The 56,831-nt window shown below is 69.8% G+C and carries 53 protein-coding genes (1 of these 53 running past the window's edge); 33 read left to right on the top strand and 20 right to left on the bottom strand.

Annotated elements, in window-relative coordinates:
- Positions 1-289 carry the beginning of an SIS domain-containing protein gene (locus M3190_RS00265; protein ID WP_251577166.1) on the bottom strand. 632 nt of this gene lie to the left of the window's left edge, so only the first 289 of its 921 coding nucleotides appear in the window; its start codon is at positions 287-289; its stop codon lies off the left edge, out of view.
- A 62-nt stretch (positions 290-351) separates the two neighbouring features.
- On the opposite strand from M3190_RS00265, the gene M3190_RS00260 reads away from it, so the two are divergent.
- A complete protein-coding gene (locus tag M3190_RS00260; RefSeq protein WP_251577165.1) occupies positions 352-1,104 on the top strand; it encodes an SDR family NAD(P)-dependent oxidoreductase in 753 nt (250 codons plus the stop codon).
- Here the strand turns inward: M3190_RS00260 and M3190_RS00255 are convergent.
- A complete protein-coding gene (locus M3190_RS00255; RefSeq protein ID WP_251577163.1) occupies positions 1,089-3,599 on the bottom strand; it encodes a family 78 glycoside hydrolase catalytic domain in 2,511 nt (836 codons plus the stop codon). The genes M3190_RS00260 and M3190_RS00255 overlap by 16 nt on opposite strands.
- Complete coding sequence (locus M3190_RS00250; RefSeq protein ID WP_251577161.1) at positions 3,596-4,903, bottom strand: DUF3863 domain-containing protein; 1,308 nt, start codon at positions 4,901-4,903, stop codon at positions 3,596-3,598. Before M3190_RS00250 ends, M3190_RS00255 begins: the two co-directional genes overlap by 4 nt.
- 181 nt (positions 4,904-5,084) lie before the next feature.
- On the opposite strand from M3190_RS00250, the gene M3190_RS00245 reads away from it, so the two are divergent.
- The 6 genes from M3190_RS00245 to M3190_RS00220 all read left to right on the top strand — a co-directional run bounded on the left by M3190_RS00245 (position 5,085) and on the right by M3190_RS00220 (position 14,450).
- The gene (locus tag M3190_RS00245) at positions 5,085-6,356 is read left to right on the top strand and encodes an ABC transporter substrate-binding protein (RefSeq protein ID WP_251577159.1); all 1,272 of its coding nucleotides are present in this window, start codon (positions 5,085-5,087) and stop codon (positions 6,354-6,356) included.
- Between the two features lie 173 nt (positions 6,357-6,529).
- Entirely contained in the window at positions 6,530-8,599 is a 2,070-nt protein-coding gene (locus M3190_RS00240) for a DUF6259 domain-containing protein (RefSeq protein WP_251577158.1), read from the top strand.
- The gene (locus M3190_RS00235; RefSeq protein WP_251577156.1) at positions 8,596-9,588 is read left to right on the top strand and encodes a carbohydrate ABC transporter permease; all 993 of its coding nucleotides are present in this window, start codon (positions 8,596-8,598) and stop codon (positions 9,586-9,588) included. The genes M3190_RS00240 and M3190_RS00235 overlap by 4 nt, the downstream gene beginning before the upstream one ends.
- Positions 9,585-10,421, top strand: coding sequence for a carbohydrate ABC transporter permease (locus M3190_RS00230; protein ID WP_251577154.1), 837 nt, complete (start codon positions 9,585-9,587; stop codon positions 10,419-10,421). Before M3190_RS00235 ends, M3190_RS00230 begins: the two co-directional genes overlap by 4 nt.
- A complete protein-coding gene (locus M3190_RS00225) occupies positions 10,418-13,168 on the top strand; it encodes a glycoside hydrolase family 2 protein (protein ID WP_251577152.1) in 2,751 nt (916 codons plus the stop codon). The genes M3190_RS00230 and M3190_RS00225 overlap by 4 nt, the downstream gene beginning before the upstream one ends.
- A gap of 31 nt (positions 13,169-13,199) precedes the next feature.
- A complete protein-coding gene (locus M3190_RS00220; RefSeq protein WP_251577150.1) occupies positions 13,200-14,450 on the top strand; it encodes an FAD-binding protein in 1,251 nt (416 codons plus the stop codon).
- A 4-nt stretch (positions 14,451-14,454) separates the two neighbouring features.
- Here the strand turns inward: M3190_RS00220 and M3190_RS00215 are convergent, their stop codons facing one another.
- The gene (locus M3190_RS00215) at positions 14,455-14,700 is read right to left on the bottom strand and encodes a hypothetical protein (RefSeq protein WP_251577148.1); all 246 of its coding nucleotides are present in this window, start codon (positions 14,698-14,700) and stop codon (positions 14,455-14,457) included.
- A 200-nt stretch (positions 14,701-14,900) separates the two neighbouring features.
- On the opposite strand from M3190_RS00215, the gene M3190_RS00210 reads away from it, so the two are divergent.
- From M3190_RS00210 to M3190_RS00190, 5 genes are all read left to right on the top strand, one after another.
- Positions 14,901-15,908, top strand: coding sequence for an SDR family oxidoreductase (locus M3190_RS00210; protein WP_251577146.1), 1,008 nt, complete (start codon positions 14,901-14,903; stop codon positions 15,906-15,908).
- A gap of 41 nt (positions 15,909-15,949) precedes the next feature.
- Positions 15,950-16,744 carry a thioesterase family protein gene (locus M3190_RS00205; RefSeq protein WP_251577144.1) on the top strand — a complete coding sequence of 265 codons (795 nt, stop codon included), beginning with the start codon at positions 15,950-15,952 and terminating at the stop codon, positions 16,742-16,744.
- Entirely contained in the window at positions 16,741-17,601 is an 861-nt protein-coding gene (locus M3190_RS00200) for an SDR family oxidoreductase (RefSeq protein WP_251577143.1), read from the top strand. Before M3190_RS00205 ends, M3190_RS00200 begins: the two co-directional genes overlap by 4 nt.
- A 63-nt stretch (positions 17,602-17,664) precedes the next feature.
- Positions 17,665-17,922, top strand: coding sequence for a hypothetical protein (locus M3190_RS00195; protein WP_251577140.1), 258 nt, complete (start codon positions 17,665-17,667; stop codon positions 17,920-17,922).
- A 52-nt stretch (positions 17,923-17,974) separates the two neighbouring features.
- Positions 17,975-19,627: an FAD-binding dehydrogenase gene (locus tag M3190_RS00190; protein ID WP_251577138.1), complete on the top strand. Its 1,653-nt coding sequence runs from the start codon at positions 17,975-17,977 to the stop codon at positions 19,625-19,627.
- Between the two features lie 9 nt (positions 19,628-19,636).
- Here the strand turns inward: M3190_RS00190 and M3190_RS00185 are convergent, their stop codons facing one another.
- Positions 19,637-20,158 carry a sigma factor-like helix-turn-helix DNA-binding protein gene (locus M3190_RS00185; protein WP_251577136.1) on the bottom strand — a complete coding sequence of 174 codons (522 nt, stop codon included), beginning with the start codon at positions 20,156-20,158 and terminating at the stop codon, positions 19,637-19,639.
- A 214-nt stretch (positions 20,159-20,372) separates the two neighbouring features.
- Here M3190_RS00185 and M3190_RS00180 point away from each other — a divergent pair, with 214 nt between their 5' ends.
- Together M3190_RS00180 and M3190_RS00175 are read left to right on the top strand one after the other, a co-directional pair.
- On the top strand, positions 20,373-21,203 hold the full coding sequence (locus tag M3190_RS00180) for an aldo/keto reductase (protein WP_251577134.1): 831 nt from the start codon (positions 20,373-20,375) through the stop codon (positions 21,201-21,203).
- Positions 21,204-21,333: 130 nt separating this feature from the next.
- Positions 21,334-22,845 carry an MATE family efflux transporter gene (locus M3190_RS00175; protein WP_251577132.1) on the top strand — a complete coding sequence of 504 codons (1,512 nt, stop codon included), beginning with the start codon at positions 21,334-21,336 and terminating at the stop codon, positions 22,843-22,845.
- Between the two features lie 6 nt (positions 22,846-22,851).
- On the opposite strand, the gene M3190_RS00170 is transcribed toward M3190_RS00175, so the two are convergent.
- On the bottom strand, positions 22,852-23,319 hold the full coding sequence (locus tag M3190_RS00170) for a DUF4188 domain-containing protein (RefSeq protein WP_251577130.1): 468 nt from the start codon (positions 23,317-23,319) through the stop codon (positions 22,852-22,854).
- 67 nt (positions 23,320-23,386) lie between these two features.
- On the opposite strand from M3190_RS00170, the gene M3190_RS00165 reads away from it, so the two are divergent.
- The 6 genes from M3190_RS00165 to M3190_RS00140 are packed head-to-tail and all read left to right on the top strand — an operon-like array spanning position 23,387 to position 27,198.
- Positions 23,387-24,001 carry a MerR family transcriptional regulator gene (locus tag M3190_RS00165; protein ID WP_251577128.1) on the top strand — a complete coding sequence of 205 codons (615 nt, stop codon included), beginning with the start codon at positions 23,387-23,389 and terminating at the stop codon, positions 23,999-24,001.
- A 29-nt stretch (positions 24,002-24,030) separates the two neighbouring features.
- Complete coding sequence (locus M3190_RS00160) at positions 24,031-24,828, top strand: alpha/beta fold hydrolase (RefSeq protein WP_251577126.1); 798 nt, start codon at positions 24,031-24,033, stop codon at positions 24,826-24,828.
- A 27-nt stretch (positions 24,829-24,855) separates the two neighbouring features.
- On the top strand, positions 24,856-25,848 hold the full coding sequence (locus M3190_RS00155; protein WP_251577124.1) for a DUF2332 domain-containing protein: 993 nt from the start codon (positions 24,856-24,858) through the stop codon (positions 25,846-25,848).
- Between the two features lie 25 nt (positions 25,849-25,873).
- The gene (locus M3190_RS00150; RefSeq protein ID WP_251577122.1) at positions 25,874-26,296 is read left to right on the top strand and encodes a helix-turn-helix transcriptional regulator; all 423 of its coding nucleotides are present in this window, start codon (positions 25,874-25,876) and stop codon (positions 26,294-26,296) included.
- A 9-nt stretch (positions 26,297-26,305) separates the two neighbouring features.
- A complete protein-coding gene (locus M3190_RS00145) occupies positions 26,306-26,713 on the top strand; it encodes a VOC family protein (protein WP_251577120.1) in 408 nt (135 codons plus the stop codon).
- 32 nt (positions 26,714-26,745) lie between these two features.
- Positions 26,746-27,198 carry an iron chaperone gene (locus M3190_RS00140; protein WP_251577118.1) on the top strand — a complete coding sequence of 151 codons (453 nt, stop codon included), beginning with the start codon at positions 26,746-26,748 and terminating at the stop codon, positions 27,196-27,198.
- Here the strand turns inward: M3190_RS00140 and M3190_RS00135 are convergent.
- Positions 27,173-28,306 (bottom strand): PQQ-dependent sugar dehydrogenase, encoded by a 1,134-nt coding sequence (locus M3190_RS00135; protein WP_251577116.1) that lies wholly within the window; start codon positions 28,304-28,306, stop codon positions 27,173-27,175. The two genes, M3190_RS00140 and M3190_RS00135, sit on opposite strands and share 26 nt — an antisense overlap.
- A 94-nt stretch (positions 28,307-28,400) precedes the next feature.
- Between M3190_RS00135 and M3190_RS00130 the strand changes: the two genes are divergently transcribed.
- Both M3190_RS00130 and M3190_RS00125 read left to right on the top strand, forming a co-directional pair.
- Entirely contained in the window at positions 28,401-29,042 is a 642-nt protein-coding gene (locus tag M3190_RS00130; RefSeq protein ID WP_251577114.1) for an acyl-CoA synthetase, read from the top strand.
- On the top strand, positions 29,039-29,401 hold the full coding sequence (locus tag M3190_RS00125) for a hypothetical protein (protein ID WP_251577112.1): 363 nt from the start codon (positions 29,039-29,041) through the stop codon (positions 29,399-29,401). The genes M3190_RS00130 and M3190_RS00125 overlap by 4 nt, the downstream gene beginning before the upstream one ends.
- A gap of 22 nt (positions 29,402-29,423) precedes the next feature.
- Here M3190_RS00125 and purB read toward each other — a convergent pair whose 3' ends face one another.
- The gene (purB, locus tag M3190_RS00120) at positions 29,424-30,806 is read right to left on the bottom strand and encodes an adenylosuccinate lyase (RefSeq protein WP_251577110.1); all 1,383 of its coding nucleotides are present in this window, start codon (positions 30,804-30,806) and stop codon (positions 29,424-29,426) included.
- Between the two features lie 24 nt (positions 30,807-30,830).
- The gene (locus tag M3190_RS00115) at positions 30,831-31,304 is read right to left on the bottom strand and encodes a low molecular weight protein-tyrosine-phosphatase (protein ID WP_308222234.1); all 474 of its coding nucleotides are present in this window, start codon (positions 31,302-31,304) and stop codon (positions 30,831-30,833) included.
- A gap of 140 nt (positions 31,305-31,444) precedes the next feature.
- Between M3190_RS00115 and M3190_RS00110 the strand changes: the two genes are divergently transcribed.
- Both M3190_RS00110 and M3190_RS00105 read left to right on the top strand, forming a co-directional pair.
- A complete protein-coding gene (locus M3190_RS00110) occupies positions 31,445-31,738 on the top strand; it encodes a hypothetical protein (protein WP_251577108.1) in 294 nt (97 codons plus the stop codon).
- Positions 31,738-33,024: a hypothetical protein gene (locus tag M3190_RS00105; protein WP_251577106.1), complete on the top strand. Its 1,287-nt coding sequence runs from the start codon at positions 31,738-31,740 to the stop codon at positions 33,022-33,024. The genes M3190_RS00110 and M3190_RS00105 overlap by 1 nt, the downstream gene beginning before the upstream one ends.
- On the opposite strand, the gene M3190_RS00100 is transcribed toward M3190_RS00105, so the two are convergent.
- Positions 32,996-33,388: a phage holin family protein gene (locus M3190_RS00100; protein ID WP_251577105.1), complete on the bottom strand. Its 393-nt coding sequence runs from the start codon at positions 33,386-33,388 to the stop codon at positions 32,996-32,998. The genes M3190_RS00105 and M3190_RS00100 overlap by 29 nt on opposite strands.
- Positions 33,389-33,460: 72 nt before the next feature.
- Between M3190_RS00100 and M3190_RS00095 the strand changes: the two genes are divergently transcribed.
- A complete protein-coding gene (locus M3190_RS00095; protein ID WP_251577103.1) occupies positions 33,461-34,525 on the top strand; it encodes a histidinol-phosphate transaminase in 1,065 nt (354 codons plus the stop codon).
- Between the two features lie 100 nt (positions 34,526-34,625).
- Here M3190_RS00095 and M3190_RS00090 read toward each other — a convergent pair whose 3' ends face one another.
- From M3190_RS00090 to M3190_RS00060, 7 genes are all read right to left on the bottom strand, one after another.
- On the bottom strand, positions 34,626-36,086 hold the full coding sequence (locus tag M3190_RS00090) for a sugar porter family MFS transporter (RefSeq protein WP_251577101.1): 1,461 nt from the start codon (positions 36,084-36,086) through the stop codon (positions 34,626-34,628).
- 76 nt (positions 36,087-36,162) lie between these two features.
- Entirely contained in the window at positions 36,163-37,431 is a 1,269-nt protein-coding gene (locus M3190_RS00085) for a glucoamylase family protein (RefSeq protein ID WP_251577099.1), read from the bottom strand.
- Positions 37,428-39,119 (bottom strand): ABC transporter ATP-binding protein, encoded by a 1,692-nt coding sequence (locus tag M3190_RS00080; RefSeq protein ID WP_251577097.1) that lies wholly within the window; start codon positions 39,117-39,119, stop codon positions 37,428-37,430. Before M3190_RS00080 ends, M3190_RS00085 begins: the two co-directional genes overlap by 4 nt.
- A complete protein-coding gene (locus tag M3190_RS00075; RefSeq protein ID WP_251577095.1) occupies positions 39,119-40,123 on the bottom strand; it encodes an ABC transporter permease in 1,005 nt (334 codons plus the stop codon). The genes M3190_RS00080 and M3190_RS00075 overlap by 1 nt, the downstream gene beginning before the upstream one ends.
- Before the next feature lie 16 nt (positions 40,124-40,139).
- On the bottom strand, positions 40,140-41,123 hold the full coding sequence (locus tag M3190_RS00070) for an ABC transporter permease (protein ID WP_251577093.1): 984 nt from the start codon (positions 41,121-41,123) through the stop codon (positions 40,140-40,142).
- A 3-nt stretch (positions 41,124-41,126) separates the two neighbouring features.
- Positions 41,127-42,830: an ABC transporter substrate-binding protein gene (locus M3190_RS00065; protein ID WP_251577091.1), complete on the bottom strand. Its 1,704-nt coding sequence runs from the start codon at positions 42,828-42,830 to the stop codon at positions 41,127-41,129.
- 46 nt (positions 42,831-42,876) lie between these two features.
- On the bottom strand, positions 42,877-43,926 hold the full coding sequence (locus tag M3190_RS00060; RefSeq protein WP_251577089.1) for a LacI family DNA-binding transcriptional regulator: 1,050 nt from the start codon (positions 43,924-43,926) through the stop codon (positions 42,877-42,879).
- A gap of 113 nt (positions 43,927-44,039) precedes the next feature.
- Between M3190_RS00060 and M3190_RS00055 the strand changes: the two genes are divergently transcribed.
- Positions 44,040-44,618: an NAD(P)H-dependent oxidoreductase gene (locus M3190_RS00055; protein WP_251577088.1), complete on the top strand. Its 579-nt coding sequence runs from the start codon at positions 44,040-44,042 to the stop codon at positions 44,616-44,618.
- 393 nt (positions 44,619-45,011) lie between these two features.
- Here M3190_RS00055 and M3190_RS00050 read toward each other — a convergent pair whose 3' ends face one another.
- Positions 45,012-45,443, bottom strand: coding sequence for a GIY-YIG nuclease family protein (locus tag M3190_RS00050; RefSeq protein WP_251577086.1), 432 nt, complete (start codon positions 45,441-45,443; stop codon positions 45,012-45,014).
- Positions 45,444-45,588: 145 nt separating this feature from the next.
- On the opposite strand from M3190_RS00050, the gene M3190_RS00045 reads away from it, so the two are divergent.
- From M3190_RS00045 to M3190_RS00020, 6 genes are all read left to right on the top strand, one after another.
- Positions 45,589-47,202, top strand: a complete 1,614-nt coding sequence (locus tag M3190_RS00045) for an alpha-amylase family glycosyl hydrolase (protein WP_251577084.1) — start codon at positions 45,589-45,591, stop codon at positions 47,200-47,202.
- Complete coding sequence (locus tag M3190_RS00040; protein WP_251577082.1) at positions 47,199-48,386, top strand: glycoside hydrolase family 1 protein; 1,188 nt, start codon at positions 47,199-47,201, stop codon at positions 48,384-48,386. Before M3190_RS00045 ends, M3190_RS00040 begins: the two co-directional genes overlap by 4 nt.
- 66 nt (positions 48,387-48,452) lie before the next feature.
- Complete coding sequence (locus M3190_RS00035) at positions 48,453-48,965, top strand: ASCH domain-containing protein (protein ID WP_251577080.1); 513 nt, start codon at positions 48,453-48,455, stop codon at positions 48,963-48,965.
- Between the two features lie 91 nt (positions 48,966-49,056).
- Complete coding sequence (locus M3190_RS00030) at positions 49,057-50,196, top strand: thiamine pyrophosphate-dependent dehydrogenase E1 component subunit alpha (protein ID WP_251577078.1); 1,140 nt, start codon at positions 49,057-49,059, stop codon at positions 50,194-50,196.
- A complete protein-coding gene (locus tag M3190_RS00025) occupies positions 50,193-51,176 on the top strand; it encodes an alpha-ketoacid dehydrogenase subunit beta (protein ID WP_308222225.1) in 984 nt (327 codons plus the stop codon). Before M3190_RS00030 ends, M3190_RS00025 begins: the two co-directional genes overlap by 4 nt.
- Before the next feature lie 126 nt (positions 51,177-51,302).
- Positions 51,303-52,637 carry a dihydrolipoamide acetyltransferase family protein gene (locus M3190_RS00020; RefSeq protein WP_251577076.1) on the top strand — a complete coding sequence of 445 codons (1,335 nt, stop codon included), beginning with the start codon at positions 51,303-51,305 and terminating at the stop codon, positions 52,635-52,637.
- A gap of 22 nt (positions 52,638-52,659) precedes the next feature.
- On the opposite strand, the gene M3190_RS00015 is transcribed toward M3190_RS00020, so the two are convergent.
- Together M3190_RS00015 and M3190_RS00010 are read right to left on the bottom strand one after the other, a co-directional pair.
- Positions 52,660-54,474 (bottom strand): glycoside hydrolase family 2 protein, encoded by a 1,815-nt coding sequence (locus M3190_RS00015; protein WP_251577074.1) that lies wholly within the window; start codon positions 54,472-54,474, stop codon positions 52,660-52,662.
- 67 nt (positions 54,475-54,541) lie between these two features.
- A complete protein-coding gene (locus tag M3190_RS00010; RefSeq protein WP_251577072.1) occupies positions 54,542-55,300 on the bottom strand; it encodes a GntR family transcriptional regulator in 759 nt (252 codons plus the stop codon).
- 154 nt (positions 55,301-55,454) lie between these two features.
- Here M3190_RS00010 and M3190_RS00005 point away from each other — a divergent pair, with 154 nt between their 5' ends.
- On the top strand, positions 55,455-56,804 hold the full coding sequence (locus M3190_RS00005) for an ABC transporter substrate-binding protein (protein ID WP_251577070.1): 1,350 nt from the start codon (positions 55,455-55,457) through the stop codon (positions 56,802-56,804).
- Positions 56,805-56,831 lie beyond the last annotated feature (27 nt).

Raw genomic sequence — 56,831 nt, 5'->3', positions numbered from 1 at the left:
CCGGCAGCCCGAGGGCGAGGGTCTGGGCGAGTTGGATGCGGAAGTCCTGGAAGCCCTCGCAGCCGACGGACGCGCAGAAGCGCATGACGGTCGGCTCGCTGACCTCTGCCGCTTCGGCGAGGCCCGCCATCGTGAACTGCACTGCGCCGACGGGGTTGTCGAGGACGATCGCGGCGACCCGCTGTTCCGATCGACGAAGGCTCGGAAGTTGTCGGGTGATGCGTTCGAGGAGGGTGTCGGTGGAATCCTCCGACGGAGCGGCGGTGCTCTGTCCGGTGTCCGTGGTCACGGGTTTCCCCTTCCATGTAGTATCGCTACAAACCATAGCGCACCACCCGGGAAAGGCCCCTGATGTACCGCGAACGGCTCGAACTGGACGGCAAGGTCGCCGTCGTCACCGGCGGATCCCGAGGCATCGGGCTCGCCTGCGTTACGGCGTTGCGGGAGTTCGGCGCCACCGTCGTCATCGCGGACCTGCTCGACGAGCTCGGCACGGAAGCCGCGGCATCCTTCCCCGATCGCGTCGAGTACACGCACCTCGACGTGACCGACGCCGATGACGTCACCGCCGTCTTCGCGGACGTCGCGGCACGGCACGGACGCCTCGACATCCTCGTCACCTCCGCAGGGATCGCGAACCACCAGGCATCCGCCGACATCACCCGCGAGGCGTGGGACCGCGTCCTCGCCGTCAACGCGACGGGCACATTCTGGTGCGCGCGCGAGGCGGCGCGACACATGACGTCCGGCGGTTCCGTCGTGGCGATCGGATCGATGTCGGGCGAGCTCGCGAACGCACCGCAGCGGCAGGCGGCCTACAACGCCTCCAAGGGTGCGGTGCACCTCGCCGTGAGATCCCTCGCTGTCGAGTACGTCGAGGCCGGCATCCGCGTGAACGCGGTCGCGCCCGGTTACGTCGGCACCGACCTCACCCGCGAGGGAGTGCCCGACGACTGGTGGGACGACTGGATCCGGCGAACCCCGATGCAGCGGGTGGGGACCCCCGAGGAGATCGCGTCGCTCGTCGCCTTCCTCGCCTCCGACGCGGCGTCCTACATGACCGGATCCGTGGTGCTCATCGACGGCGGCTACTCCACCTGGTGACGGAAGCGGTGCGTGCCGGCCCCGACGCCGACCCGCCCCGTTCCCAGCTCGACCTCGGCCGTGACGCCCACCGGGACCTCGCACGTCAATTCGACGACACCGTCCTCATCGCGTCGCCAGCGTGCGGACAACATCCCGTACGGGGTGCGGACGGCGGCGTCGGCGCTCTGCAGGGACGTGTCGAGCAGACCCGGTGACACGAGCGCTCGCCGCCATCCCGGGCTCAGGGGTCGAAGGCCGGCGACGTCGCCGTAGAGCCAGTCGTCCAGCGTGCCGAGGAAGTAGTGACCGCGCGAGCGCGACTCCGGCTTCCAGTGCTCCCACAGCGAGGTCGCGCCCTGCGTCACCCAGTACCCCCACCCGGGGTAGGTCGTCTGCAGCGCGACCGCGAGGGCGACCTCGCCGTGACCGTGACGGGTGAGTACCGGCAGCAGGTGCGGGGTGGCGAGGGCTCCGGTCCACAGGTGATGGTCCCGCTCGACGACGTCCTCCGCGAGCCGCGCGGCGGCACGGGCGCGGGCGGCCGGCGGCAGGAGGTCGTACGCCAACGCGAGCACCGCATGAGCCTGGCGGTAGCCGTCGTCGCCCTGCCCGCGGACCTCGGCCGCCCCGTCGTCCCAGAAGGCGTCGACGAAGGCCGCGCGACTGACGGATGCCGCGGCTTGCCACTCCTCCGCATCCTCACCCAGCGTCCCGGCGATGCGCGCCGCGGTGTCGCACATCGCGACCAGGAAGGCGGTGGCCGCGATGCGGGAGTCCTCGGGCGGGTTGCCGCCCCCGGCATCGGTGTCGGGTGCGACCCAGTCGCCGAGCGTCGTCGTCGCGATGCCGCCCGGGCAGCGGTCGAGTTCGAAGCGGAGGTAGTCCCGGGCGTCGGGCCAGATCGACCGCAGCACCTCGGTGTCGCCCGTCTGCATGTGGATCTCCCAGGGGACGAGCAGCAGCGCGGCGTGCCACGTCGGAGCCGGGGACCAGTCCATGGACCAGCCGCCGTGCGGTGCGATGACCTGCGGCGCACCGCGGCCGTGACGGGACTGCGCGATGTCGTCCGACCACTTCGCGAGCAGCGCGTGGGTGTCGAGATTCTGCAGCATCATCCGGGCGCCCACCATCCCGTCCCCGGTCCATCCGTTCTTCTCGTACTTCGGGGTGTCGGTCGGGATGCCGTGGAGATTGTTGAGGATCGTGCGGACCGTCAGCTCGTGGACCGTGTCCAGCAGCGGCTCCGAGCTCGAGAACCGTCCCGTGCGCGGCGCCTCCGTATGGACGACGGCCGCGCGCAGCCGCGGGAGGCGTGCAGCGCGCACCTCCACGTACCGGAAGCCGTGCCAGGTGAATCGCGGATGCCAGTGCACCGGCCCATCCGCGAGCGTCACCCTGTCCGTCTGGAACCGCCCGTCGAAATAGCCTTTCTCGTCGACGCAGTTCGGCGCGCCGTCCGCCTGCAGCGTCTCGCCGAATCGGAGCTCGATCGTCTCGCCGCCCCCACCGTCGGCTTCGACCTCCACCCACCCGGCGATGACGCGCTCGAAGGCGACGACCCATCGACCCGGCGACAGCTGCGTGACCTCGGTCGGGTCCAGCCGCTCGGCGACCACGATGGGTGGTTGGCGCTGCGGTTCGGGAACGCCGCGGGGCCCCGCGGCGATGCGGACGCGCGACCAGCCCGTGTCGTCGAACGCGGCGTCCGCGCTCCCGGCGACGACGAGTCTCGCGTCGAAGTCCTCGCCCGCATAGAGGTCATCGCTGCGGGTCGGGCCGTCCGTCACCCGCCAGCTCTCGTCGCTGCCGATCACCTGCATCCCGCGCTCCGTGCGCACCGCGACGAGCAGCCGGACGCAGGGGTCGTCGTGCCACGGTGCCCGCTCCCAGTTCCAGGTGTTGCGTCCGCGCATCCCGTAGAAGCCGCGGCCGAGTTCGGCGGACAGGACGTGGCGACCGGGCGTGAGCCGCGACGTGACATCCGTGACCGTGTACTGGCTCACGATGTCGTAGTCCGTGAAGCCGGGACCGAGAACGGATCCGTCGAGCGGCTCTCCGTCGAGCTCGACCACGGCGAGACCGCCGGCTGCGACGACGGCATACGCCTCGAGCACGGGTTCGTCGACGTCGAAGACGCCGCGGACGATCGGCGCCGCGGCGGACGGATGCGGGGCGCCGACCCACTGCGTGCCGTGCCACTGCCCGTCGACGACACCCGTGACGAAGGTGCCCGATCCGGTGGTCTCGCCGTCGGAGGTGCGCACGTCCACGCGCCAGGAGTAGCGCCGGAGCGACTCGAGCGGTGAGCCGCCGTAGGCGATGTCGACGCAGGTGTCGTCGTCCGCAGAGGTGGCCCAGACGACAGCGCCCGACCCGTCGGCGACGGAGATCCGCCAGCCCTGCTGCGTCGTCCCCGGGCCGGCGCCGGTGACCTGCCAGCCGAACCGCGGGCGTGCCCCGACGCCGACGGGATCATGGCGATGGTCGACCGTGAGAGCGGTGAGTCCGATCACGCGAGCGCTCGCAGAGCGCGCAACTCGGGTGCGTCGCCGTACGCGTCGTCGAGGGCGGCATCGAGGTCGGGATGGGCGGCGAGGAACGTCGCGATCGGCTGCGGGCGGTCCTGCGGTCGGGTGCCCTTCTGGTTGATCTCACCGAGCAGGCTCCACCGGCGATCCCCGCTCCCGCCCGGCTCGGTCTCGGTCCCTGTGTAGGCGGTGTAGTCGAAGACCCGCACCCCCTCCTCATCCTCGAGGACCCCCAGCCGGTAGTCGGCCGTCATGAACCACGTCACCGTCTCGCCGGCCCGGGAAGCCTGCACGCCGCTCCCGGACTGCTGCAGCAGATAGGCGAGGCCCTCGTTGTCGCGATGCCGCGACCGCCACTCCTCACCGAACTCGCCGATCGTGGGGATGCGCATGTCCGGCCAGCGATCCCGGAGTCCGCTGATCCACCCCGTCCATGCGTCGAGCATGTGCGGGTCCACTGCGAGTCCTCGTGCGACCTCGCTGATCTCGTAGTTCACGGTGAGCCATCCGAGGCCGTTGCGCTCGACGTTCCGCGCATCGAAGTGCGCTTCGCTGGTCGCTTCCAGCTCCCGCAGTGCCTCGGCGCGGGGCAGCCGGTGCAGCGTCTCGATCGGGCCGAGACCGAGGCGGGAGTTGTGATCGGGCGACATCCCGGCCGCGCGTGCGGCGACCAGGTCGACCGTCCACCCGTCCAGCTGCACGGCGTCGATGCGCTCGTCTCCCCGTCCGGGAACCAGGAAGTGGGACCGGGACGGATAGTAGGGGTACGCGATCGACCCGTCGCCGTCTTGCAGGTCGATGTCGAACTGGCTCCAGATGTTCCCCTGGACGGTCCGCATCCCGCGTTCCCGGGCAGCAGCGATGTTGGCGGCGGCGAGGAAGCCGGCCACGAGCGAGCGGGGATCGCGTCCGAAGTGGTCCGAGATGAGATCGGCGGCATCGAGGATATCCCGGCTGACCTCGTCACGGGATCCGTAGAGATTGGCGAAGAAGCCGCCGGGAACGAACGCGACGTCGTCGCCGTGGTCCCGCGTGATGCGGGCGAGCGTCGTGCGGATGTCCCGGTAGCGCGGCGAGTCATCGGTCAGCGCGCCCCACGACAGCGCCCACGTGATCCTCGCGTCGGGGACGGCCGACCGGACGGCGTCCGAGAAGCGCTCGACGAGTGCCGCGGAGTGGAGCTCCGTCTCGTCTTCCCAGAGGGAGCGGGTGCGGGTCGCTTCGATCTGGTGACGGCGGATGACGGTGTTGAGCGTCAGGCGACGCCCGATCGGCTGGGAGGATTCCATGACCAGACACCCTAACGAGATTCGACGGTGCAGAAGTAGTACCACTAGCCAAAATGGGCACAAACGGATCACGTTCTGATAAAAATCCCGCAAAACGTGGATCAATGTGTAGTATCGCTACCAACACCTCAGCGTCACACGGATACCCGACCGTGACCATCAATGAAGACAGGGAGTGGCCATGAAGAAGTGGCTCAAGGGGGCGACACTCGCCGGAGTCGCCATGGCGACAGTCGGAACTCTGGCGGGATGCGCGGGCTCGGCGGGCGGTACGTCCGACGGCCCCGTCGAGATCAGTTTCATGATGTGGGGCGACGGTGGTGACACCCAGACCGCCTATGAAGACGTCATCGATGCCTTCGAGGAGGCGAACGACGGCATCACGGTCAACGCCGAGTTCTTCAACACCAACGACTACGACAACCTGCTGAAGACGCGCCTGTCCGGTGGGGCGGGCCCGGACGTCTACGGCTTCGACCTCGGCAACATCGAGAGCTTCGTCGCGGACGGATTCGCTGCCGACCTCTCCGAGGGAGGCGAGAGCTATCTCTCGAAGCTGACCCCGGAGGCGCGCGAGGACTCCGAACGCGAGGGCGGCACGTACAACCTGCCCATCTCGCTCTCGGGCAACGGCATCATCTACAACAAGGCGCTCTTCGACAAGGCAGGCGTCACCGACGAGCCGACCACGTATTCCGAGCTGAAGGATGCCGCCAAGAAGCTGTCCGACGCCGGCATCGTCCCGTTCGCCATGAGTGCTCAGGACAACTGGTGGCCTCAGTTCATCGTCTACTACCCGCTCGCGGAGCACGGTGCGAACGAAGAGCTCGGGGCCGAGATGGCCGCCGGCGAGACCACCTTCTCGGACAGCGACGCGTGGCGGGACTCTCTCGACATCGTTCGTGAACTGACGCCGTACTACATGCCGAACCCCGTCGGGACGAGCCAGACCGCCGCGCAGTCGGCGTTCCTCGCCGGCGATGCGGCCATGTTCCCGGCCACCTGGATCCTCTCCGACGCGCGGGCAGCCGACCTCGATGTGGACTACATGAACTTCCCGACCACCGACACGGAGTCCGACGCGCTGTGGGGCACGTACCAGGTGCGGTTCGGCCTGAACCCCAACAACGGTGACGCGAAGCTCGCCGCGGGTCAGAAGTTCCTCGACTTCTTCATGCAGGACGACGTCTATTCAGAGTTCCTCGCCAAGGTGAAGCTCTTCCCGACGACCGAGGGTGTGCAGATCGGCGAGGATGTGGACCCGCTGTTCCCCGACATGCAGGCCTCCTGGGAGGGGAAGCAGTTCGTCGCCGCCTTCTCGCCGACCGATCCGAGCATCCAGGACGCCCTGCTGGTGGGGCTCCAGGACATCATCAGCGGGTCGAAGTCGACCGATGACGTGCTCGCCGACCTCGACACCGCCCTCGAGCAGTACGTGGCCAACAACAACTGACCCCGGGAATGCCCGGCCGCTCCCCGAGCGGCCGGGCATTCGCCTGTCCAATGGGCACGTTTCGGTAGTTCAGCTACCGGATACGTGCCCATTTCGGCGTCGAGCGAGGATGCGGCGCACGAAAACGCGAGATCTGTGTAGTATGGCTACACCACGACCCGAGGAAGCACGTGATGACCATCCACACGATCGAGGCCGATCGGCTCCGCGTCCGCTTTGATCCGCGTACCGGCGGCCTCGTCGCTATAGATGATGGCAGGCTCGGTGCCTGGCTGGAAGGGACGCTCGCGGGTTCCCTGTTCGTCGTGGAGATCCCCCGCGGCGGCGACCGCACGGTGGTCGTGCAGACCACGGATCAGACGCTGTCGTCCGCCCATCAGGAGGAGCCCGCCGCGATCGAGTTGCGCTGGGATGAGCCGGTGTCCTCCACCGGTGAGCGCCTGGACGGCCGGATCGTCGTGCGCGCTGCAGTGACGTCCGGTCGGCTGTCGTTGTCGATGGAGCTCTCGCTCGCCGAGGGCGGTGTCGAGGCGGTCCGATTCCCGTCCATCCGCGGGCTCCGGGGCCCCGGCGAGCTCGAGTTGCGCGGTGTCGACTACTCGACCGGCACGCGGGTGTCGTTGCTGCCGACCTTCGACAGCAACGCCCCGTACTGGGGCACGATCTTCCCCGACTACGCCAGCGGCAACCTCCGTCCGGAACTGGTCGGAAACCCGACATCCCCCTTCATCGCGGTGACCGCAGAGCAGGGTGGGCTCACGATCATGCCGGCCGAGCCCTCGCTGGATTTCATCGGCTGGCGAGCATCGCTCGAGCCGGGGTACGACGACAGCCTGGCCCGCACAGCACCGGGCGACGGGGCGGTGACGATCGACGCGATCCACTTCCCGGTCGAGGGACGGGACACCGTCGTGCTCCCCACCATGGTGGTCGCACCCTACGAGGGGTCGTGGACGGCCTCGTTGGACGTCCCCCGCGAGAACCAGCGCCCGACGCGACGCAGCGCGGCCGCCTGGCTGCAGGAGCCGCGCTCTTGGCTGCAGGTGCAGCTCATGTCGACCGAGGGCGAACCGCGTTACGACTTCGACGACCTGGTCGACATCATCGAGGAGTGCGCCCGGGCGGGCATCCGCGCCGTGCAGATCGTCGGCTGGAACGAGGGGGGTCAAGACGGCAGGGTTCCCTGGCACGTGCCCGCGGAGAAGCTCGGCGGCCTCGACGGGCTGCTGCGCGCGCTGCAGCGGGCGAAGGAGCTCGACGTCGCCACGGTGCTGTATGTCAAGTACGTCTGGGTCGAGAAGCCCGGGCCGCACTGGGACGACCTCGCCGCCTGGGTGTCGCGGGATCCGAACGGCCAGCCGTACGCACAGCCCGGACCGGTGTACCACACCGCCCGGAAGCGGTACGGCATCAGCACCCCTTGGTACGTTCCGCTCTGCTTCGGCGTCGCGGAACTGCGGCGTCGGATCGCCGACGAGGTCGCGCTGATGGCGGAGTGGGGCGCCGACGGTGTCCTCGCCGACGAGTCGCTGTACCACGGACGTGCGCTGCTGTGCTTCGCGGACGACCACGGCCACGAGCCGGGCGTCAGTGCGTTCACCTGGGATGCGGAGTGGATCGCCGACATCCGCTCCCGACTCGGCGACCGGGCGGACACCTTCGTCATCGCTGCCGAAGGTGCCTACGACGCGCAGTTCGAGGACTACGACGTGTCGTACTTCCGCAGCGCCTCGGCGCAGCATCGCCCGGTCGGCAGGATGCTGCGGCCAGACGCTCGGATCGTGACGGCGCTGACCGGATTCGACGACCGCAGCATGGTCGCCCAGAGCGTGCTCTACGGCTACGGGATGAGTCTCGAGCCCTACAACTTCAAGGGCCGTCCGGCCGACATGCCGCTGACGGTCGCACGGGCCGTGGCTGCCGACGGCCTGCGGGCGCGGCTCGCCGATTGGCTGTGGAACGGGCACCTCGTCGTCGACGGTCGCGCGCAGCTGCGCGTGGTCGAAGGGGCCGCGGACCTCGTCAGCCACACCGAGTGGCGGGATGCCGACGACTCCGCGCGCGTCGTCGTCGTCGGCAACGTGGGTGCCCACCCGGTCGACGTCATCCTGTCCGGACTGCACCGGGACTGCGCCGCGCTGGATCTGCGCGGAACGCCCACCCGACTCCACGAGGGACGCGTGACCGTCCCCGCTCACGACGCGGTCGTCGTGGCGCCGTCGCCTCTGATTGGAACACCATGAGCAGCACACGCGTCGAGGACCCCCGCGTCCTCGCCCTCGACGAGCCCGAGACGACCAGGGCGCTTCGCGCCCGCCGCCCGCTGTCGCAGCGGCTGTGGACCGGGCGGAGCTCGACCGGCAAGTTCTGGATCGCGGTGTCCCCGGCGCTGATCCTGTACCTCGTCTTCACCGTCTACCCGATGGGTCAGGTCGTCGTCGCGAGCTTCACGGACGCACGCGGGTTCAACCGTGCCTGGGAGGTCGTCGGGCTCGACAACTTCGTCCGCATCTTCTCGGGTGATCCGGTTCTGATGGAGGCGGTCGGCAACACCGCCATCTACGCGTTCTTCAAGATCGTCGTGCAGACGATCCTCGCGTTCCTCATCGCAGTGCTGCTTCACCGACAGCTCATGCTCGGCAACATCTACCGCGCCATCTTCTTCGCTCCGATGGTGATCTCGCCGGTCGCGATCGTGTTCACGTGGAGCTTCATGTACGACCCCACGTCCGGGACGTTCAACACGCTGTTGCGCAGCGTCGGGCTCGGCGGGCTCGCGCAGGACTGGCTCGGCAACTACGACCTCGCCCTCTACAGCGTCATCCTCGTCGACCTCTGGAGCGGGCTCGGCTTCAACATCGTGATCTTCCTGGCCGGATTGTCGACCATCCCGAGCGAGATCCTCGAGGCCGCCCGCGTCGACGGGGCTCGCGGATGGAAGTCCCTCCGGTACATCACGCTCCCGTTGATGATCCCCTCGATCGGCCTCGTCCTGGTGCTCTCCATCAACGGTGCGCTCCGTGCCTTCGACACCGTCTATCTCATGACCCGAGGCGGTCCCGGCAACTCGACCCAGCTCTACATGACGCAGGTCTTCCAAGAGGGCATGGTCAACAACAACTTCGGGTACGCCTCAGCGATGGCGGTGCTGGTGATCATCGTCCTGATCGCCATCGCCGCCGCGCAGAACAGACTCAACAACCGCGTCGCCGCCGAGGAGGGCAACCGATGAGCACCAGGACCGCGACGCGTCTGCTTCGGCGGGTGCCGGTGAACGTCCTTCTCATCGCGCTGAGCGTGATGATGATCTACCCGATCGTGATCATCGTGATCACGGCCTTCAAGCCGAACCTCGAGGTGCTGACGAACCCGACCGGGCTTCCCATCAACCCGACCTTTGACAATTTCGTCACCTCCTGGCGCGAGGCGGATTTCACGAACCTGTTCGCGAACTCGATCCTGCTGACCCTGGCGAGCATGACGGTCGCGACGTTCGTGGCGGCCTTGGCGTCGTACGCTATCGTGCGGCACGCGACCCGTGTGGGCTCCGGCGTCTACCTCCTGCTGGCCGCGGGCATCTTCCTGCCGATGCAGCTCGCGCTCGTCCCCCAGTTCCGTGTCGTGCGCGACCTCGGACTCATCAACAACTACGTCGGCGTCATCCTGCTGTACATCGCGGGCGCCCTGCCGTTCGGCGTGTTCCTCATGGCGGCGTTCATGCGCCAGGTCCCGAAGGAGATCGTCGAGGCCGCCACGATCGACGGGGCGGGGTACTTCCAGCTGTTCTGGCGAATCTTCCTGCCGCTGTCCAGGCCCGCCGTCGCGACCTTCTGGGTGCTGCAGGGCGTCGGTATCTGGAACGACTATCTCGTGCCTCAGCTCCTGCTGACCGATCCGGGCAAGCGCACACTGACCACCGGCGTGCTCTACTTCAAGGCGCAGTACCTCGCGGACTGGGGCAACATCATGGCGGCCGTGCTGATCATGAGTCTCCCGATCCTCCTGCTGTTCGTGTTCGCTCAGCGGTACTTCGTGAGCGGGCTCTACGCCGGTGCCGTGAAGTGAGCGACGCGTCCCTCGATGAGGTCGAACGCCGGCGGTGGCGTCAGTCGCCGCTCTGGGGGGACCGGTGGGTCGAGGCGCACGCCGCGCTGACCTCGCACCCCGCGACGGCCGTCGAGCTCGGGGCATCCGCCGTACCCGAGGCGGCGGACGAGGTCCTGTCGCTCGACGGCGAATGGCTGATGGCCGGAGCATCGCCGGGGCGGGAGTTCTCGATCGACCGGTGGGCGGGTGATCGATCGGATGCCGCGCAGCGTCGGCCGGTGTCGTGGCATCGCGAGGACACGGACCGATCGTCCTGGGTGCGCGCCACGGTGCCGGGTACGGTCCAGTCCGCCCTCGTCGACGCAGGCGTCACCCCCGATCCGTTGACCGACGACCACACCTTCAGCGAGCTCACCGCGCACGGCGAACCCTCCGAGTGGCCGTGGTTCTTCCGGCGTACCCGCATCGAGCAGCAGGAGTGGTGGTACGCGCGCCGCTTCGAGGCTCCGGCGCACTGGCTCGGCCGCCGCGTGAGACTCAGCTTCGACGGGATCGACTACGCGGCATCCGTCTACGTCAACGGTCAGCCCGTCGCGCGCCACACCGGCATGTTCGGCGGACCGGATGTCGAGGTGGGCGCGCTTCTGCGCCCGGGCGACACGAACGAGGTGGTCGTCCGTATCGACCCGCCGCCGCGCGACTGGCACGGGGTCATGAAGCCGTCGCCCGGGTGGGGCTGGCACTACGGGCACCTCATCTCGATGGGGATCTGGCGCGGCGTCACCCTGACGCCGGTGCCCGACATCGAGCTGACGGACCTCGCGGTCACGGTGCACGACGCGTCGGAGGATGTGGCGCGGCTGCGGATCAGCTGGGACGCGGTCAACCCGACGGCCGAGCGCGCGGCCCGCTCCGCGCGACTGGTCGTGCGGGATCCCGGAGGCCGCTCGCTCCACACCCTCGATGCGTCCTTCGAGGCGCCCGCCGGTGTCAGCCGACATCACATCGAGATGACGGTCGACCGGCCACAGCTGTGGTGGCCCTTCGGGTACGGCGCGCAGCCCCTCTACCGCGCCGAGGTCGGCGACGGCGACGGCGACACGACTCTGCAGACGAGCTTCGGCATCCGCACCGTACGGATGGCGGCGCTGCCCCGGCGGCACGGCCCGGACACCTACGACTGGCAGTTCGTCGTCAACGGGCGGCCGGTGTTCCTCAAGGGGGCGAACTGGTGCTGGACGGATCCGATGGCCCGCCGAGGGTTCGAGGTGGACCGCCACATCCTGGACCTCGTCGTCCGCGCGAACCTGCAGATGCTGCGCGCGTGGGGCGGAGGCACGGTCGAGAGCGACGAGTTCTACGAGGAGTGCGATCGTCGCGGCATCCTGGTGCTGCAGGAGTTCCCCCTGACCTTCGGACTGGATGCCACCGGCGCCGACCTCGCGACCATCGACGAGCAGGCTTCTCGCATCGTCCGGCGGCTCCGCAACCACCCCTCGTTGATCATGTGGGGCGGAGGGAACGAGAACCCGGCGACCTCGACGTCGGACGACCTCCTCACCGTCATCGGCAAGCGCGTGACGCAGTACGACCCGTCCCGGCCCTTCCACCGGACGGACCCCTGGGGCGGCAGTGAGCACTTCTACGGCGTCTATCACGAGGGCATGCCGATCGAGGCGTACGCAGATCTCCTGCCGGCCGTCTTCGGCGAGTACGGCCTGTCGAGTCAGTGCTCTCTGGAGAGCATGGGTCGGTTCCTCGATCCGACTCTGCTCGAGCAGTGGCCGCCGCACCCGCACGGTGCTCTCCTGCAGCACCAGTCGCAGTTCTCGCTGTTCGACCTGTTCAAGCAGGCGCGCTATGCCGCCTACGGGCCGATCACCGACTGGCGGACCTTCATCGAGTACTCGCAGATCGCGCAGGGGGATGCGCTGCGGTTCGCGTCCGAGCGCATCCGCGCGCACAGCGGCGCCGAGACGGCCGGCTACTGGTTCTACAAGGTCGGGGAGGCGTTCCCTGGTGCGTCCTGGGCTGTGATCGACTACTACGGCGTGCCGAAGCTCTCCTACTACCGCGCGAAGCAGTTCAGCGCGCCTCGGTCCGCCTTCGCCGTCTACGACCGCACGGAGTGGGCGGCCGACGACGTCTTCGAGGCCGGCGTCCACGTCGCGAACGACACGCCTGTCGCGCTGCAGGCGGCGCGAGTGCGGGCGACGCTCTTCGATGCGCAGTGGAGCGTGCTTTTCGATCAGGAGCGGACCGTCGACGTCGAACCCGACGGGCGGCTCGACGTGTTCCGCCTGACCGCCCCCCTGACGGACGCCCGACTGTCGCCGCTGATCCTGGCGATCGAGCTGCGCGGAGCCGACGGCGGCCTCATCTCGTCACAGTGGTACCCGTTCAACCACCAGCCGAAGGACGAGGCGCTGCGCGCGCTCGAGTCGCGTCCTCTCGACGAACTGGCCGAGACACCCATAGCCGAGCTGTTGGAGCCCTACGGGCGACTGTCGTCGCCGCTCTCCTCTCAGCCTCGAACGGTGCTCCGTGCCCGCGTGGAAGCCGACGCGATCGTGATCGAGAATGCGGGTGAGCATCCCGCTCCGGTGGTCCTGATCGATGGCTTCCCCCACGACGTCGGCGACGTGCTCGAGGACAACGCGTTCGGGCTGCGCGCCGGGGAGAGCCGGCGAGTGGCGTACGTCGCATCCTCGGCGCTCCGGATCCGGGTGCGGGCATGGAACGCGGATGAGGTCGAAGCCGGCTGACGACGCCCGTCCCGCGCCTAGGCTGGCACGCATGAGCGACGACGCCGGCCTGAACTGGTCCCGCAACATCCGCTACTCGGCAGAGCGCACGGTCGCTCCGACGACGGTCGACGAGCTGCGCGAGGTGGTCGCGGCATCCGGATCCGTGAAAGCCCTGGGTTCGCGTCACTCCTTCACCCGCATCGCCGACACCGCCGGCACGCTCGTCTCGACCGCCGAGCTCGACCTGCCGATCCAGGTGGATGCCGCGCAGCGCCGTGTGCGCGTCGGCGGCGGCGTCCGGTACGGCGAACTCGCGCAGGAGCTCGACCGGCAGGGCTGGGCGCTCGCGAACCTCGCGTCGCTGCCGCACATCTCCGTCGCGGGCGCGGTGAGCACGGGCACGCACGGGTCCGGCGTGGCGAACCGCTCGCTCGCGGCGGCGGTCACGGGGCTGGAACTCGTCACCTCGACCGGTGACCTCGTCCGGTTGAGCGAGACCGACGAGACGTTCTACGGCGCGGTCGTGGGACTCGGTGCGCTCGGCATCGTGACGACGATCGAGCTCGCGATCGAGCCGACCTTCGAGGTCGCTCAGACGGTCTACGAGAACGTGCCGGTCGAGGCGGTCCGCGAGGCGTTCGATGTCATCGCCGCCTCGGCCTACAGCGTGTCGTTCTTCACCACCTTCCGCGAGGACATGTACGTCGACCAGGTGTGGCGCAAGGAGCGGACGGATGCCGCGGCCACACCGATCCCCGCCGCGCTGCGCGATCGCGAGGCGGCCGGAGCGCGGCATCCGCTCCCCGGCGTGTCCGCCGCGTCGTGCACGGTGCAGGGCGGCAAGCCGGGACGGTGGCTCGACCGGCTGCCGCACTTCCGCCTCGAGTTCACGCCGTCGAACGGCGAGGAGCTGCAGTCCGAGTTCCTGCTGCCGATCGCGGACGCCGTCGCCGCCTTCGACGCGGTGCGCGAGCTCGCCGACCGGCTGAAGCCCGTGCTGCAGGTGTGCGAGGTGCGCACGATCGCCGGCGACGAGCTGTGGCTCTCCCCGAGCACGGGCCGGGACTCGGTCGCGTTCCACTTCACCTGGACAGCCGACGAGGCGGGCGTCGCCGAGGTGCTCCCCGAGCTCGAGGCGGCGCTCGCGCCCTTCGACGCCCGCCCGCACTGGGGCAAGGTCTTCACGCCGCGTGATCCCGCCGAGCGCTACCCGCGATGGTCGGACTTCGTCGCCCTGCAGCGCTCGCTCGACCCGCGCGGAGCCTTCGTCAACGACTACCTGCGCGCGCTCGGGCTCTGACGCGTCACGCCGGATCGGTCTCGATCTCGCCGTTCGCGATGGCATCCGCGTAGGTGCGGATGTCGGGGCCGGGCTCCCAGTCGATGAACTTGTCCTTCAGTGCCCCCGTGAGGGCGGCGTAGGCGTCGTCCGAGGACATCTCGTCCCCGGAGCCGGCGAGGTCGACCACGGCCTCCCGCAGCACCCGATCGGCATCGTCGAGGATCTTGCCGCGGGCTTCGTCGTTCCAGCGGATCTCTGAGCTCTTCATGCCGCGAGGCTAACCCCGTGAGCGGATGCCGCATCGCGGCTTGCTTTCTCGACCTCGATGCGCTTGGCCCCGTACCTCATCCCCGCGGCGCTGGCAACGGCATCCCGCCCCTTCGCCGGAGCACGAAGGATGGTGGCAGCGGCTGAGGCCCGCCTCATACGGGTCCCCCGCCCGGTCGGGCTCCCGCGGAGGAGCAGGTCGTGAGCAGCAGCACATCCCGAGGCGTCGCCGTCGTCACCGGCGGGAGCGCCGGACTCGGCCGGGCGATCGTCCGCGAGCTCGCCTCCCGTGGCTGGGATGTCGCCGTCCTCGCCCGCGGCTTCGAGGGAGTGGATGCCGCGGCCACCGAGGTCCGCGCCAAGGGCCGCCGCGCGCACGGCATCACGGTCGACGTCGCCGACCACGCCGCTCTCGAGATCGCCGCGGCAGAGGTCGAGGCGGAGCTCGGCGAGATCGACCTGTGGGTCAACAACGTCATGTCCGGCTCGATCGCGCCGTTCCTCGACACCACCCCCGAGGACTACGAGCGCGCGACGCAGGTCACGTACCTCGGCACCGTCAACGGCACACGATCGGCTCTCCGGCGCATGCGGGAGCGCGACCGCGGTCACATCATCCAGATCGGCTCGGCGCTCGCGCACCGCGGCATCCCTCTGCAGGCGGCGTACTGCGGGTCGAAGCATGCGATCCACGGCTTCACCGACTCCGTCGTCTCGGAGCTCACGCACGAGGGCAGTGCCGTCGCCGTGTCGATCGTGGACATGCCGGCTCTCAACACGACGCAGTTCGGGTGGGTGAAGTCGCCGTTCTCGAAGCACCCGCAGCCGGTACCGCCCATCTACCAGCCCGAGGTGGGTGCCCGCGCGGTCGCCGACGTCGCCGACAAGCCGCGCCGCCGGACCTGGGTGGGGGAGTCCACCGTCGGCCTGGTCCTCGGCACCCGCGTCGCCGGGCGCTTCATGGACTGGTACCTCGCGAAGAACGCGTGGGAGGGGCAGTTCGCCGACGACAAGGGGCCGTCGACCACTCCGCCGAACCTCTACGAGCCCGTCGGGGGCGACCACGGAGCGCACGGCGCGTTCGACGACCGGGCCCGGGGCGAGAGCCTGCAGACCCGCGCACTGCGGCACCGGCGCGGGCTGTACTCGGCGGCATCCGTCGCGGGAGCGGCGGCGCTCGCCGGGGTCGTGAAGCTCCTGCGTCGCTGACGTCCGAACCGCCGGCCCGGCCGCGGGTAGCATCCCATCTCGTGCCCGCCTACTTCGAACGCCTCGCTTCTGAAGGTACGAACGCGACCCGGTTCCAGCCCACCTCGTTCACCGGCGGCGCGTGGAACGTGACCGAGCAGCACGTCGCCCCGCCGATCGGCCTGCTCGCCCACGCGATCGAGGTCGATCACGCCGCACGCAGTCCACAGCCCATGCAGCTGTCGCGTCTGTCCGTCGACATCCTCGGGGTCATCCCGATCGACGAGGTCGAGGTCACCTGTCGCGTGCTGCGCCCCGGGCGCAGCATCGAGCTCGTCGAGGCGACACTCGCGCAGGGCGGCCGACCGGCGCTCAGCGCGCGGGCCTGGCTCATGCACACCCGTGACACCGAGGCGCTCGCCGGATCCGTCCACCCCGCGATGCCGCCGAGGGATGCGCTCGAGCGTGTCGACCCGTCGTCGGCGTGGCCCGGCGAGTTCATCGCGACCGTCGGAGAGGTGCGCCGGCGGCAGCAGGAACCCGGTCGCGCGCAGACGTGGATCCTGCCCGCCGTGCCCCTGCTCGACGGTGAGCCGGTCTCGACGACCGCCCGTCTGGTGTCGCTCATCGACATCGCCAACGGGGTGACCCCCCGCGTCGACCCGCGCGAGGTCGCCTTCCCCAATCTCGACCTCACGCTCCACCTCGTCCGGACCCCCGAGGACGGCTGGATCGGGTTCGACACGACCGTCACCTTCGGGGCGACGGGGCTCGGCATGACGCAGACGATCCTGCACGACGAGCGAGGCGTCCTCGGCTCGGTCGTTCAGTCCCTCACCGTGAGGCCGCACCGATGACCGCGCCTCTGAGCGGCAAGACGGCGCTCGTCACCGGTGTCTCGCGCCGGCGCGGGATCGGGTACGCCGTCGCCGTGCGCCTCGCGCAGCTGGGCGCGAGCGTGTTCATCCAGCACTGGCGCCCGCACGACCTCGACCGGCCGTGGGGTGGCGACGATCTCGACGCGGTGCGCACCGGCATCCGCTCGGCCCTCGTCGGTGACGCGCGCGTCGGCGACGCCGAGGCGGATCTGACGGATGCCGCGGCGATCCCGGGTCTCATCGCCGACGCCGCTGCTCTCACCGGACGCCTCGACATCCTCGTCTGCAACCACGCGAAGAGCGGCGATGACGGCAGCATCCTCGACATGACCGCCGACCGGCTCGACGCGTTCTGGGACACCAACACGCGCTCGACGCTCCTGCTGACGGCGGAGTTCGCCCGGCGACTCGCGCCCCCGCAGTCCGGGCAGCGCCGCCCCGGCGATGCGGTCGAAGGTGCGAAGCCGTACGCCGAGCCCACCGGGCGCGTCTTCTGGATGACGTCCGGACAGGGGCACGGCGCGATGCGAGGCGAGGTCGCGTATGCGACGAGCAAGGCCGCGCTGGCCGGGGTCACCCGCACGGTCGCGGCCGACCTCCTCGATCTCGGCATCGTCCTCAACACGATCAACCCCGGGCCCGTGAACACCGGGTACATGGACCCCGACACCGCCGACCGCGACTCGTCGGGACTCGACGAGTGGCTGCGGACGACCGCGTTCGGCCGCGTCGGCGTGCCCGCCGACCCCGCCGCTCTCATCGGGTGGCTCTCGACCGCCGAGGGCGCCTGGATCGTCGGCCAGGTGCTCACCAGCGACGGCGGTTTCAGCCTCTAGCGGTGTCGTGCATTCGTGCACGCGACTCTGGTGTCGACACGCCCGATGTGGTCAGATCGCCTCATGGAAGCGGGGTCGCCGGCGCGCGCGGTGCTGTGGGGCGCCGCCGCGCTGCTCCTCGCGACGGTCGTCCTCGCCCCGGTCATCGGTGTCGGGCGATGCCTCGACTCGTCCGATCCGGAGAAGTCGTTCTGCGAGTCGTACACGCAGTCGCTCGCAGGCTTCCCGGTGACCGTCTGGCCATGGGCTGCCGTCGCCGCGATCATCGTGGTGGTGACGACGGTCGCCTTCGTCGCCCGTCACCGCCGCGCATCCGCCTAGAGTCTCCTCAGCACCCGTCGCCGCCGACGGGCACGTCGAAGGGGACGCACGCATGACAACGGATGCCGCAGACGCGATCGTCGTCGGAGCGGGACTGGCCGGGCTGGTCGCCGCCGCCGAGCTCCTGGACGCCGGCAAGCGCGTGCTGATCGTCGAGCAGGAGCCCGAGACGAGCCTCGGCGGGCAGGCGTGGTGGTCGTTCGGCGGGTTGTTCCTGGTCGATTCGCCCGAGCAGCGCCGGCTCGGCGTGAAGGACTCGCTCGAACTCGCGCGGCAGGACTGGTTCGGCTCCGCCGGCTTCGACCGCCCCGAGGATCGCTGGCCGCGAGCGTGGGCCGAGGCGTACCTCGAGTTCGCTGCGGGGGAGAAGCGCGCGTGGCTGCGGGAGCGCGGCATCCGCTTCTTCCCCGTCGTGGGGTGGGCCGAGCGCGGCGGCGACCGCGCCACGGCGCACGGCAACTCGGTGCCGCGATTCCACATCACGTGGGGCACCGGGCCGGGTGTGCTGGATCCGTTCGTCCGCCGCGTGCTCGAGGGGGTCGCGTCGGGCCGCGCCCGCATCGCGTTCCGCCACCGCGTCGACCGCCTCGAGGTCGAGGGAGGGGCGGTCGTCGGGGTCAGCGGCGCCGTGCTCGCCCCCGACGCGGCCGAGCGCGGCGCGCCGAGCAACCGCGACGAGACGGGCGGGTTCTCGTTCCGTGCAGGCGCCGTCCTCGTCTCGAGCGGCGGGATCGGCGGCAATCACGACCTCGTCCGCGCGCAGTGGCCCGCCCGCATGGGACGCGCGCCCGAGACGATGCTCTCGGGCGTCCCCGCCCACGTCGACGGACGGATGCTGGGCGTCGCCGAGTCCGCCGGCGCGCACCTCATCAACGGCGACCGCATGTGGCACTACGTCGAGGGCATTCAGAACCACACTCCCGTGTGGCCGCGCCACGGCATCCGGATCCTCCCCGGTCCCTCGTCGCTATGGCTGGATGCCACCGGTCACCGCCTCCCCGCCCCGCTGTTCCCCGGGTTCGACACGATCGGCACGCTCGAGCACATCGTCGCCACGGGGCACGGCCACAGCTGGTTCGTGCTCAACCAGGCGATCCTCAAGAAGGAGTTCGCCCTCTCCGGGAGCGAGCAGAACCCCGACCTCACCGGCAAGGACCTGAAGCTCCTCGCGGGGCGGCTGAAGGGCGGTCGGGCCACGCCTCCGGTGGAGGCGTTCACGGAGCGCGGCGCGGACTTCATCGTCGCCGACACCGTGCCGCAGCTGCTCGAGCGGATGCGGGCGGCATCCGCTCTGCTCGACATCGACCGCGTGCGACTCGAGCTCGAGGCACGCGACCGCGAGATGACGAACCCGTTCACGAAGGACGCCCAGGTGACGGCCGTGCGTCAGGCGCGACGCTACCGGGGCGACAAGCTTCTGCGCGTCGCGACGCCGGGACCGATCGCCGACCCGAAGGCGGGACCGCTGATCGCGGTGAAGCTGCACGTCATCACACGCAAGAGTCTCGGCGGCATCGAGACCGACCTGTCGGGCCGTGCGCTGGCCGCAGGGGGCGAACCGATCGCAGGGCTGTACGCCGCCGGCGAGGCGAGCGGATTCGGCGGCGGTGGAGTGCACGGCTACCGCGCACTCGAGGGCACCTTCCTCGGCGGCTGCATCTTCTCGGGACGCGTGGCGGGTCGGGCGATGGCCGCCGCCGTCTGAGCGAGGTCGCTACGCGATGACGCCGGTCGCCCGGGGGAGCGCGACGGGCGACGTCACCACGCGCGTCGCCGCGTGCAGCTGGTCGAGGGCGCCGCGGGTGAGGGAGCGGACGGCGCTGAGGGTCTCGCCGGTCAATGCGGCGATCTCGGTCTGGCTGTACCCGCCGAAGTAGGCGAGCGCGATGACGCGCTGCTGCTCGATGCTCATGTCGCCGAGCCGCTCGCGCGAGACGGCCTCGGCCTGCGCGTCGGACCGGCGCCGGAGCGCGATGGCGTGGCGGTGGGTGAGCAGCAGGACCCAGGCCCGCGGATGCCGCGCCTCGGCCTGCGCGGCGTGCTCCCACACGTGGACGTACACCTGTTGGAGCACGCGCTGCGCCGGCTGCTCGCTGCGCAGGATGTGCGTCGCGAGCGTGTAGGCGGACGCGCAGGTCGCGTCGTACAGCTGCGCGAAGGCGTCCGCATCGCCGAGCGCCGTCCGGGCCAGCAGGCCCGACAGGTCGGCGTCCGTGAGCGGAGCGGGAGCGGTCATGGCTTCATGGTGCGCCCCGAGGACCGTTCGTTCGAGCTATTGCCGCGGAAGAGAGATGGTGCTAGCCGAATTCCAGTCATCTGAATGGACAAAAGCGCGGGAGGAACATTCTGTCCGCGGACCGGTCGGCGACGCGTGCACTGAGCGGATGCCGCATCCGCAACGTTTCGTCAACCCGTGCCGATGACGCTCCCGGCGGTGGAAAGCTGGATCCATGACCGTTCCCACTCTCACACTCAACGACGGACACACCATCCCCCAGCTGGGCTTCGGCGTCTTCCAGGTCGACCCGGCCGAGGCCGAGCGCATCGTCAGCGTCGCCCTCGAAGCCGGCTACCGCCACATCGACACGGCTGCCGTGTACGGCAACGAAGAGGGCGTCGGCCGTGCGATCGCCTCCTCCGGCATCCCCCGCGACGAACTCTTCATCACCACGAAGCTGTGGAACTCCGAGCAGGGTCGCGACACCTCGCGCCCGGCGATCGAGGCGAGCCTCGAGAAGCTCGGGCTCGACCACGTCGACCTCTACCTGATCCACTGGCCGCGTCCCGACAAGGACCGATACGTCGAGACGTGGCAGGAGCTCGAGAAGTTCCGCTCCGAGGGCCTGACGCGTTCGATCGGTGTCTCGAACTTCCACCAGCCGCACCTGCAGCGCCTCTTCGACGAGACCGAGACGGTTCCGGCGGTCAACCAGATCGAGCTGCACCCCGCCTTCGCGCAGCGCGAGCTCCGAGGGTTCCAGGAGCCGAAGGGCATCCACACCGAATCGTGGGGCCCGCTCGGACAGGGCAAGTACGACCTGTTCGGCGAGAAGGCCGTGGCGGATGCCGCCGAGGCCCACGGCGTGAGCCCCGCTCAGGTCGTCATCCGGTGGCACCTGCAGGAGGGCCTCATCGTCTTCCCGAAGTCGTCGACGCCCGAGCGCATCCGCTCGAACTTCAATGTCTTCGGCTTCGAGCTGACCTCGGCCGAGGTCGACGCCATCAACGCGCTCGACCGCGGCCAGCGCGTCGGAGCCGACCCCGACACCGCCACGTTCTGATCCATCCACCCAAAAAAGGGGCGCCGAGAGATCGGCGCCCCTTTTTCGCGGACCCCCCTTACGCCTCCCAGGGAGCGCTCGGTACAATCGAGGGACCTCGAATCGATTCGAACTCTCCCCGAAAGCCCTCATGGCCACCTCCCTCACCACGGGCCGCCCTTGGCGTGTCATCCTGCTGTTCACCCTGCCGCTCATGATCGGCAACGTGGTGCAGCAGCTGTACCACTTCGCCGACACGATCGTCGTCGGTCGGTTGCTGGGCGTCGACGCGCTCGCCGCCGTGGGGGCGACGGGCAGTCTCCTGTTCCTACTGCTCGGATTCGCGTGGGGATTGACCTCCGGGTTCGCCATCCCGACCGCGCAGGCCTATGGGGCGATGGATGCCGCAGGGGTCCGTCGCTCCGTCGCGACCGGCGCATTCCTGAGCGGCATCACGACGGTGATCCTCACCGTCGGCGCACCGCTCATTGCCGAACCTGCGCTCGTGGCCCTGCAGACCCCGCCCGAGCTGCTCGCGGATGCGACGGTCTTCACCCAGGTGAGCTTCCTCGGTGCCGGCGCGCTGATGTTCTTCAACTTCCTGTCCGCCGTCATCCGCGCCATCGGCGACTCGCGGACACCTCTCATCTTCCTGATCGTCGCGTGCGCACTGAACGTCGTGCTCGTGATCGCGGCCATCGCGTGGCTCGGCCTCGGTGTGGCCGGCGCGGCACTGGCGACCGTCGTCGCGCAGGCCGTCTCGGTGCTCCTGTGCCTCGAGTTCGTGCGGCGCCGCATCCCTGAGCTGCACCTGAAGCGCGAGGACTGGCGCATCACACGCGCCGACATCAGGGCGCACCTGCGGCTCGGCCTGCCGATGGGCTTCCAGGCGTCGATCATCGCGATCGGCGCGTTGACCGTGCAGGTCGCGCTCAACACGCTCGGTGGCGAGGCGATCGCCGCCTACACCGCGGCTTCGCGTGTCGACGGGCTGGCTGTCGCCCTGCTGCAGTCGATGTCGCTGGCGGTCTCGATGTACGTCGCCCAGAACTACGGCGCCGGCCGCCCCGACCGCATCCGACGTGGGGTCGTCCAGGCGACGTGGATCGCCGTCGGAGCGGCGGTGGCCCTCGGCATCCTGCTCATCTCCCTCGGCGGCCCGATCGTCCGCATCTTCGTGGGCGACGGGGCCGACGGCGTCGTGCACCTCGCGGTCTCGATGCTCATCATCAACGGGTTCAGTTACACCGCGCTCGGCGTCCTGTTCGTCACGCGGGGTGCGCTGCAGGGGCTCGGCAACGCCGTGATCCCGACGGTGACCGGTGTCGTGGAGCTGGTCGCGCGGGCGGCGGCGGCGATCCTGCTGGGAGCCCTGTTCGGGTTCATCGGCGTGGCGTGGTCGAACCCGCTGGCGTGGATCTCGGCCGCTGTCATCCTCATCCCCGCCTACATCCGGGCACACCGGACGCTGGCGTCGATGCCGATGGCGCCGATGACCATCACGCCGACGACGCCGATCGCGGTCATCGGACCGGTCGACGGCTCGATGACGGTCGAGACGGTCGTGACGCAGCCGGTGCCGCTCCCGCAGCCGACGTCTCGGATGCGGCGCGCCCTGCGTCGTCGCGCGGGTACGCCTCGTCGGCTGGCGCGCAGGCGCTGACGCGCCTCAGACCGTCGCCCCGTCGTCGAGACGGGCGCGAGCCCGGTCGTGGCGACGGCCGATCTCGACGAGTCCCGTCGCCGCACCGAGGCCCATGGCGGGTGTGTCCACGTAGATCGACTCCGCCGCGGCGACGCGGTAGGTCTCGTGCCACACCCCGATCGCGCCGGGGTGCGAGCGGGCGAGTCGGTTGAAGCGTGTCCACGCCGGGCGGTGGGCCTGCTCGGGAGCCGACGCGTAGGCGTAGAGCTTGTCGATCGACGACCAGTACTGGACGAGGTACGGTCCGCGTCGACCGAGGAGCATGGTCGAGCCGAGCAGACCCGACTCGGGGTCGCCGAGCAGTTCGGCCATCATGCGGGGCATGGCAGCGGACACCGGCATCCACAGATCGGGCCGCCACCATTTCCGGATCGTCATGCCGAGGTGGAAGACGACGAGCTCGCCCTCGTGCGTGTGGGTCATACGGGTCATGGCGATCCTCTCGATAGCGACACTATCCAGAATGGATAGCAGTACTATCGAAGTCAAGGGGGAATCGATGCGGATCTCGGAGCTCTCCGCCGAGACGGGCGTCCCGGTGGCGACGATCAAGTACTACCTGCGCGAGAGGCTGCTGCCCGAGGGTGAGCGGACGTCGGCGACGCAGGCCGTCTACGGCCGGACGCACGTCGAGCGGTTGCGGTTGATCCGTGCCCTCGTCGACTCCGGGGTCGGCATCGCCTCGGCACGTCAGGTGATCGGGGCGCTCGACGATCCCCCCGAGGATCCGGGTCACCTCCTCGGCATCGCGCACGCGGCGGTCTCGCCTCCCGCGGACGGGGATCTCGACCTGACCGCCGCGCGGAACCTGATCCGGCGGTGGGGGTGGGAGCCGGAGGCGTGTGCGCCGCAGCAGGTCGCCGGCGTCGCCCGCGCCCTCGACAGCATCGAGCGGGGTGGCTTCGCTGTCCCCGAGGCCACCATGGACGCCTACCTCGCCGGCATCCGTCAGATGGTCGAGGCCGAGATCGACGCGATCCCGACCACGTCCGCGGAGGATGCCGTGCGCTACGTCGTGCTCGGGACGGTGCTCGTGGAACCCCTGCTGCTCGCGCTCCGCCGGGTCGCGGAGGAGCTCGTGTCGAGCGGGCGCTTCGGCGGGGGCGACACCTGAGCGGAGCCTGCGGGGTGCACAATCGTGGGGTGACCACCGTCTTCCCCGCCCTGACCGAGACACCCGATCCGCAGTTCGTCATGGTGGGCGACGGATACCGCATCGCCACCTACGAGTGGGGTTCGGCGGACGCCCCGACGGTCATCCTCGTGCACGGTTTCGCGTCGAGCGCGCGCGACAACTGGGTGAACACGGGCTGGGTGCGCGACCTGCTGCGGGCCGGATACCGGGTGCTCGCGGTCGACCAGCGCGGACACGGCGCGAGCGACAAGCCGCACGATTCGCACGCCTATGCCCTGCGCACCATGGTCACCGACCTCGAGGCCGTCCTCGACACCTACCTGGTCGACGAGGCGCTGTACGTCGGCTATTCCCTCGGCGCCCGGGTCGGCTGGGAGGTCGCCCGCGACCTGGAACCCCGCATCCCTCGCGTCGTCCTCGGCGGCGTCCCCGACGGGGTGCCGCTCGGACGGCTCGACCTCGATCAGGTGCAGGCGTACGTCGACGAGGGCGAGCCGGTGACGGATGCCGTGACCCACAACTACATCACCCTCACCGAGCGCGTCCCCGGCAACGACCTGCGGGCGCTCCTCGCGATCGCGCGCGGCATGCGGGCGACGGGCACCGTCGACCCCGACCCCGGCACGGCGCCCGGGCAGCCGGTGCTCTTCGCGACCGGCACGAAGGACGGCATCATCGAGGGCTCGAAGTCCCTCGCCGCCGCGACGCCCCAGGGCCGGTTCATCGAGATCCCCGACCGGCACCACTTCAACGCACCCGGCTCCCGCGTCTTCCGCGAAGCCGCTCTCGCCTTCCTGGCCGAGTAGGCGCGCCGCGCGGACTACGCTCGCGCCATGACCGACCTTCCGTCCTGGGGCGTCGCGGCGGACTCACCGACGGCGGAGCACTATCGGATCTTCGGCGCGCGCGAAGCCGCCGGGTCCTCGGCCACGTACGAGGAGTGGGCGCTCGGGGTCGCCGACGACCCCGAGATGCTCGCCCTGATCGACGAGCTGCCGCGAGCCAAGCGGCAGGCGAACCTGGTCTTCGCGGCCATGCGCGTCGCCGGCGTGCCGATCGCGCCGTGGCGAAATGCCCGTCGCATCGCCGTCGACCGGTGGCCGGACATCCGCGACATCGCCCTCACCCACGCCACCCAGACGAACGAGGCCGCCCGCTGCGCCGTCCTGCTCCCGCAGCTGGCCCGCCTCCCCGGACCGCTCGCCCTGCTCGAGGTCGGCGCGTCCGCCGGGCTCTGCCTGCATCCCGATCGATACGCGTACCGCTACACCGCGGACGACGGAACCGTCACCAGCCTCGACCCACCGACCCCGACCGAGGTCGTCATCGACTGCCGCATCGAGAACACGGCGCCTCCGACACATCTTCCCGAGGTGGTCTGGCGCGGCGGCATCGACCTGAACCCGCTCGACCCCGCCGACCCCGACACCCTCGCCTGGCTCGACGCCCTCGTGTGGCCCGAGCACGACGACCGGCGTGCCCGCCTCGCGGCCGCCGCGCGCATCGCGGCATCCGATCCCGCGCCGATCCGCGGCGGCGACCTGAATGACCTGATCACGGATGCCGCGGCATCCGCTCCCCGCGACGCAACGCTCGTCGTCTTCCACACCGCGGTCCTGGCATACCTGACCCCTGACGACCGAGAGCGGTTCCGGCGCACGATGGCCGAGACGGATGCGGTCTGGCTCTCGAACGAGGGGCTCGGCGTCTTCCCGGAGTTCGAGCGGCTCGTGCCGTCGGGAGAGCGGCATCGATTCATCCTCACCGTCGACGGCGAACCCGTCGCCCTCACCCACCCGCACGGCCGAAGCTACCGCGCGCTCTGACCTCTCCGGCTGGCAGGATCGGGTCATGACCGACGTCGCGACTCTCGTGCTGTTGCGCCGCGTCCGCGACCGCATGGGCCGCGACTACGCGGAGCCGCTCGATGTCGAATCGCTCGCCCGCGACGTCCACATGTCCGCCGGCCACCTGAGCCGGCAGTTCCGGCTCGCCTACGGCGAATCGCCCTACTCCTACCTGATGACGCGCCGGATCGAGCGTGCGATGGCACTGCTCCGGCGAGGCGATCTGAGCGTCACCGAGGTGTGCTTCGCCGTCGATTCCCAGTCGCTCGGCACCTTCAGCACCCGCTTCGCCGAGCTCGTCGGCGTCCCTCCCAGCGTGTACCGCGAGCGGGGCGCCGAGCTGAGGCCAGGCATGTTGCCGTGTATCGCGAAGCAGGTCACGCGACCGGTCAGGAATAGAGAAGCGGCCGCCGCAGCACCCTCCTAACCTGGCGTCATGACGATCACCATCCACTCGAGCTTCCTGCCCCACACGGATGCCGAAGAGTCGCTCGCGTTCTACCGTGACGCTCTCGGGTTCGAGGTCCGTCTCGATGTCGGCTACGAGAACATGCGCTGGATCACCGTCGGGCCGGTGGACCAGCCGGACACGGCGATCGTGCTGCACCCCGTCGGTGTCGGCCGCGACGTGACCGACGCCGAACGCCGGACGCTCGAGGAGCTCCTCGCGAAGGGTTCCGTCTTCGGGATCAACCTGGCGACGGACGACCTCGATGCGACGTTCGTGCAGCTCGAGGCTGCGGGCGCCGACATCGTGCAGGAGCCGATCGAGCAGGATTACGGCGTGCGCGACTGCGCCGTTCGTGACCCCGCCGGCAACCTGCTCCGCATCCAGCAGTCCTGAGACTCAGTCACACAGACCGAAAGGGAACGACCATGGCAGGAAAGACCAGCGAGGGAGCCGGCTTCACCGACGCCGAGAAGGCCGCGATGAAGCAGCGGGCCGAGGAGCTGAAGGCGATGAAGGGGCTCAAGGGCCTCGCGAAGATCGAGAAGGAGAACCAGGCCTGCCTCGACGCGATCGAGGCGCTCGAGGGCACCGACCGCGTCGTCGCCGAACGCCTGCACGTCATCGTGCTCGAAGAGGCCCCGCACCTGAACCCGAAGACGTTCTACGGCTTCCCCGCATACGCCAAGGACGGCAAAGTCGTGGTCTTCTGGCAGCCGGCGTCCAAGTTCAAGACCCGCTACGGCACGGTCAGCTTCGACGAGACCGCGCAACTCGATGACGGCGTGATGTGGCCGGTCTCGTTCGCGGTGATCGAGATGACGGATGCCGTGGAGCAGCGCATCCGCGAACTGGTCAGAGCTGCGGCACCGCGAGACTGACGATCCGGTCGTCGCCCTCTGCGGGTGACCCGCGCCCGTCCGTGTTGTTCGTGAGGACGAACAGCGTGCCGTCGGGACCGACCGTCACGTCACGGAGTCGGCCGTACTCGTCGGCGAGCTCGGTGGACGTCGACGGGTCCGCCACCGGAACCGCACGGAGCACGCGGCCGCGCAGGTTCGCGATGACGATCGTGTCGTTCACGATGGCGATGCCGCTGGGGCTGGCGGCATCCGTCGGCCACGTCTGCACCGGGTCGATGAAGCCGTCCGCCTCTCCGCCGGTGCCCTCGACGTAGGGCCAGCCGTAGTTGCCGCCGGCCTCGATGACGTTCAGCTCGTCGCGGTAGTTGCGGCCGAACTCGCTCGCGAACATCGTCCCGTCCTCCGCCCACGCGAAGCCCTGGACGTTGCGGTGACCGAGACTGTAGACGGCGGAGTCGGGGTCCGGGTTGTCGGAGGGGACCGAGCCGTCCGGCGTGATCCGCAGGATCTTGCCCGCGAGCGAATCGGGATCCTGCGAGGCGGGCTCGTCGCTCGTGTCGCCGTTCGCGATGTAGAGCATGCCGTCGGGGCCGAACGCGATGCGACCGCCGTTGTGGTGGGTGCCCGCCGGCATCCCGTCGATGACGGTCTCGGGCTCACCGAGCCGGAACGCGCCGGGCGAGCCCGAGATCGCGTAGCGCTGCACGCGGTTGCCGTCGCGGGCCGTTGAGTAGACGAAGAGGTCGTCGCCGTCGATCGCGAGGCCGAGGAGCCCGCCCTCGTCGCTGTGGACCACTCCCGCCACGGTGCCGACCTCGCGCGTCGTGCCGTCCGACGCGACCTCGAGGATGCGGGCGGTGTCGCGCTCGCTCACGAACACGGTCTGGTCGCGCACCGCCATCGACCAGGGCGCTTCGAGACCGGACGCCACGGTCCGCGGCGTCACCGGCGGCGATGTCGGGGTGGGGGTCGGTGTCGGGGTGGGGGTCGGCGTCGGGACGGAGGTGACCGACGGGGTCGGTGACTCGGCCGTCGGCTGCTCGGGCGCTGCGCATCCCGCGAGCGTCAGGGCCGCGGCGAGGCCGAGCCCGGCGGTCGAGGCGGCGGAGCGTCGGCGCGAGGACATGCGCTCAGTCAACCGCATCCTGCCGCTCCGGAGGCCGGAACCGGGTGGACGACCTAAACTGGGGGCATCCCGTCCCCTTCCTGAGAGACCGCCTGTGCCTGACGCCGCCCCCCGTGCCTTCGAGGTGCGCCACCTGCAGATGGGGCGCGCCCTGTTCGCGGCGATCGCGGCGGTCATGATCACCTTCTCGGGTGACCACTCGGCGCAGGTCGGCGGCGCGGTCTTCAGCGGCTTCGCCGTCGCGACCGGGCTGATCCTGCTGCTGTCCGCATGGCTCGTGTTCCGGACGGGCGAGCGGTCGCAGGCGCTGCTCCTCGGCATCCTCACCCTCGTCGCCGGCATGATCGCGACCCTCCCCGCGGCGCGCACGGTGGACGGGTTCTTCACGGTCGTCCTCGTCTGGGCGCTCGTCGCTGGTGCGGCCGAGCTCGTGATCGGCATCATCGGCCGGCGACGCGGCACCCCCGCGGCCGGCGAGTCGGTCTTCGTGGGCGCGCTCACGATCGTCCTGGGGCTGGCGTTGCTGTTCGTCCCCCGCGGCTACACGCTCGACTACTACATCGACCAGGCGCAGCAGTCCTTCACGTTGACCGGGATCACGATCGGTGTGGGTGTGTTCGGCGGCTACGCCGCGATCGTCGCGGTCTACCTCGGGATCGCCGCGTTCTCTCCTCGTCCTGCTGCGGTCCCCGCAGTGGAGACGGCCGACACGGATGCCGCTGGAGGCCGCACATGACCGACAAGAACCCCACCCGCCGAGACCTGATGCGTCCGGTTCAGCTGCTCGGTTTCGCCCTGCTGGCGGCGGTGTTCGCCGGCATCGTCACGCTCGTCTCGATGGGTGTGCTGCAGGATCAGCGCCCGAACAGCGACGTCGACCAGCACCTGCGGGCCTGGGGCGTCGCCGCGATCGTCGCCGGCGTGACCTTCATCGCGACGCTCGTGATCATGGCGCTCTCGCTGCTGGTCGTCGACCCGGCTCAGGTCGGCAAGCAGGTCGACCGCGGTCTGCTCCTCGACCCGGAGGACAGCGGCGAGCCGGGTTCCGCCGAGGGCGAGACCGGTCGCGGCCGCACACCGCCCTCCCCGCACTGACCCGCGGTCCGGCGGCGGCGGCTCAGCGCAGCAGGTCGACGAGTCGGTCGGCCAGACCCGCGTACGTCGCCGGGGTGAGCGCGAGCAGACGCTGCTTCGCGGCATCGCCGATGTCGAGGCCGTTCACGAACTCGGCGAGTTCGGGCGCGCCGACGCGGCGGCCTCGCGTGAGGTCCTTGAGCAGCGCGTACGGGTCGGTGATCTGCGACCGACCGGCCACGATCTCGGCGCGCACGACCGTCTGGATCGCCTCCGCGAGGACCTCCCAGTTCGCGTCGAGGTCGGCCAGCAGGACGTCACGCGAGAGCGAGATCTCGGTCAGCCCGCGCTGCAGGTTGTCCAGCGCGAGCAGCGAGTGACCGAAGGCGACGCCGATGTTGCGCTGCGTGGTCGAATCCGTGAGGTCGCGCTGCATCCGCGACGTGACGAGGGTCTGCGCGAGGGTGCCGAACAGCCCGCCCGAGATCTCGAGGTTGGCCTCGGCGTTCTCGAAGCGGATCGGGTTGATCTTGTGCGGCATCGTCGACGAACCGGTCGCCCCCGCGACGGGGATCTGGGCGAAGAAGCCCATCGAGATGTAGGTCCACACGTCGGTGGCGAGGTTGTGGAGGATGCCGCCGGCGTGCCGCACCCGGTCGTACAGCTCGACCTGCCAGTCGTGCGACTCGATCTGCGTGGTGAGCTCGTTGAAGCCGATCCCGAGACCCTCGATGAAGCCGCGCGAGAGCGCGGGCCAGTCGGTGTCGGGCTCCGCGGCCAGGTGCGCCGACCAAGTGCCGGTCGCGCCCGAGAACTTCGCGAGGTACTCGCCGCCCGCGATCTGGTCGGCGACGCGCTGCAGGCGCCAGGCGAAGACGGCGAGCTCCTTGCCCATGGTCGAGGGCGTCGCGGGCTGTCCGTGCGTGCGCGAGAGCATGACGGCATCCCGGTGCTCCTCAGCCAGCGCCGTCAGTGAGGCGATGACCGCATGCAGCTTCGGCAGCCAGACCCGCTCGACGGCGCGCTGGACGGTGAGGGCGTAGGAAGCGGAGTTGATGTCCTCGCTCGTGCAGGCGAAGTGGGTGAGCTCGGCGATCGCGTCGAGTCCGAGCGACGACAGCCGGTCGCGGACGAGGTACTCGATCGCTTTGACGTCGTGACGGGTGACCGCTTCCTTCTCGGCGAGCCAGGCGATGTCGTCGTCGCCGAAATCCCGGTAGAGGCCGCGCAGCGAGTCCTTCTGCTCATCGCTGAGCGCCGACGACCCGAACAGGCCGCGGTCGGTCAGCGTGATGATCCACTCGACCTCGACCTCGACGCGAGCCCGGTTGAGACCCGCCTCCGAGAGGTACTCGGCGAGGGGGGCGACCGCCGCGGCGTAGCGACCGTCGAGCGGGCTGAGGGACATCGAGGGCAGGGAGGACACGCGACTCCGTTCGGTGGGGTGCGCTCACCGGCGAAGCGCGGGTTCGAGCTGCCGGAACAGCGCCCGGCTCGCGCTCTCGATCATACCGAGCACCTCGTCGAACATCGCGGGGCCCCCGTAGTAGGGGTCGGGGACGTCGAGCGCTCCGTCCGCCCGAGCGTCGAAGCTGAGCAGGAGGGCGAGCTTGTCGACGTCGGCGGGGCTGCGCGCCCACTCCGACAGGATCCGTTCATGCGATCTGTCGAGGGCGATCACGAGGTCGTTGCGATCGAAATCGTCGCGCGTGAACTGTCGTGCGCGATGCCGGGTGCCGTCGAAGCCGCGGCGTGCGAGGGCCTCGAGTGTGCGGCTGTCGGCCCGCTCGCCGACGTGCCATTCCCCGGTCCCGGCACTGCTCGAGGCGACCCGCTCGCCGAGGCCGGCCTGATCGGCGAACCATCGGAACACGACGTCCGCCATGGGGGAACGGCAGATGTTGCCCGTGCAGACGAACAGCACGCGGAAGACATCGTCGGGCTCGGGCACCCCTCCATTGTGCTGATCGAGAGGGCTCCTGCACAGAGCGCATCCACAGTGCGGCATCCACCGTGCGTCTGCGACGCCCCCTGGAGAGAGCATGCCGCGGCCAGGGTCGACCCATGTCGGATGTCCTCGCGCCCTTTCCGTACCTGTGGGGTGCTCCGCTGCCGGAGCGCCTCGCCGCCCTCGATGACGCCCTCGCCCTGCTCCGACAGGCGGACGAACAGGTGCTCCGACTCCTCGGGGATGTGCGCCGGGTCGCCCATCTCGTCGACTGGCGTGCCGAGGCCGCCGATGCGTTCCGGGAGGCGGCCGCCGACTGGGAAGGGGACGTCGCGCGCCTGTCGGCATCCATCCAGACGGCGATCGACGACACGCGCCGCGACCGGAGTTGGGTGGAGGCGACGGGCTGATGGGCGAGATCGAGATCCGCGGCGGTCGTGTCGTCGCCGTCGACACCGAGACTCTCCGTCACGCCGCCGCGCAGGCGGCGCTGTCCGTCGCCGACGCGGACGGCCTACGGGCGACGCTGGCACACGCCGAGCAGCTCGCGCGCGCCGCGGTGATCGGCGGGGGTGCGCCGCACCTCGCCGCCGCCGCGGGTGAGGTCGTCGCCTCGGGCACCCGCCTCACGACGGCGCTCCGCGACGCCGCCACCGCGTATGAGCTCGTCGAACTCCGGGCCCGCACCGCGCTGGCGGGGGGAGGCGATGAGCACGACCGCCGAGACGCCGTGCTCATCGCCCGGCGGGCGGAGGCTCTCGAGGCATCCTCGCCCGCGGCTGCAGCGGTCGCGCGGCAGGTGATCGCCGACGCCCCCGACCCGTTCAAGACGATCGCCGGGGAGCTGTGGTGGGCGACGCTGGCCGCCGGGCTCGCACCGACCGTGCGGGGGATCCTCCGACGCGGGGAGTCGGAGATCCGCGCGTGGGGGAGGGGCGCGCCGGCGGAGGGCAGTCGGCTGGTCGGCGCTCCGGTCCGCCCGATCGTCGTGCCGGTGAGGTCTCAGAGGGGCACGGCGCCCGCCACGGTGGCCGACGTGGCCCGACGTGTGCCGGGTGACGGGCCCGGCAGCATCCGGGTCGAGCGCTACACCATGCCGGACGGGGGTCGACGGTTCGCGCTGTACCTGTCCGGCACGCGGTTCGGGAGGGATGCCGGGACGTTCGGTCTGTCGTCCACCCTTCCGCTCTACGCGGGGATGACGTCGTCGTCCTACGAGGCCAGTCGCATCGCCCTGCAGCAGGCGGGAGCGGAACCCGGCGACTCCGTCGTGGTCAGCGGTCACTCGCAGGGCGCGATGATCGCAAGCCGGATCGCCCTGGAGGACGAATACGACGTTCCGCTGATCGTCGGGTTCGGCAACCCGGTGCAGGCCGACGTGGGCGCTGACACCCTCCAGGTCGATCTGCGCCACCGCGACGACCCGGTGCCGCTTCTCGCAGCGGGCGGCCACGACACCGAGATCGGCGCGCCGGGCAGCATGATCGTCGAGCGCACGATCGACCCGGTGCCGTGGCTGAACTCCCACCAGATGGACGAGTACACCGCGACATCCGAGATGCTCGACCTGTCGACCGACCCCCGGATGGACGGAGTGCGCGAGCGGCTGGGGGAGTTCGCGCAGGCGGAGTCCGTGGAGGTGTTCCTCTACGCGACCGCCGGAGGGGTCAGCGCTTCGTCTGCGGACGGAGGATGATCCCGAAGAGGAAGTTGATGATCGAGATGATGAGGGCGGCGACGACGCCGAGCCAGAACGACTCGACCGACAGACCCCAGCCCCACCACTCGGTGAACCATCCGGTCAGCCAGAAGAGGAATCCGTTGATGACCAGCGAGATCAGACCCAGCGTCAGGATGTAGAGCGGGAACGCGAGGATCTTGAGAACCGTGCCGATCACGGTGTTGACGATCGCGAAGACGGCCGCGACGGCGAGGAGCGAAAGCACGAGCTGCAGGGCCTCGCCGGGGGCGAACGGCGTCACCTCGACGCGCAGCGGCTCGATGAGCGTGACGACCCAGATCGCGAAGGCGTTGATCACGACGCGGACGATGAAGCGCATGTCCGCAGTCTGGCACGCGCGAGCACGGCCGGGCCAGGAGCGGGGCGGCGCGCCCGCTCGTAGACTCGTCGCGTGACCGACATCCCCGTCCGGGTTCGTCCCGAGATCGCCGCCCTCCCCTCGTACACGCAGGGCAAGCAGGCCGGCGCCGCCGCGTACAAGCTCTCCAGCAACGAGAACCCGTTCGACCCGCTCCCCGGTGTGGTGTCGGCCGTGCGCGACGCGGTCGCGTTCAACCGGTACCCCGACGCGCTCGCCGGTCGGCTGCGCGCTCGGCTCGCCGAGCGGTTCGGCGTCACTGACGACCGCATCCACATCGCCGCCGGGTCGGTCTCGATCCTCTACCAGCTCGCCCAGGCCGCGGCCTCCGTCGGCGACGAGATCGTCCTGCCGTGGCGCTCCTTCGAGGCGTACCCGGGCATCGTGACGGTCACCGGCGCCACTCCCGTGATGGTGCCCCTGACGGATGCCGCCGCGAACGACCTCCCCGCGCTCGCCGCCGCCGTCACCGACCGCACGCGGGCCGTCTTCGTCTGCACGCCGAACAACCCGACCGGCGCGGTCGTGACGCAGGCCGACTTCGACGCATTCGTCGCCGCCGTCCCGAAGGACGTGCTGATCGTCCTCGACGAGGCGTACGTCGAGTTCGTGACGGATGCCGCCTCCGTCAAGGGCGAGCGCGTGATCGCCGCCGGGCACGACAACGTCGTGATCCTGCGCACCTTCTCCAAGGCGTACGGGCTCGCGGGCCTGCGGATCGGCTACGCCGTCGGGCATCCCCGCATCCTCGACGCCGCCCGCAGCGCCGGCATCCCGCTGTCGGTCACGGCGCAGGCCGAGGCCGCTGCGCTGGCGAGCCTGGACGCCGAGGACGAACTGCGCGAACGCGTGTCCGTCGTCGCCCAGCGCCGCGACCTGCTCGTGAACCGCCTGCGCGAGATCGGATGGGACGTCCCGACCGCGCAGGGCAACTTCGTCTGGCTTCCGGCCGGTGACCGCTCGCTCGAGGTCGCGGCGGCGTTCGAGGCCGCCGACCTCGTCGTCCGGCCCTTCGCCGGAGACGGCGTGCGGGTCTCGGTGGGCGAGGAGGAGTCGCTCGACCGCGTCGTCGAGGTCGCGGCATCCGTTCGTCCCTGACGACGAACGACGCGTCCCCGGTGCCCTGCGCGGGCGTTCCGGGGACGCGTCGTGTCGGTTGCGGAGCTGCCGGGCGACGAACGGCGTCCCGCGAGGCGGCTCAGCTCTTCGCGTGCTCCTTCGCCTTCTTCACGAAGAGCGTCTCGGTCTGCTCGAGCTCCATGCCCTTCGTCTCGGGCACCCGCCAGGCGACGTAGACGAACGACAGCGCCGCGAAGAGCGCGTACATGCCGTAGGTGAGGGGCAGCGACCAGCTCGACATCGCCGGGAACGACACCGTGATGAGGAAGTTCGCGATCCACTGGGCGCCTGCGGCGACACCCAGGGCCTTGCCGCGGATGCGGCTGGGGAAGATCTCGCCGAGCAGCACCCACACGAGCGGGCCCCACGAGGCGCCGAAGCCGACGACGAACAGGTTCGCCGCGACCAACGCGATCGGGCCCCAGGCGCCCGGCAGCGAGACCTCGCCGTCGACGGTCACGGCGAACGCGAAGGCGATCGCCATGGCGGCGAGCGACAGCGTCATGAGCACCGACCCGGTCAGCAGGATCGGCTTGCGACCGACGCGGTCGACGAGCCAGATCGCGATGAGGGTGACGACGACGTTCGTGACCGAGGTGATCACGCTGATGAGCAGCGAGTTGCTCTCGTCGAATCCGACCGCCTTCCAGAGGGTGGTCGAGTAGTAGAAGATCACGTTGATGCCGACGAACTGCTGGAACGTCGACAGGATGATGCCGACCCAGACGATGCCCTGGAGGCCGAGCACGGGACCCCGCAGCGAGGCGCCCTTGGTCTTTCGGTCCTCGTCGATGGCGTTGCGGATCTCGTTGACGGACTTGTCGAGGTCGGCTGCGGGCACGAGCCGGGCGAAGATCTCACGGGCCTCGTCGTTACGCCCCTTCGCGAGGAGGTAGCGCGGGGACTCGGGCATGGTGAAGGCGAGGATGCCGTAGACGGCGGCCGGGACGATGCCGACGAGGAACATCCAGCGCCAGGCCTCGAGTCCGAGCCACAGCTGCTCCGAGGCGCCGCCGGCCGAGTTCGCCAGGACGGCGTCGGAGAGGAGAGCGGCGAAGATGCCGAGTGTGATCGCGAGCTGCTGCAGCGAGGCGAGGCTGCCGCGGATCTGCCGCGGCGCGATCTCGGCGATGTAGGCGGGGGCGACGACCGAGGCGATGCCGATGCCGATGCCGCCGATGACGCGCCAGACGATGAGGTCGGGGACGCTGAAGGTGAGGCCGGATCCGATCGACGACACGAGGAACATGACGGCGCCGAGCATCATCGTCTTCAGGCGTCCCCAGCGGTCGGAGAGACCGCCCGCGAGCACCGCGCCGACGGCGCAGCCGAGCAGGGCGACGGCGACGACGAAGCCGGTGAGGACGCTGTTCAGGTCGAAATTCGACTCGATCGAGTCGACGGCGCCGTTGATGACCGACGAGTCGAAGCCGAAGAGGAAACCGCCGACCGCGGCTGCCACCGACAGACCGATGGCGCGTCGCCCGTACGGGCTTTTCAACGAGAAGGCGTCGGCAGGGATCGTCCCGGTAGTGCTCATGAGGTTCGAGGGTACGCCGGTGCCCGCGGGTCGCGCCCGCCCTTGCGCGCGCGACGAAATCCGATACGGCTGACGCTCAGGCCTCGGTGAAGCCCAGCTTCTCCGCACCGCGCGCGATCCACGGATGCCGCGAGAAGGCATCCCACACGAGGGTCGACCCGAGCGCCGCGGCGCCGAGCAGCGCCGTCGCTCCCTTGTTCAGGCCGTAGCGGGGAGGCGCGTACCAGGGCTCAGCGCCCTCGAGGTTGACGCCGTCGGTCGCGCCCCACTCGTTCCACGCGCCCGGGTGCTCGTCGCGGAGAACGCGGAGCGCGGGGGTGACCTCCTCGGGCGCGAGCGGCAGCGCGCCGAAGAGCGAGACCGGCGGGATCGTGCCGTCGTTCCGCGGCTCGTGCGCCGCGGGTCGCGCACCGTTCACGACGTATCCGCCGGGACCGAGCCCGGCGGCCGGACCCCACAGGCCCGCGGCGAAGGTGCGCCACGTGCCGGACTGGTCGGCACACCACGCCTTCGAGGCCAGCGACGCCTCGCGCGAGTTCGCCCACCAGTCCCGCCCGTCCTTGTCGCGCACCCGCTGGAACGGATAGAACGCGAGCGGGAAGTGGTACGTGAACAGCGTCCCGCCCGGCTCGTAGACGCACTCGTGTCCGCCGTACGATCCGACGGGCTTGTCGAACCCGTCCCACAGCGCCTGTGCGTGCCGGCGACTGACCCCCGGGTGTCCCGCGGCGAGCAGGTACATCGTCAGCTGCTCCGCGGTCATGCTCCATGCGCTCACGAACCCGGAGGCGTCCGCGCCCTCGGCATAGTCGTCCTCAGCCGAGCCGACCCACGCCATCCGCAGCACGGTGCGCCCGTCCGGCCCGGTCGCCGACAGCCAGTTCCAGTCGATCCGCGCCAGCATCCGATCCACCGCCGCCGACACCTCGGCGTCGTCGAAGAAGGATGCCGCGACCACCGCACCGCACAGGGCGAGCGTCGTGTCGATCGTGGAGTACTCCGATCGTCCCTGCCGCTCGCCGGTCGCGGCGTCGACGAAGTGCGCGAGGAAGCCGTTCTTCTGCGGCACCGTGTGCTCGAGGGTCCGCATCGTCCCGCGAACGCGCTCGAGGACCTCGTCGCGGTCGAGGACGCCGCGCTCGACGCCCACGCACCACGCGGCGAGCGCGAACCCGGTCGCCGCGACGGTGGCGACGTCCGGGAGGTCGTCGCGGTCGAGCACGAGTCCGCATCCCGGCCCCGACGGCGTCGAGAACCGCCAGAGCCAGCGGATCGAGGCATCCACCTCCGTCTCGGTGAGTTCGCGGATGTCGGCGGGCAGGGTCTCCACGGCGGAGAGCGTCATGCGGCGGACCTCTTCTCGAAGGGGTTGGGGATCGCGTCGAGCAGCTGGCGCGTGTAGGCGGCCTGCGGGTTCTCGATCACCTGCTCGGCGGGTCCGGACTCGATGAGCTCGCCGTCCTTGAGGACGAGCGCATGGTTCGCGAGGCTCTTCGCCGAGAGCAGGTCGTGGGTGATGTACAGCATCCCCACGCCGTGGTCGGCGACGAGGGACTGCAGCACCTCGAGGATCTCGGCCCGGATCGACACGTCGAGGCTCGCGATCGGCTCGTCGGCGATGACCAGCCGCGGTTCGGCCGCGAGCGCGCGGGCGATGACGACGCGCTGCCGCTGTCCGCCCGACAGCTCGTGCGGCAGGCGCCCGATGAAGCGGCCCGCCGGTGTGAGGCCGACGGTCTCGAGCAGGCTCGCGGAGCGTTCGATCGCCTCACGACGGCCGACGTGCAGGAAGTTCACGAGCGGCCGCGCCAAGGAGTATCCGACGGTGAGCGTCGGGTTGAGGGCGGCGTACGGGTCCTGGAAGACGTACTGGACATTGCGGCGGTACTCCCGGGCGATCTTCCCGCGGAGGGACGCGATGTCGTGCATCTGCCCGTCGCCCTTGGCCGAATACCGCACCGACCCCGACGAGGGCACGTCGATGCGGGTGAGGATCCGCGCGATCGTCGACTTGCCCGAGCCGGACTGGCCCACGAGCGCGGTGACCTCCCCCTCGCGCAGCGTGAAGGACACGTCCTTGACGGCGTCGACGTACTCGGTCTTCAGCCCCTGCCGCTTCGCGAAGCGGCGGCCGAGGTCCGCGATCTCCAGCACCGTGCGTCCCTGGACGGGCGCCTCCTCCGACACCTCGTCGGGCTCCTCCAGTTCGGCGCCCGTGTAGCCGGGCACGTCCTCGCCGAGGAGTTCGGCGTACGAGCCGACGAGGTGGATGGAGTACGGATGCCGCGGGCCGGGCCTAACGGCATCCGTCGCCGCGATGTCCTCGACGATCTCCCCTTCGTACATGACCGCGACGCGGTCCGAGAAGTCGAGCAGCGTGCCCATGTCGTGCGTGATGAGCACGGCGCCGAAGCGCTCGCGCTCCTGTAGCTCGCGGATCTTGTCGAGGATCGACTTCTGCACGACGACGTCGAGGCCGGTCGTCGGCTCGTCGAACAGCACGAGCTGTGGCTGGAGGGCGAGCGCGAGGGCGAGGTTGACGCGCTGGCGCATGCCACCCGACAGTTCGTGCGGATACATCCCGAGGAAACGGGTGTCTACGCTGACGAGGTCGAACAGCTCCTCGCACCGCTCGCGGATCTTCTCGTCGCTCAGGTCGGTGTGCTCGTGCATCACGTCCTCGAACATGCGGCGGACCCGGACCACCGGATTCAGCGAGTTCATGCTCGACTGGAAGACCGTCGACACGTACGACCAGCGGTACGGGCGCAGGTCGTCGCCCGACAGGTCGGTGACGTCCTGGTCGCCCCAGCGGATCGTGCCGCCGGTGATGCGACCGGGGCTGCGCAGCAGCTTCAGCACCGCCTGCGCGAAGGTCGTCTTGCCCGAGCCCGACTCGCCGGCGAGGCCGACGAACTCACCCGGCGCGACCTGGAGCGACGCGTTCTTGACCGCGTCGACGGCGGCACCGACCTTGGGGCGGTACTGCACCGACAGGTTCTCGACCGAGAGAACGGATGCCGCGGTGGTCATCACTTCTCCTCCTCTTCGCGCAGGTGGGGGTTGCTCAGCATGTCGACGCCGAAGTTCACGAACGTCAGCGACGTCATGAGAAGCGCGAGCATGACACCGGGGGCGACGAGCCAGACCCACAGGCCCTGCACGAGGGCGCCGTTGGCGTTGGCCTGAGCGAGCATCTGTCCCCAGCTCACGGTGTTCGGGTCGCCGAAGCCCATGAACGACAAGCCGGCTTCGGCGGCGATGGCCGCGGTGGCCGCCCCGATGAATCCCGAGACGATCAGGGACGACATGTTCGGCATGATCTCGCGGAACACGATGCGCAGCATCCCGTCTCCGCCGAAGCGGGCGGCGGTCACGTAGTCGCGGTTGCGCATCGAGATGATGAGCGATCGCATCTCGCGCGAGGCGCCGGCCCAGCTCGTGATGGCCACGACGAAGACGAGCAGCGCGAGCCCGCGCGTCTCGCTGTAGGCGACGATCACCATCATCAGCGGGAGGACCGGGATGACGAGGGCCAGGTTCGTCGCGAACGAGAGCACGTCGTCCAGCGCGCTGCCCTCGCGGTACCCGGCGAGCAGGCCGACGACGATCGCGATCGCGATCGTGGCGAGCCCGCCCAGCACGCCGATCGCGAATGACAGCCGCGTCCCGTGCACGAGCTGCGTCCCGATGTCGTAGCCGAGGGTGTTGGTGCCCATCCAGTGCGCCCAGCTCGGGTCCTGCGACGGGGCGAAGGACGCATCGGTCGGGCTGTACGGGGTCAGCACGTCGGCGAGGATCGCCATGAGCGCGAACGCCGCCAGCATGACGATGCCCACACGGGCCTTCCTGCTCGACCAGATGACCTGGTACCAGCGCGGCGGCCGGACGACGGCGACGACCTCTTTGGTCGAGGCGTCCGCTTCGGTGACGCGCCGCCGGAACGTCCGCACCGGCTCGGTGCGGTCGGGCAGCACGCCGCCCGCCGGCTGCGGCATCGCGGCCGGCTGGGGGAGGGGGGTTTCTTCAGGAGCCATGTTCGTCACCCGGCTTTCAGACCGACGCCCGGCGGGCGCGCGGGTCGATGAGCGGATAGATGAGGTCGACGATGAAGTTCGCCGTCAGGACGATGACGATCGTCGCGAGCAGGATCGCCTGCATGAGCGGGAAGTCGCGGTTGCTGGTCGCCTCGCCCATGAGCCGGCCCATGCCGGGGTAGTCGAAGACGGTCTCGATGAGGATCGACCCGCCCATGAGCACACCGAGCGAGAGAGCGAAGCCCGTGATCACCGGCAGCAGCGCGTTGCGCGCGGCGTAGCCGAGGGCGAGGGTGCGCTCCTTCAGCCCGGCCGCCGATGCGAGGCGGATGTAGTCCTCGCCCAGCACCTGAACCATCGTGTTGCGCATCGAGAGGATGAATCCGATCGGTGCCGTGACCATGAGCGTCAGAGCCGGCAGGAAGCCGTGGGCGACGACGTCGGCGATGTGCTCGGGGGTTCCGGGATCGGTGTAGCCGTACCCGCCCGTCGCGGGGAACCAGCCCAGTGTGTAGGCGAAGAGGAACACGATGATCAGGGCGATCCACACCGACTGCAGGTTGCCGACGAAGGTGGACCCAACCGAGATCGTGGCGTCGAACCGGCTGTTGCGGCGCCACGCCGCAATAGCGCCGAGCAGGGTCCCGACGAAGAACGACAGGATCTGCGTCAGCCCGACGAGCACCAGTGTCCACGGCAGCGCCTTGCCGAGCACTTCGATCACCGGCGCCGGGAAGTACGTGAACGAGATGCCCAGGTCACCCGCGGCGAGCTGCTGCAGGTACTGCCAGTACGCCACGAACACGTTGTCGTCGCCGTAGCCGAGCATCGTCTTGATCGCGGCCACCTGCGCCGGGTCGACCTCGCCGCGACCGGTGAGCTGGGTCACCATGATCTCGGCGGGATCCCCCGGCTGCAGCCGCGGGATGATGAAGTTCAGCGTGATGGCCGCCCACAGGGTGAGCAGGAAGTAGCCCGTCTTCCGCGCGTAGTACACCATCGGTCAGTCCTCCCCCGAGGAGTCCGATGCCGCGGCGTCCCCCGGCGGGCGCAGCTCGGTCGCGATGCGGATGAGCTGATCGACGGGGTAGGGGTTCTCCTCGCTGGGCCAGCCGACCGCGTTCTCGGTGCGGTAGATCAGGCGGTTCGGTGCGTACTGCAGTGCGATGTAGGGGAACTCCGTCATGAAGACGTCGATGACCTCGCCCTCGATCTCCTTCGCGCGGGCAGCGTCCGTCGTGTTCGCCCACTCGTCGATGAGCGCGTCCATCTCGGGGTCCGAGTAGCGCGCGCGGTTGAGGAGCAGCTCCTTGTCCTTCGAGATCTGCGACGACTGCAGTCGCGCACCGAGGTCCCTCGAGCGCTGGCATCCGCCGCCGACGAAGTCGACGACCATGTCGAAGTCACCGGAGCGCTGCATCCCGTCGACCGCGTTCGGGTCGGTGGTGATCATCTTGATCTGCACACCGACGTCCTTCGCGTTGCGCACGATCACGTCGGCCATCGCGATGATGTCCATCCAGCCCGCCTGCACGCTGAAGACGAACGAGAGCGGCTCGCCCTGCTCATCGACGCGCCAGCCGTCGGCGCCCCGCTCGTATCCGGCCGCGTCGAGCAGTTCGTTGGCCTTGTCGGGGTCGTACGGGATGTACGCCTTGTCGCCCTGCCACTTCTCGGGGATGTCCTGCTCCTGGAAGGGCAGCAGAAGCATCGTCTGGCTCGCGGGCTCCATGATCCCGAAGGTCGCGCGCTCGGTGATCGCCTGGCGATCGATCGCGTACGCCAGACCCTCGCGGAACTTCGGGTCGTTCAGCACGGGGCGCTCGTTGTTGATGGCCAGCACGGTGGTCGCGTCCGGCGGGTAGAAGAAGTGCGCGTCCTCCGGGTCGGGTGCGACGACCGAACGGTTCGGGTTCGGGATGTCGCCGCGGTAGAGGTCGAGCGCACCGCCGCGCAGCTTCAGAGCGCCGGAGTTGGCGTCGTACTGCCCCTCCATCGAGAGCTGCTGGATCTTCACCTCGTCGGCGTTCCAGTAGTCCGGGTTGCGCTCGAGGACGAGCCGCCGACCGTTGTAGTCCTTCGGCACGAACGGCCCGGTCGCCACACCGACGGTGTCCACGAAGAGGGTCGGGTCGCCCTGCTCGGCGTAGATGTGCTCGGGCAGGATCTTCATCGTCGAGAGGATGCCGTCGGTCTTCGGCACGGCCGCGCCGGCGAACTGGATCTCGACCGTGTGGTCGTCCAGCGCGGTGACGCTCTCCGCCGGGGCGCCGAAGTACTCGCCCCACAGACCCGCGCGATCGGCGGCGGGGAACTCCTTGCCGACCATGAACGTGTAGACGACGTCATCAGCCGTGAACGGCTCGCCGTCGCTCCACTGCACGCCCTCGCGGAGTGTCAGGACCATGCGGTCGGGTGTCGGCCACTCGTAGGAGGTGGCGAGCCAGGGGATCGCCTCGCAGGTGAACCGGTCGCGGATCATGAGCGGCTCGAACAGCCACGTCTGCACCGTCGCGTTCGGGGAGAGCCAGTTGTAGTTCAGGATGCCCTGGACCGAGCCGGACGCCTCGGACGGCATCCGGATCTCCGCGATCATGCCCTCTGCCGCCGGCGGCGCCGGCTCGAGCCCGATGTTCGCGCAGGCGGACGTCGCCAACAGCGCGGACACCAGGGCGGCGCTCGCCGCGACTCTTGTGCGCTTTCTCATCGGAACCTCCTCGTTCCTCGGGTGTGGGGCGCCGCGCGCCCGGGTCTCAGTCGGCGGTCGCCTCGGGATCGGCGGCGCATCCGCACGACTCGCGGATCACGAGTCGTGTCGCCAGCACCGTGCGTGCGTCGAGGGTCTCGCCCAGGGCGCCCGCCGCGGCACGGGCGCCGAGCTCGGCGACCGGCTGATGGACGGTGGTCAGGCGGGGGGAGGCGATCTCGGCGAGAGACTGGTCGTCGAACCCGGTGATCGCGACGTCCTGCGGGATCCGGTGACCGAGCCCGGGGAGGGTCGCCAGCAGCCCGATGGCGAGCTCGTCGTTCGCGCACACGAGGGCGTCAGGGAGACCGGTCTCGTGCACCTGGCGGGCGGCGAGGGCGCCGCTGCGGACGTCGAGTCCGTACCGCAGGGGCTCCCCCGCCTCGCCGAGACCTGCCGAGCGCAGCGCATCCAGGAAGCCGGCGTACCGCAGGGTCGTGTCGGGCGAGCCGGCGGGCTCGCCGACGAACGAGAGCCGTCGGTGGCCGTGCACCTCGATGAGGTGGCGGGTCAGTTCGGCGGCGGCGGCGCGCCCGTCGGTCAGGACGGCGGGGGCGTCCTCGCTCTCACCGGCGACGACCACGACGCGGCCGACGGTGGCGAGTCGGGCGATCTCGGCATCCGGCACCGTCCCGCCCGCGACGATGAGGCCGTCGGTGCGTTCCGCCAGCTGACGCACGGATGCCACGGCGTCGGGGCGCAGGTGCGTACCGAGCACGTTGATCGCGACACCGCGCTCGACCGCGACCGACTCCGCGCCCTCGATGAGGGCGGCGAAGTAGGGGCCACCGAGGCCCGGGAGCACGATGCCCAGCGTGTTCGTGCGCTGGTACGAGAGGGCTCGGCCCAGCGAGGAGGGGGTGTACCCGAGACGGTCGATGGCCTCGCGGACGCGTTCCTTCGTCGCCCCGGCGACACGGGGGTCGTCGTGGGTCACCCGCGACACCGTCGCCACCGAGACGCCGGCCGCGCGAGCGATGTCGCGAATGGTGGGCCGGGGGCTGCCGCCGGGCGAGCGGGTGTGGGATCGGCGGGTGCGCGCGTCCGAGTCCGTCATGTCCCTCCGTCACCTCCTCGTGAGATCGGGTCCGGCGATGTAACCGGATACATCGAGCGACTGTAGCGCTGGTAACCGGTTACATCAACCCCTCATCCCCGCAGAATGGAGGGATGAGCACGCTGATCGTCTCTGCCCACCCCGACCCGACGTCCTTCACCCATCGCGTTGTCGAACGTCTCCGCGCGGCGCTTCCGCCCGGCGAGGTCGAGGTCGCCGATCTCGCGGCGGAGGACTTCGACCCACGTTTCACCCTCGCCGATCGGCACTCCTACCTCGTCGCCGGGGACTACCCGGCGGACGTCGCCGCAGAGATGGCTCGCATCGACCGGGCGGACCACCTCGTGCTGGTCTTCCCGGTGTTCTGGTGGTCGATGCCCGCACTGCTGAAGGGGTGGATCGACCGGGTGTTCGCGAACGGGTGGGCGTTCGGTGTCGGCGAGGGCGGCGGCATCCGACCCGGTCTGGGTCGGCTCACCGCCCACCTGATCCCCATCGCGGGGTCGGACGCCGCCCTCTACGAGCGCCGCGGATACGACCGCTCGTTCGAGACGCAGATCGGGACGGGGATCCTGGACTACTGCGGCGTGGGCCGCGGGCTCACGGAATTCCTGTACGACGCGGATGCCGGCGCGGCAGCTGACGACCTCGACCGGGTCGTCGTGAGAGTCGCTGCCGCGACTCGCGTCTGAGGTCCCGGGAAGATCCCCGGGTCGGAGCCGCGGGGGGAGTCGGCTCGACGACCCGAGGCTCCCGGACGTCTCACCGTGACAGGGGAGACGCGATCCCGCGCGGACAACCCGGGGCTGGGTTGCGGGCGACGATACGCCCGGCGACGGCGGAAGGGAAGACCGACAGCAAGACCCGGCTGGAGGGGGTCTCCCCCGAACCCCAGCCGGGTCATTGTGTGCTGCAGTGGGGCCCGCACGCGGAACGCCGTTGTCCCCCAGTGACCGATCCGAGTGCGGGTCTCAACCAGCTCCCCAAGTGATGGTCCTACAGCACCTCAGAATGTACCGACGCAGGACGAACGACTTGTCCCCCTTTCGGGGGACAAGTCGTCTGTGATACAACTTTTCGCCGTCTCATGAGGACAATCGCCGGAACGCCTCACCCAGCCACCGGTCGTATGCCGCCCACGGCTCGCCGATCCGTGTCCGGAGGCCGTCGATGTGGGTCGCGAGGAGACCGGTCAGGGTGAACCATTCACCGCCCTCACGCAGGTCGGCGAACTGCTGGTGGCGCTCCCGCTCGAGGCGACGGTCGCCGGGCTCGAACGCGAGCAGTTCGTCGTGCATGATCGCCGCCAGGCGCCGGCGGGGGCTGGCGGATGTGCCGATCTTCACCCGGTCCCGGTAGCGCAGGTAATAGACGACGTCGATGCGGGGCGGTGGGATGTCCGCGTCAGGAGCGTCGCCGAGACGCCACCCGCATCGTGCGCAGAACCAGGTGTCGTCGTGACGCTCGCCGACCTCGCCGCCGCAGACGCGGCAGCGCGAGGGGAGTGGATCGGGCACGGGCCCATCCTGACGGCGTCCACCGACACTGCGGGTGCGCAGAGGCGTCGATGTCGGGCCGGGCCTGGATGTAACCGGATACATCGAGTACAGTCCCCGAGGTAACCGGTTACATGGGCTGCAACGACGCAGAGAGGAACGAGGCATGTCGTCATCGCCACTCGCCGATCGCCTGGATCGTATCGTCCTGTATCAGTCGTATCCGCAGAGCTTCGCGGATGCCGATGGCGACGGCGTCGGTGACCTCGACGGGCTGGCGGGTCGGCTCGACCACCTCTCCTGGCTCGGCGTCGACGCCGTGTGGATCAACCCGTGCTTCGTCTCCCCGATGCGCGACGCGGGGTACGACGTCGCCGACTTCGACCACGTCGATCCGCGATACGGCGGCGACGCCGCCCTCGACCGACTCGTCGCCGAGGCGAACCGTCGCGGCATCGCGGTGCTCCTCGACCTGGTCGCCGGGCACACCTCCGACCAGCACCCCTGGTTCCAGGCCGCCGTCGCCGCCGACGGCGACCACCGTTACGTCTTCTCCGATCGCGCAGCCGAGGGTTTCGAGCCGGTGCCCGGTCCGCGCGGCGGCTTCTACAAGCCGAACTTCTTCGCCTTCCAGCCCGCGCTGAATTTCGGCTACGCGCGCGCCGCCGCGGATGAGCCGTGGCGGCAGCGCGTCGACGCCGACGGGCCTCGGCAGAACCGCGACGCGCTCGTCGACATCATCCGTCGGTGGTACGACCGTGGGGTGCAGGGCTTCCGCGTCGACATGGCCGCCTCGCTCGTCAAGGACGATCCGGGACACGTCGAGACCGCGAAGCTCTGGAACGAGGTCCGATCCCGGCTCGACGCGAGCCACCCCGGACGGGTGCTCATCTCGGAGTGGGGCGATCCCGCACAAGCGATCCCGGCCGGCTTCCACAGCGACTTCTTCCTCCAGTTCGGGGGCGACAGCGACGGCTGGCCGCTCAAGTCCCTCTTCAACGACAACGCCGGCACGGTCCACGAGGCGTGGCATCAGACAGAGGTCTGGGCCGGAGCCGAGGGGACCGGGGATGCCGCCGACTTCGTCTCGGCGTGGCGGGAGGCTGCGGACGCGATCGCCCGCGACGGTCGCGGCGGGGTGGTCGGGCTCCCGACCGCGAACCACGACTTCACCCGGCTGGTCAGCGGTCCGCGTGACGCCGAACAGGCGCGCGCCGCGCTGATGCTCGTACTCACCTGGCCGGCGATGCCCTCCGTCTACTACGGCGACGAGATCGGCATGCGGTACGTCCCCGGCCTCGCGTCGCACGAGGGATCGTCGCTCGGGCCGCGGTACGAGCGCGCCGGCTCGCGCACACCCATGCAGTGGGGCGAGCTGGGCGACGGCATCCACCCCTCGCGGTACCTCCCCGAGGACCCGGACCCGGACCGCCCGACGGTCGCCGACCAGCGCGACGATCCTCACTCGCTGCTCACCTTCGTCCGCGAGGCCATCGCGCTGCGACGCGGCGATCCGCGGCTCTCGGCGCACGCTCCCGTCGAGGTGCGCACGACGACCTACCCCTTCACCTACGTCCGCGGCGGCTCGCTGCTCGTGGCAGTGAACCCTTCGCGCACTCCGCGCAAGGTTCCGGATGCCGCGGGTCGGATCTGCCACGGATACGCCGCGCGCCTGGACGGCGACACCCTCCATCTCGACGCGTTCGGCTGTGCCGTCGTCGAGCTCGACCAGAACCCGGCCGCGGCACCCGCGGCATCCGATGAAAGGAACCCCGCATGACGACGCACACCGGACCCACGACCTCCGCGCCCGAGGGCTTCCTCTGGGGCGCCGCCACGGCCGCCCACCAGATCGAGGGCGGCAACGTCAACACCGCGCACTGGGAGTTCGAGCACGCGCCCGACACGACGGTCGAGGAGCCCTCGGGCGACGCGTGCGACTCGTACCACCGCTTCCCCGAGGACATCCGGCTCCTCGCCGAGTCGGGTCTCGACACCTACCGCTTCTCGATCGAGTGGGCGCGGATCGAGCCTGAGAAGGGCATCGTCTCGCGCGCGCAGCTCGACCATTACCGCCGCATGATCGACACGTGCCGGGATGCCGGCATCACGCCGTTCGTGACCCTCCACCACTTCACCGTGCCGCGTTGGCAGGGCCACGACGGCGGCTGGTACGCCGACGACGTCGTCGACCGGTTCCGCCGCTACACCGAGACGGCGACCCGCATCCTCGACGACGTCGAGTTCGTGGTGACCATCAACGAGCCGAACATGATGGTCAACCAGACCGAGGCGAAGATCGACACCGAGCAGGGCGTCAACTTCCCCGGACCCTCGCCGCACGTCGCGCAGGTCATCGCGCAGGCCCACCACGCCTCCCGCGAGGTGCTGTCGGGTCTCGGGCACGTGAAGAGCGGCTGGTCCGTCGCGAACCAGGTGTATCAGGCGGTTCCCGGATACGAGAAGGAGCGCGACGAGTGGGGCTACTGGCGCGAGGACTACTACCTCGAGCAGGCCCGCGACGACGACTTCATCGGAGTGCAGTCCTACCTCCGCACGATCATCGGGCCCGACGGGCCGGTGCCGTTCGCCGACGACGTCGAGCGCACGTTGACCGGCTGGGAGTACTACCCCGAGGCCCTCGGACACGCGCTCCGCCACACCCACGAGGTGACGCGCGGCATCCCGATGATCGTCACCGAGAACGGCATGGCGACGGCCGACGACAGTCGACGCATCGACTACACGACCGGCGCGCTCGAGGGTCTGTCGGCCGCCCTGCGCGACGGTCTCGACGTGCGCGGCTACCTGCACTGGTCGCTGCTCGACAACTACGAGTGGGGCTCCTACCGTCCGACGTTCGGTCTGATTCACGTCGACCACGAGACCTTCGCCCGCACGCCGAAGCCGAGCCTCACGTGGCTGGGCGACCTCGCGAAGCGCGGGGTGATTCCCGCCGCCTGACCCGTCGGGGCGGTCGCTGCACTCGGTCGGCTCGCGCGATCGCCGACGGGCTGGGAGGATCGTCGGATGTCCGAGAGCCTCTCCTCCGCCGCCTTCCCGCTCGATCGCGCCGCCGCGGACGGGATGTGGGCCGACTACCGCGCCGCCCATCCGGCAGCCGCTGCCGCGGGGTCCGAGTACACCGTCGAGCACTTCGGTGACAGCCCGCGGCTCGCCGACCAGCTGCTCGACGCCGTGCTGAACGGTCCGAAACGCGCGACCGCCGAACTCGTCGCCGAGTTCACCACCCGCGGCGATGAGCTGCCGCGGATCGGGGGTCACTGGATCGCCTGCGACGGCACCGGCGCGCCGCGGATCATCATCCGCAGCACTGAGCTGAGGGTCGGCCCCTTCACGAGCGTCGACGCGGCGTTCGCCTTCGACGAGGGCGAGGACGACCGCACCCTGGAGAGCTGGCAGCGCGAGCATCGCAGGTACTTCACCCGAGTGGCCGCGGCTCGGGGTGCGCAGTGGTCCGAGGAGGACGAGATCGTCTTCGAGCGCTTCGCCGTGGTGTGGCCGCCCGAGCACGCCGACTGACCGCGGGCTTGTCCCGAAGGGACGGCGAATCGCGGCATCCGTTGTCGACCTCATGCAGAACGGCTCATGCGTCGGGGTCTAGCGTGGGAGGGTGACCCCCTCGTTCGAGGCTCCGGCCGAAGCATCCGACGTCGTCCGCGTCCTCGCCGCCGACGGTTCGTACGCCCCTTCCGACGCGGCTGAGCGCTACCTGCCGCTGATCGATCAGCTCACCGACACCGAGCTCGAGACGTTCTACCGCGACATGGTCGTGGTGCGCGCCTTCGACCGCCAGGCGACCAACCTGCAGCGTCAGGGGCAGCTCGCGCTGTGGCCGCCGTCCCTCGGACAGGAGGCCGCGCAGGTCGGATCGGTGCGAGCGACCCGCGCCCACGACCACGTGTTCCCCTCGTACCGTGAGCACGTCGTCGTCACGACGCGCGGGGTCGACCCGATCGACATCATCCGCCTGATGCGCGGTCTCACGCACGGCGGATGGAACCCGGCCGAGCACCAGAACACGCACATCTACACGCTCGTCCTCGGCGCGCAGACCCTGCACGCGACCGGCCTCGGCATGGGTCTCGTCTTCGACGGCCGCACGGGCACCGGCGACCCCGAGAAGGACGAGGCGGTCATCGTCTACTACGGCGACGGCGCCTCGAGCCAGGGCGATGTGCACGAGGCGATGGTCTTTGCCGCGAGCTATCAGACGCCGCAGGTCTTCTTCCTGCAGAACAACCACTGGGCGATCTCGGTGCCCGTCTCCACCCAGTCCCGGGTGCCGCTCGCCCGCCGCGGCGACGGCTACGGCATCCCCGCCGTCCGTGTCGACGGCAACGATGTCCTCGCCAGCTACGCGGTCAGCAAGGTCGCGCTCGACGAGGCGCGTGCCGGCGGCGGACCGCGCGCCGTCGAGGCGCTGACCTACCGGATGGGCGCTCACACGACCAGCGACGACCCGACGAAGTACCGCACGAGCGACGAGGAGCAGTCGTGGATGCGGCGCGACCCGATCGCGCGCATGCGGGCGTTCCTGCAGAACCGTGGTGCCTCGGCATCCTTCTTCGACGAGGTGGATGCTGCGGCCGCCGCATATGCCGACGACGTGCGCGTGCGCACCAACGCGCTCGGCGACATCCCCGCCGGTGTCATGTTCGACCACGTCTACGGCGAGGTCCACCCGCTCGTGCAGGAGCAGCAGCGCTGGCTCGCCGAGTACGAGGCATCCTTCGAGGAGGGGAACGCGTGAGCGACATCCAGACCCTGCCCTTCGCGAAGGCGCTCAACGCGGGCCTGCGCGCCGCGATGACCGCCGACGACCACGTACTGCTCATGGGCGAGGACATCGGCCCCCTCGGCGGCGTCTTCCGCGTCACCGAAGGTCTGCACGCCGAGTTCGGACCGCAGCGCGTGCTCGACACGCCGCTGGCCGAGTCGGGGATCGTCGGCACCGCGATCGGCCTCGCGATGGCCGGGTTCCGTCCCGTCATCGAGATCCAGTTCGACGGCTTCGTCTTCCCCGCCTTCGACCAGATCACGACCCAGCTCGCCAAGCTCACGAACCGTCACGAGGGCCACGCGAACTTCCCCCTCGTCATCCGCATCCCCTACGGCGGGCACATCGGCGCGGTCGAACACCACCAGGAGAGCCCCGAGGCGTACTTCGCCCACACCCCGGGCCTGCGGGTCGTGTCGCCGTCGACACCGAACGACGCCTACTGGATGATCCAGGACGCGATCGCCTCCCCCGACCCGGTCATCTTCCTCGAGCCGAAGGCGAAGTACTGGATGAAGGGCGAGGTGGATGTCGCGGAGCGGGCGCTCCCGCTCCACGCCTCCCGCGTCGTCCGCCGCGGCACCGACATCACCCTCGTCGGTCACGGCGCGATGGTGACGACGCTGCTGCAGGCGGCCGCCCTCGCCGAGGGCGAGGGCACGTCGTGCGAGGTCATCGACGTCCGTTCGCTCTCGCCGATCGACTACGAGCCGATCCTCGAGTCGGTGCGTCGAACCGGCCGCATGGTCTACGCACAGGAGGCGCCCGGCAACGTGTCCGTCGGCTCCGAGGTGGCCGCGACCGTCATGGAGAAGGCCTTCTACGCCCTCGAGGCCCCGGTCCTCCGGGTGTCGGGCTTCGACGTGCCCTTCCCGCCCGCCAAGCTCGAGGGCCAGTACCTCCCCGACGCCGACCGCATCCTCGAGGCCGTCGACCGCGCCCTCGCCTACTGACCCCTCCGACGATGCCCCCCTACCCGCGACCCCCGCACGTCCGCGAGACTGCACGTGTGCATCGAGACTGCGGTGTCAGCCCGCTGTCTCGGCGCGCGTCTGCAGTCTCGCGGGGATGGAGATGACATGAGCACGCAGACCTTCCACCTGCCGGACGTCGGCGAAGGCCTCACCGAGGCCGAGATCGTGCAGTGGCGCGTCGCGCCCGGCGACAGCGTCGACGTCAACGACGTCCTCGTCGAGATCGAGACCGCCAAGTCCCTCGTCGAGCTGCCGTCGCCGTTCAGCGGCACGGTGGGCGACATCCTCGCCGCCGAGGGCGCGACGGTCGAGGTCGGCGCCGCGATCATCACGATCGCCGGTGGCGAGGGACAGCCGGATGCCGACATCGGCCGCTCCGAGCACGGCGAGAAGCCCGCCGAAGAGCCCGGCGGTTCGGTGCTCGTCGGCTACGGCACGGGCGGCGAGGTGAAATCCCGCCGACGCAAGCCGGCCGAGAAGCCGGTGACGACGGCGATCGGCGTCGTCGCGAAGCCCCCGATCCGCAAGCTCGCGCGCGATCTGGGCGTCGACCTGTCGGATGTGACGCCCAGCGGCGCGGCCGGCGAGGTGACCCGCGAGGACGTCGTCCGTCACGCCGAGCAGGCCTCTGTCTTCCGCAACATCGCGACCCCGGAGCTGCCCGAGGAGCGCGAGCTGTCGATCCCCGTCGCGGCAGCCGCGGCATCCGTCCCCGCCCCGGCCGCCCCTCCGTCGGACGCCCGCGAAGAGGCGATCACCGTGAAGGGCGTGCGCAAGGCGACCGCCAACGCGATGACCTCGAGCGCGTACACGGCGCCGCACGTGTCGGTGTGGACCGACGTCGATGCGACCCGCACGATGGAGCTCGTCAAGCGGCTGAAGGCGTCGCCCGACTTCGCCGATGTGAAGATCTCGCCGCTGCTGATCTTCTCGCGCGCCGTCATCTGGGCGCTGCGCCGCACGCCCATGATCAACGCCGCGTGGGTCGAGACCGAGAACGGCGCCGAGATCCGCGTGCGTCACTACGTCAATCTCGGCATCGCCGCGGCGACGCCGCGCGGTCTGCTCGTCCCCAACATCAAGGACGCGCAGGACCTCAACATGCGCGGGCTCGCGAGGGCGCTCGAGAAGCTGACGGTCACGGCACGCGACGGCAAGACGACGCCCGCCGACCAGCAGGGCGGCACGTTCACGATCACGAACATCGGTGTCTTCGGGATGGATGCCGGGACCCCGATCATCAATCCGGGGGAGTCCGGCATCATCGCCATGGGCACGATCCGGCAGAAGCCGTGGGTCGTCGACGGCGAGGTGCGTCCCCGCTTCGTGACGACGGTGTCGGGCTCGTTCGACCACCGCGTCATCGACGGCGACGGCATCAGCCGCTTCATCGCCGACGTCGCCTCGGTGCTCGAGGAGCCGGCGCTTCTGCTCGACTGACGCGCCCGCCGCCGCCCGCCGCCTACGGCTTCGTATTCGCCTCCGCAGCGATGATCGATCGAAGCACGTCGAGGGGCAGCTTGGGCGTGCGGTCCTCGTACGCCAGGCCGTTCGCTTCCTGCATCGTGTCGGTCAGCTGCGTGTAGCAGAAGCCCGCGATCACCCGACTGCTGAGCAGCGCACCGAACAGCCCTCTCAGATGCGCCTCGAGCTCCTCCGTCGTGGCGCTCGTCGAGTATCCCCACGACGGCGCCGCCGGTGACCGCTCGAACTTGATCCCGCCGAACTCGCTCACCATCACTGGTGCTCCGCCGATGTCCGCCGTCCCCTCCGCCATCATCATGCGGTCGGACGGGCCGTACCCGCCGAAGAGCGCAGCCAGCGCGGCATTGTCCGCGTAGCGCTCGCGGAACCGGTCCGGGTCCGCCTCGTAATCGTGGACGGTCAGGATGTCGGAATGCGTGTGCTCCCAGCCGTCGTTGGAGATCACGGGTCGTGTCGGGTCCAGAGCTCGGGTGAGATCTGACAGCCCACGGGAGAAGGCGCGTTGTGCCGGATCGACCAGCAGGTCGCGGATGCCCCAGCTCTCGTTGAAGGGAACCCAGGTGACGATGCAGGGATGCGATCGGTCGCGGCGCACCAGCTCCAGCCACTCCGCTGTGAGAGCATGCATCGCAGGGGTCGTGAACTCGAATGCGCCGGGCACCTCGCCCCAGATCAGCAGGCCCAGACGGTCCGCCCAGTAGAGGAACCGCGGGTCCTCCGCCTTCTGATGGATGCGGGCTGCGTTGAAGCCCATCGCTTTGATCAGCTCCACCTCGGCGCGCAGCGCGTCGTCGCTGGGCGCGGCAAGGTGCGACTCCGGCCAGAACCCCTGTTCGAGGACGGAGCGGACGAAGTAGGGACGGTCGTTGAGAAGGAACCGACCGTTCGCCGTGCCGACGGTGCGGAGGCCGAGGTAGGAGGCGACCTCGTCGCTCGTCCCGCGGTCGGTGACGGTGACGACGGCGTCGATGAGGCGAGGGGTCTCCGGCGTCCACACGAGCTTCTCGTAGTGCTGCCCGTTTCGCTGATCGCGCAGAGGGATGTCTATGATCGGCATGCCGGTCGCGGCGGTCGTCGCGGTGACGTCCGCCAGGACGCGACCCTCGAACGTCAAGCGCACACGCACGACCGCCTCCTGGGTGAGGGGTCGGTTCGTCACGAGCTCCAGGACCACGCTGTCGGTGCCTCGCGTCGTCCTCCAGGCGAGATCGGTGATGTGGATCTCCGGCACCTCTTCGATCCAGACGGGCTGCCAGATCCCGGTGGTCCGGTGGTACCAGATCTCGTGCGGCTCGAGAAGCCAGTCCTGCTTGCCGCGGGGCTGCCCCACGTCGTGGAAGCGGTCGACGGCCCGGACCACCAGGACGTCGGTGCCGTCGGCGCGTACGTGGTCGGTGATGTCGGCCGAGAACGGGGTGTGGCCGCCGGTGTGCGAAGCCACCTGGCTGCCGTTGATCCACACGGTCGCGGCATAGTCGACCGCTCCGAAGTGGACGTGCAGTCGTGAGGATGCCTGGGTGCGTACGACCTGTTCGGCCGTGAGCGGCTGGGAGTACCACACGACGGAGTGCTCGCCCACGTCTCCGATGCCCGAGGCAGGGGACTCCGGGGGGAAGGGGACCTCGATGGTGCGATCGAATGCCGGGTCGAGGAACCAGCGTTCGGACAACCCCACCTCGTCGTCGTCGTAGGCGAACGCCCACTGGCCGTCGAGGCTCCGCCATGCGGCACGTTGCAGCTGCGGACGGGGATGGATGCGGGTCTCATTCGGCGTCGTCGTCGAAACGGTCATGCACCCAGGTTGGCGTAATTGCTTCTGCCGCACAACTAATCGCCCCTGTTCGGCGTCCGCGACGGCCTCACGCGACCTCCACGACCAGCAGGGCGAAGTGGTCCGGTCGATACCGGTGGCGGTCGTACCCGATCGGCTCGCCGCCCACATCGAACGTCGTGACCGAGGACAGGAGGACGGGTGACCCCGCCATCAGGCCGAGGATGCGCGTGTCCTCGGGACCCGCGGCTTCGACGGTGATGCGGATCCCCCTCGCGCGGGAGTCCGCCTCGCGTCCGTGCGCGAAAGTGCTCATGATCTCCCGTGTCGTGACGCGGTCTCCCGTAGCCGGCGCCATGCGCCGGAACGACTCGACGACCGCGACGGGGGATCCGGATGCGTAGAGGACCCGCTGCACGTTCACGACGCGGGTGCCGGCGGCCACACCGAGCGACGCCGCCACGTCCGCGTCGGCGGGAACGTGCTGGATACGCGCCGTCCGCAGCGCCGGCTTGGCCTGGCGAGTGAGTTCCACCTCGTGGATGCCGGGACTGTCGGACGGCCGGAAGGGAGCCTCCCGGAGCACGCGCGTGCCGACGCCGCGATCCCTCTCGACCAGACCCAGCAGCGTCAGCTCGCGGATCGCCCGCCTGACCGTGGAGCGGGAGACGCCCCAGGTCCTGCTCAGGGTCGCTTCGCTCTCGAGGTGCGATCCGGGTGGGAGGGCGCCCGAACGGATGCCGTCGCGAAGGGTCGTCGCGATGTGCTGCCATCGGAACCGGGAGGGGTCGGGAGGGCGAGTAGGCGAGCCTGTGACCGCAGCGAGCGGGCGTGGTGGTGATCCCAAGATTCGTCCTCTTCGACGCGACGAGTGCGCTCGTTCGGACCGACCGAGCGCAGAAAAATATTGACCAGTCCGAAATTATTGTCCTAACATGCCGATGACATCAATCGACTGACCGGCAACGCAGCCGACGGATTGAGATCAGAGAGGCATCCCGATGAAGCGAACTCATGCAATCGCTGCGTTCTCCGCAGCACTCGTCGTGGCCGGGGTCACCGGCTGCTCCGGCGCCGGGGGCGGCGAGACGGGGACCGACGGCCCCGTCACGATCAGCATCATGGAAACCAAACAGACCAACATCGATGCGATCAACAAGGTCATCCCCGGCTTCGAGGCCGAGATGGCCAAGCAGGGGAAGGACATCAAAGTCGATCTGATCGCCGATCAGCTCACGGACGAGCAGTTCAAGACGAAGATGACGCAGCAGCTCGTGGCCGGGCAGGCGCCGGACGTGCTCGACATCGGCGAGAACATGGCGATCGCCTGGTCCGCGGCGGGGTACCTGACGCCTCTCGACGAGTACCTCGAGAAGTGGGACGGCTGGAGCCACTACTACCCGGCGGTCAAGGAGGCCATCACCCGCCAGGACGGGCACGTGTACAACCTGCCGTCCGGGGCCGGGGTCCAGAACTTCTTCTTCCGCAAGGACGTCCTCGACGAGGTCGGGGTCGAGACCTCCCAGCCCCAGACGTGGGACGAACTGATCGACCGACTGGTCAAGGTCAAGGACGCCACGGGGGACACGCCCATCGTGATCCCCGCCGGAACCGCCTGGGGCGGCGGCACCTGGAACGAGGGGTTCCAGCCGCTCCTCGGCGGCACCGACACCGAGTACTACGACCGCGACAGCGGCACGTGGGATCTGCAGAGCCCCGGATGGCTCGCCGTCTTCGAGCTGTACGACGAGCTGATCTCGAAGGGGCTGATGCCGGTGGAGGACCTGCAGAACCCGAACCCCTGGGAGCCGACGAAGTACGTGAAGTTCCCCGCCGGTGACATCCAGGTCGCCGCACAGGGCACCTGGGGCTGGCGTTTCGACTGGGGCCCCGAGGGCGCGACACCCATCGAGGGGCTCGACGAGAAGGTCTCGACGTGGCAGTACCCGGCACTCCGTTCGGGAGACCAGCCCTACGGCTGGAGCAGCACCGGCGGCGGCTACGCGATCCCGGAGCAGTCCGAGAAGAAGGAAGCTGCGATGGAATTCATCAAGTACCTCTCGAGTGGAACGCCGCTCGCCGAGCAGCTCACCGCATCGGGCGCCGCATCGGCGCGTGACGACCTCGACGACGTCGCGCCGTACTCGGAGGAACCGCACCTTCTGCAGGCCGGCAAGGATCTCGCCGACAGCGTCTATGTCGTGACCGGCGACGGTGCCGATCAGATCGCCCAGGCGGTCTCCACCGCCACGGAGAAGATCCTGAGCGGCGAAGCCAACGGCCGGCAGGCGTACGAATCGTTCGTGAAGGACGCCACGGACCTGCTGGGGCCGAGTCTGGTGAAGCAGTGACGACGATCGTCGATCTGCCCGCCGCCG

Origin of the sequence: Microbacterium oleivorans (genome assembly GCF_023715745.1) — a bacterium.
Taxonomy (GTDB): Bacteria; Actinomycetota; Actinomycetes; order Actinomycetales; family Microbacteriaceae; genus Microbacterium; species Microbacterium oleivorans_D.
This window is presented reverse-complemented; position numbering and strand designations above follow the sequence as displayed.

Excerpts from the sequence above, each read along its gene's own strand:
- M3190_RS00215 (WP_251577148.1), bottom strand. The coding sequence starts at position 14,700 with ATGAAGAGCTCAGAGATCCGCTGGAACGACGAAGCCCGCGGCAAGATC.
- M3190_RS00105 (WP_251577106.1), top strand. The coding sequence starts at position 31,738 with ATGGGCGAGATCGAGATCCGCGGCGGTCGTGTCGTCGCCGTCGACACC.
- M3190_RS00085 (WP_251577099.1), bottom strand. The coding sequence starts at position 37,431 with ATGACGCTCTCCGCCGTGGAGACCCTGCCCGCCGACATCCGCGAACTC.
- M3190_RS00110 (WP_251577108.1), top strand. The coding sequence starts at position 31,445 with ATGTCGGATGTCCTCGCGCCCTTTCCGTACCTGTGGGGTGCTCCGCTG.
- M3190_RS00180 (WP_251577134.1), top strand. The coding sequence starts at position 20,373 with ATGACCGTTCCCACTCTCACACTCAACGACGGACACACCATCCCCCAG.
- M3190_RS00145 (WP_251577120.1), top strand. The coding sequence starts at position 26,306 with ATGACGATCACCATCCACTCGAGCTTCCTGCCCCACACGGATGCCGAA.
- M3190_RS00090 (WP_251577101.1), bottom strand. The coding sequence starts at position 36,086 with ATGAGCACTACCGGGACGATCCCTGCCGACGCCTTCTCGTTGAAAAGC.
- M3190_RS00260 (WP_251577165.1), top strand. The coding sequence starts at position 352 with ATGTACCGCGAACGGCTCGAACTGGACGGCAAGGTCGCCGTCGTCACC.
- M3190_RS00015 (WP_251577074.1), bottom strand. The coding sequence starts at position 54,474 with ATGACCGTTTCGACGACGACGCCGAATGAGACCCGCATCCATCCCCGT.
- M3190_RS00135 (WP_251577116.1), bottom strand. The coding sequence starts at position 28,306 with ATGTCCTCGCGCCGACGCTCCGCCGCCTCGACCGCCGGGCTCGGCCTC.
- M3190_RS00075 (WP_251577095.1), bottom strand. The coding sequence starts at position 40,123 with ATGGCTCCTGAAGAAACCCCCCTCCCCCAGCCGGCCGCGATGCCGCAG.
- M3190_RS00140 (WP_251577118.1), top strand. The coding sequence starts at position 26,746 with ATGGCAGGAAAGACCAGCGAGGGAGCCGGCTTCACCGACGCCGAGAAG.
- M3190_RS00165 (WP_251577128.1), top strand. The coding sequence starts at position 23,387 with ATGCGGATCTCGGAGCTCTCCGCCGAGACGGGCGTCCCGGTGGCGACG.
- M3190_RS00100 (WP_251577105.1), bottom strand. The coding sequence starts at position 33,388 with ATGCGCTTCATCGTCCGCGTCGTGATCAACGCCTTCGCGATCTGGGTC.
- M3190_RS00235 (WP_251577156.1), top strand. The coding sequence starts at position 8,596 with ATGAGCAGCACACGCGTCGAGGACCCCCGCGTCCTCGCCCTCGACGAG.
- M3190_RS00070 (WP_251577093.1), bottom strand. The coding sequence starts at position 41,123 with ATGGTGTACTACGCGCGGAAGACGGGCTACTTCCTGCTCACCCTGTGG.
- M3190_RS00230 (WP_251577154.1), top strand. The coding sequence starts at position 9,585 with ATGAGCACCAGGACCGCGACGCGTCTGCTTCGGCGGGTGCCGGTGAAC.
- M3190_RS00150 (WP_251577122.1), top strand. The coding sequence starts at position 25,874 with ATGACCGACGTCGCGACTCTCGTGCTGTTGCGCCGCGTCCGCGACCGC.
- M3190_RS00125 (WP_251577112.1), top strand. The coding sequence starts at position 29,039 with ATGACCGACAAGAACCCCACCCGCCGAGACCTGATGCGTCCGGTTCAG.
- M3190_RS00045 (WP_251577084.1), top strand. The coding sequence starts at position 45,589 with ATGTCGTCATCGCCACTCGCCGATCGCCTGGATCGTATCGTCCTGTAT.
- M3190_RS00060 (WP_251577089.1), bottom strand. The coding sequence starts at position 43,926 with ATGACGGACTCGGACGCGCGCACCCGCCGATCCCACACCCGCTCGCCC.
- M3190_RS00065 (WP_251577091.1), bottom strand. The coding sequence starts at position 42,830 with ATGAGAAAGCGCACAAGAGTCGCGGCGAGCGCCGCCCTGGTGTCCGCG.
- M3190_RS00220 (WP_251577150.1), top strand. The coding sequence starts at position 13,200 with ATGAGCGACGACGCCGGCCTGAACTGGTCCCGCAACATCCGCTACTCG.
- M3190_RS00155 (WP_251577124.1), top strand. The coding sequence starts at position 24,856 with ATGACCGACCTTCCGTCCTGGGGCGTCGCGGCGGACTCACCGACGGCG.
- M3190_RS00200 (WP_251577143.1), top strand. The coding sequence starts at position 16,741 with ATGACCGCGCCTCTGAGCGGCAAGACGGCGCTCGTCACCGGTGTCTCG.
- M3190_RS00250 (WP_251577161.1), bottom strand. The coding sequence starts at position 4,903 with ATGGAATCCTCCCAGCCGATCGGGCGTCGCCTGACGCTCAACACCGTC.
- M3190_RS00190 (WP_251577138.1), top strand. The coding sequence starts at position 17,975 with ATGACAACGGATGCCGCAGACGCGATCGTCGTCGGAGCGGGACTGGCC.
- M3190_RS00005 (WP_251577070.1), top strand. The coding sequence starts at position 55,455 with ATGAAGCGAACTCATGCAATCGCTGCGTTCTCCGCAGCACTCGTCGTG.
- M3190_RS00020 (WP_251577076.1), top strand. The coding sequence starts at position 51,303 with ATGAGCACGCAGACCTTCCACCTGCCGGACGTCGGCGAAGGCCTCACC.
- M3190_RS00170 (WP_251577130.1), bottom strand. The coding sequence starts at position 23,319 with ATGACCCGTATGACCCACACGCACGAGGGCGAGCTCGTCGTCTTCCAC.
- M3190_RS00245 (WP_251577159.1), top strand. The coding sequence starts at position 5,085 with ATGAAGAAGTGGCTCAAGGGGGCGACACTCGCCGGAGTCGCCATGGCG.
- M3190_RS00185 (WP_251577136.1), bottom strand. The coding sequence starts at position 20,158 with ATGACCGCTCCCGCTCCGCTCACGGACGCCGACCTGTCGGGCCTGCTG.
- M3190_RS00080 (WP_251577097.1), bottom strand. The coding sequence starts at position 39,119 with ATGACCACCGCGGCATCCGTTCTCTCGGTCGAGAACCTGTCGGTGCAG.
- M3190_RS00195 (WP_251577140.1), top strand. The coding sequence starts at position 17,665 with ATGGAAGCGGGGTCGCCGGCGCGCGCGGTGCTGTGGGGCGCCGCCGCG.
- M3190_RS00055 (WP_251577088.1), top strand. The coding sequence starts at position 44,040 with ATGAGCACGCTGATCGTCTCTGCCCACCCCGACCCGACGTCCTTCACC.
- M3190_RS00240 (WP_251577158.1), top strand. The coding sequence starts at position 6,530 with ATGACCATCCACACGATCGAGGCCGATCGGCTCCGCGTCCGCTTTGAT.
- M3190_RS00175 (WP_251577132.1), top strand. The coding sequence starts at position 21,334 with ATGGCCACCTCCCTCACCACGGGCCGCCCTTGGCGTGTCATCCTGCTG.
- M3190_RS00040 (WP_251577082.1), top strand. The coding sequence starts at position 47,199 with ATGACGACGCACACCGGACCCACGACCTCCGCGCCCGAGGGCTTCCTC.
- M3190_RS00035 (WP_251577080.1), top strand. The coding sequence starts at position 48,453 with ATGTCCGAGAGCCTCTCCTCCGCCGCCTTCCCGCTCGATCGCGCCGCC.